Annotated in this window: 40 protein-coding genes and 1 tRNA gene; 18 read left to right on the top strand and 23 right to left on the bottom strand. The window is 65.0% G+C overall.

Annotated features, from left to right (window positions below; all coding sequences use genetic code 11):
• From KO516_RS06605 to KO516_RS06550, 12 genes are all read left to right on the top strand, one after another.
• Positions 1-251 (top strand): hypothetical protein (locus KO516_RS06605; RefSeq protein WP_216002999.1); only part of this gene is annotated, 251 nt, incomplete at its 5' end.
• Positions 248-4,147, top strand: a complete 3,900-nt coding sequence (locus tag KO516_RS06600; protein WP_216002998.1) for a phage tail tape measure protein — start codon at positions 248-250, stop codon at positions 4,145-4,147. The genes KO516_RS06605 and KO516_RS06600, both read left to right, overlap by 4 nt.
• Positions 4,144-4,578: a hypothetical protein gene (locus KO516_RS06595; RefSeq protein WP_216002997.1), complete on the top strand. Its 435-nt coding sequence runs from the start codon at positions 4,144-4,146 to the stop codon at positions 4,576-4,578. Before KO516_RS06600 ends, KO516_RS06595 begins: the two co-directional genes overlap by 4 nt.
• Positions 4,575-5,099 carry a DUF1833 family protein gene (locus tag KO516_RS06590; protein ID WP_216002996.1) on the top strand — a complete coding sequence of 175 codons (525 nt, stop codon included), beginning with the start codon at positions 4,575-4,577 and terminating at the stop codon, positions 5,097-5,099. The genes KO516_RS06595 and KO516_RS06590 overlap by 4 nt, the downstream gene beginning before the upstream one ends.
• Positions 5,096-5,494: a C40 family peptidase gene (locus tag KO516_RS06585; RefSeq protein WP_216002995.1), complete on the top strand. Its 399-nt coding sequence runs from the start codon at positions 5,096-5,098 to the stop codon at positions 5,492-5,494. Before KO516_RS06590 ends, KO516_RS06585 begins: the two co-directional genes overlap by 4 nt.
• Positions 5,491-8,754: a hypothetical protein gene (locus tag KO516_RS06580; RefSeq protein ID WP_216002994.1), complete on the top strand. Its 3,264-nt coding sequence runs from the start codon at positions 5,491-5,493 to the stop codon at positions 8,752-8,754. Before KO516_RS06585 ends, KO516_RS06580 begins: the two co-directional genes overlap by 4 nt.
• 10 nt (positions 8,755-8,764) lie before the next feature.
• Entirely contained in the window at positions 8,765-11,500 is a 2,736-nt protein-coding gene (locus tag KO516_RS06575) for an SGNH/GDSL hydrolase family protein (protein WP_216002993.1), read from the top strand.
• A gap of 28 nt (positions 11,501-11,528) precedes the next feature.
• Positions 11,529-12,317, top strand: a complete 789-nt coding sequence (locus KO516_RS06570; protein WP_216002992.1) for a hypothetical protein — start codon at positions 11,529-11,531, stop codon at positions 12,315-12,317.
• Between the two features lie 38 nt (positions 12,318-12,355).
• The gene (locus KO516_RS06565; protein WP_216002991.1) at positions 12,356-12,733 is read left to right on the top strand and encodes a hypothetical protein; all 378 of its coding nucleotides are present in this window, start codon (positions 12,356-12,358) and stop codon (positions 12,731-12,733) included.
• Positions 12,717-13,172, top strand: a complete 456-nt coding sequence (locus KO516_RS06560) for a hypothetical protein (RefSeq protein ID WP_216002990.1) — start codon at positions 12,717-12,719, stop codon at positions 13,170-13,172. Before KO516_RS06565 ends, KO516_RS06560 begins: the two co-directional genes overlap by 17 nt.
• A 76-nt stretch (positions 13,173-13,248) precedes the next feature.
• Entirely contained in the window at positions 13,249-13,956 is a 708-nt protein-coding gene (locus tag KO516_RS06555) for a peptidoglycan-binding domain-containing protein (protein ID WP_216002989.1), read from the top strand.
• 158 nt (positions 13,957-14,114) lie between these two features.
• The gene (locus tag KO516_RS06550) at positions 14,115-14,486 is read left to right on the top strand and encodes a hypothetical protein (RefSeq protein WP_216002988.1); all 372 of its coding nucleotides are present in this window, start codon (positions 14,115-14,117) and stop codon (positions 14,484-14,486) included.
• 694 nt (positions 14,487-15,180) lie between these two features.
• Here the strand turns inward: KO516_RS06550 and KO516_RS06545 are convergent.
• From KO516_RS06545 to KO516_RS06535, 3 genes are all read right to left on the bottom strand, one after another.
• Positions 15,181-15,501 (bottom strand): DNA-binding transcriptional regulator, encoded by a 321-nt coding sequence (locus tag KO516_RS06545; RefSeq protein ID WP_216002987.1) that lies wholly within the window; start codon positions 15,499-15,501, stop codon positions 15,181-15,183.
• Complete coding sequence (locus KO516_RS06540; protein WP_216002986.1) at positions 15,498-15,875, bottom strand: type II toxin-antitoxin system RelE/ParE family toxin; 378 nt, start codon at positions 15,873-15,875, stop codon at positions 15,498-15,500. The genes KO516_RS06545 and KO516_RS06540 overlap by 4 nt, the downstream gene beginning before the upstream one ends.
• A gap of 322 nt (positions 15,876-16,197) precedes the next feature.
• Positions 16,198-16,271 (bottom strand) — tRNA-Gly (locus KO516_RS06535).
• 183 nt (positions 16,272-16,454) lie between these two features.
• Between KO516_RS06535 and tig the strand changes: the two genes are divergently transcribed.
• Positions 16,455-17,786 (top strand): trigger factor, encoded by a 1,332-nt coding sequence (tig, locus tag KO516_RS06530; protein ID WP_216002985.1) that lies wholly within the window; start codon positions 16,455-16,457, stop codon positions 17,784-17,786.
• A gap of 97 nt (positions 17,787-17,883) precedes the next feature.
• Here the strand turns inward: tig and KO516_RS06525 are convergent, their stop codons facing one another.
• The 4 genes from KO516_RS06525 to rpsF all read right to left on the bottom strand — a co-directional run bounded on the left by KO516_RS06525 (position 17,884) and on the right by rpsF (position 19,771).
• Positions 17,884-18,210 (bottom strand): helix-turn-helix domain-containing protein, encoded by a 327-nt coding sequence (locus tag KO516_RS06525; protein WP_252737448.1) that lies wholly within the window; start codon positions 18,208-18,210, stop codon positions 17,884-17,886.
• A gap of 301 nt (positions 18,211-18,511) precedes the next feature.
• A complete protein-coding gene (gene rplI, locus KO516_RS06520) occupies positions 18,512-19,123 on the bottom strand; it encodes a 50S ribosomal protein L9 (RefSeq protein ID WP_216002984.1) in 612 nt (203 codons plus the stop codon).
• 13 nt (positions 19,124-19,136) lie between these two features.
• The gene (rpsR, locus tag KO516_RS06515) at positions 19,137-19,364 is read right to left on the bottom strand and encodes a 30S ribosomal protein S18 (RefSeq protein ID WP_007800837.1); all 228 of its coding nucleotides are present in this window, start codon (positions 19,362-19,364) and stop codon (positions 19,137-19,139) included.
• Positions 19,365-19,387: 23 nt separating this feature from the next.
• Positions 19,388-19,771, bottom strand: a complete 384-nt coding sequence (gene rpsF / locus KO516_RS06510) for a 30S ribosomal protein S6 (protein ID WP_216002983.1) — start codon at positions 19,769-19,771, stop codon at positions 19,388-19,390.
• A 293-nt stretch (positions 19,772-20,064) separates the two neighbouring features.
• Between rpsF and KO516_RS06505 the strand changes: the two genes are divergently transcribed.
• Together KO516_RS06505 and KO516_RS06500 are read left to right on the top strand one after the other, a co-directional pair.
• Positions 20,065-20,409, top strand: a complete 345-nt coding sequence (locus KO516_RS06505) for a hypothetical protein (RefSeq protein ID WP_216002982.1) — start codon at positions 20,065-20,067, stop codon at positions 20,407-20,409.
• 149 nt (positions 20,410-20,558) lie between these two features.
• The gene (locus KO516_RS06500) at positions 20,559-21,131 is read left to right on the top strand and encodes a YceI family protein (protein ID WP_216002981.1); all 573 of its coding nucleotides are present in this window, start codon (positions 20,559-20,561) and stop codon (positions 21,129-21,131) included.
• A 61-nt stretch (positions 21,132-21,192) separates the two neighbouring features.
• Here KO516_RS06500 and KO516_RS06495 read toward each other — a convergent pair whose 3' ends face one another.
• The 5 genes from KO516_RS06495 to KO516_RS06475 form a co-directional block, all read right to left on the bottom strand.
• A complete protein-coding gene (locus tag KO516_RS06495) occupies positions 21,193-24,519 on the bottom strand; it encodes an error-prone DNA polymerase (protein ID WP_216002980.1) in 3,327 nt (1,108 codons plus the stop codon).
• A gap of 210 nt (positions 24,520-24,729) precedes the next feature.
• Entirely contained in the window at positions 24,730-26,211 is a 1,482-nt protein-coding gene (locus KO516_RS06490) for a DNA polymerase Y family protein (protein ID WP_216002979.1), read from the bottom strand.
• Positions 26,159-26,743, bottom strand: a complete 585-nt coding sequence (locus KO516_RS06485) for an ImuA family protein (protein ID WP_216002978.1) — start codon at positions 26,741-26,743, stop codon at positions 26,159-26,161. Before KO516_RS06485 ends, KO516_RS06490 begins: the two co-directional genes overlap by 53 nt.
• Positions 26,744-26,784: 41 nt before the next feature.
• Complete coding sequence (locus tag KO516_RS06480) at positions 26,785-27,495, bottom strand: YoaK family protein (RefSeq protein ID WP_216002977.1); 711 nt, start codon at positions 27,493-27,495, stop codon at positions 26,785-26,787.
• A gap of 3 nt (positions 27,496-27,498) precedes the next feature.
• Positions 27,499-28,266, bottom strand: a complete 768-nt coding sequence (locus KO516_RS06475) for an SDR family NAD(P)-dependent oxidoreductase (RefSeq protein ID WP_216002976.1) — start codon at positions 28,264-28,266, stop codon at positions 27,499-27,501.
• A 429-nt stretch (positions 28,267-28,695) separates the two neighbouring features.
• Here KO516_RS06475 and KO516_RS06470 point away from each other — a divergent pair, with 429 nt between their 5' ends.
• From KO516_RS06470 to KO516_RS06460, 3 genes are all read left to right on the top strand, one after another.
• Positions 28,696-29,289, top strand: a complete 594-nt coding sequence (locus KO516_RS06470) for a 2-hydroxychromene-2-carboxylate isomerase (protein WP_216002975.1) — start codon at positions 28,696-28,698, stop codon at positions 29,287-29,289.
• A gap of 252 nt (positions 29,290-29,541) precedes the next feature.
• The gene (gghA, locus tag KO516_RS06465) at positions 29,542-31,959 is read left to right on the top strand and encodes a glucosylglycerol hydrolase (RefSeq protein ID WP_216002974.1); all 2,418 of its coding nucleotides are present in this window, start codon (positions 29,542-29,544) and stop codon (positions 31,957-31,959) included.
• Positions 31,960-31,998: 39 nt separating this feature from the next.
• Positions 31,999-32,733, top strand: a complete 735-nt coding sequence (locus KO516_RS06460) for an Asp/Glu racemase (RefSeq protein WP_216002973.1) — start codon at positions 31,999-32,001, stop codon at positions 32,731-32,733.
• Here the strand turns inward: KO516_RS06460 and KO516_RS06455 are convergent.
• The 11 genes from KO516_RS06455 to KO516_RS06405 form a co-directional block, all read right to left on the bottom strand.
• Positions 32,717-33,691 (bottom strand): glycosyl transferase family protein, encoded by a 975-nt coding sequence (locus tag KO516_RS06455; protein WP_252737447.1) that lies wholly within the window; start codon positions 33,689-33,691, stop codon positions 32,717-32,719. The genes KO516_RS06460 and KO516_RS06455 overlap by 17 nt on opposite strands.
• On the bottom strand, positions 33,688-36,318 hold the full coding sequence (locus tag KO516_RS06450) for a nitrate reductase (RefSeq protein WP_216002972.1): 2,631 nt from the start codon (positions 36,316-36,318) through the stop codon (positions 33,688-33,690). Before KO516_RS06450 ends, KO516_RS06455 begins: the two co-directional genes overlap by 4 nt.
• Positions 36,318-36,650 (bottom strand): nitrite reductase small subunit NirD, encoded by a 333-nt coding sequence (gene nirD / locus KO516_RS06445; protein ID WP_216002971.1) that lies wholly within the window; start codon positions 36,648-36,650, stop codon positions 36,318-36,320. Before nirD ends, KO516_RS06450 begins: the two co-directional genes overlap by 1 nt.
• On the bottom strand, positions 36,647-39,079 hold the full coding sequence (nirB, locus tag KO516_RS06440; RefSeq protein ID WP_216002970.1) for a nitrite reductase large subunit NirB: 2,433 nt from the start codon (positions 39,077-39,079) through the stop codon (positions 36,647-36,649). Before nirB ends, nirD begins: the two co-directional genes overlap by 4 nt.
• 11 nt (positions 39,080-39,090) lie before the next feature.
• Positions 39,091-40,032 carry a GAF domain-containing protein gene (locus KO516_RS06435; protein ID WP_216002969.1) on the bottom strand — a complete coding sequence of 314 codons (942 nt, stop codon included), beginning with the start codon at positions 40,030-40,032 and terminating at the stop codon, positions 39,091-39,093.
• 61 nt (positions 40,033-40,093) lie between these two features.
• Positions 40,094-41,797, bottom strand: coding sequence for an ABC transporter ATP-binding protein (locus KO516_RS06430; protein WP_216002968.1), 1,704 nt, complete (start codon positions 41,795-41,797; stop codon positions 40,094-40,096).
• A 29-nt stretch (positions 41,798-41,826) separates the two neighbouring features.
• Entirely contained in the window at positions 41,827-42,909 is a 1,083-nt protein-coding gene (locus tag KO516_RS06425; protein ID WP_216002967.1) for an ABC transporter permease, read from the bottom strand.
• Positions 42,910-43,092: 183 nt separating this feature from the next.
• Entirely contained in the window at positions 43,093-44,454 is a 1,362-nt protein-coding gene (locus tag KO516_RS06420) for a CmpA/NrtA family ABC transporter substrate-binding protein (RefSeq protein WP_216002966.1), read from the bottom strand.
• Between the two features lie 274 nt (positions 44,455-44,728).
• Positions 44,729-45,904, bottom strand: coding sequence for an ABC transporter substrate-binding protein (locus tag KO516_RS06415; protein WP_216002965.1), 1,176 nt, complete (start codon positions 45,902-45,904; stop codon positions 44,729-44,731).
• Entirely contained in the window at positions 45,901-46,482 is a 582-nt protein-coding gene (locus KO516_RS06410) for an ANTAR domain-containing response regulator (RefSeq protein ID WP_216002964.1), read from the bottom strand. The genes KO516_RS06415 and KO516_RS06410 overlap by 4 nt, the downstream gene beginning before the upstream one ends.
• Before the next feature lie 365 nt (positions 46,483-46,847).
• The coding region (locus tag KO516_RS06405) for a transposase (protein WP_216002816.1) at positions 46,848-47,054 on the bottom strand (207 nt) is incomplete at its 5' end.

Raw genomic sequence — 47,054 nt, 5'->3', positions numbered from 1 at the left:
GCGCATGCCCTGAAGACACTCACGCGCCACACAGCTTTGAGGGCCGGGCCATTTCGGTTGCAGGTCGTGAGCTGTTCCACCAGCGCCGTATTGGCGGCGCTGGATATGCTGGGCTCGATATGCCCGCCTGCCTCGCCCTGCTGGGCGCGCAGGGAGTTCCAACCGACATCGCCGCGCTGCTGCTGCCCCATTGGGAGAGCGGTCTGCTTGAGGCCGCCGCAAAGCAGCGCGAACAGGACAGGACGACATGAGCAGATCCACCCGCGACTATAAGATCCGCCTGTCGGCATCGGGAAAGCAGCAGCTGGAAGCCGATTTGCGCGCCCTGGGTGCGTCGGGTGAAAAGAGCCTGAAGCGCATCCAGACTGCCACACGCCCGGCCAGTGCTGGTTTGCGCGAAACGGATTTGGCGGCGCGGCAGTTGCGCGGGGGCCTGGCGGCGGTTTCTGCCGAGCTGCCTGCCCTGGGGCGCTTGGCGACGTTCATGGGCGGTGCCGCCCTGGTTGGCGGGCTTGCGGCTTTCGGGCGCGGTTCGCTCGATGTCGGGCGGCAGTTCCAGGCGATGATGCAGCGTGTCGAGGCGGCAACGCAGGCGAGTGAAGAAGACCTCGACCGCCTTGGCGGTTCTGCGAAGCGCCTTGGAGAAACCACGGCGTTCAGCGCCATGCAGGCGGCAGAGGCGATCGAGGTTCTGGCCAAGAACGGTGTTTCCGTTTCTGCCATTCTTGGCGGCGCTCTCGACAGTTCGGTTATGCTGGCCAGCGCGTTGGGGTCAGAGGTCGCGCCAGCGGCGGACTTGGTCACCGACGTGATGCAGCAGTTCGGCCTGACCGCCGATCGCCTACCCGACATTGTTGATCGGCTGGCTGGCGCAGCCTTCACCAGTAAGTTCGGCTTTGACGATCTGCGACTCGCGATCGCGCAAGCGGGCGGCGTGGCCGGATCGACCGGCGTCGAGATCGAGGATTTCCTGACCACTTTGTCGGCCACGGCGGCGAGCTTTGCGTCCGGGTCCGATGCAGGCACATCGTTCAAGACGTTCTTGCAGCGCCTGGTCCCGGAGTCTGCAAAGGCGGCGGGCGTGATGAAGCGCCTCGGGCTGGAGTTCTTCGACGCCAACGGCAACATGAAGGACATGGCGTCGATCGCCCAAGAGTTACAGGACGGCCTCGCCGGTCTGGATGAGGCGTCAAAGCTGGATGCGCTGAAAACCGTGTTCGGCACCGACGCGATCCGCACGGCGGCGTCCCTGGCAGAGCAAGGCGCGGCAGGGTTTCGGGACCTGGCATCGGCCATCGGTGACGTTTCAGCGCAAGAGCAGGCGGAGGTTCGTCTGCGCGGGCTTGATGGTGCGCTGAAGGAGCTGGCGGCGGCTTGGGAGGCCTTGCAGCTGGAGGCGGCGCAGAATGGCGGGCTCGATGTCGCAGAGAAATTCACCCGCCGCCTCACCGAGGCGCTGCGCTATCTGACCGAGAACTTTGCCGAGGTCGAAGAAATAGCCGAGCGCGTGGCGCAGGCCTTGACGGTTTACCTGGTCGGGAAGGGTATGACGCTGGTCATCGCGAAGGCCGTTGCGACACGCGCCGCAATGATCGACCTGGCCGGATCCGTGTCTGGCGTCGGCACAGCTGCTGGTCGTGCTGTTGGGCCGCTGACGCGGCTTGGTGTCGCGGCGCGCGTGCTTACAGGCATGATGGGCGGGCCGCTGTCCCTTGCGATCACCGCTGCCTCACTGGTTGCATTCGGGATCGACACTGATGTCGCCGCCGACGCTGTCGGCCGGGCTGACATCGCTGCGACGAAAGCGGCGGATGCTCTGGACGCATATCAGGCGGCATCGAAGCGAGCGGCAGACGAACAGAAAGAGCTTGGTGGTGCCGTTTCAGAAGCTACGCAGGCCATGCTTACCCAGTCGAAGGCCGCGCTTGCACAGTCGCTGGAGGATGCTGAACGCGAGCTGCGCCGTGCGCAAAAAAGCATGAGCGGCGCATTTTTCGATGGCGATGGATTTGACGATTTCGCGGCGCGCTATCGAATTTTGTTCCGGACGAATTTGCAAACAGGTTTGCCGGAGGGGCCTCGGAACAGATTTCTGACCGACCTTGCCGAGATGGCGGATCAGGCATCTCGTATGGAGGTGTCCGGGCAAGAGTTCTGGGATGCATTCACAAAGGTTCAAGCGGTCGGGCCGGGATTCGAAGATCTCCGCAATGGTCTGGCGGAAATTCTCCAGGCTACCGGTGACCTTTCAGACAGCGCTGCACTGGACAAGGTTCGTGACGTTGCTGCTGCGACGGGGATCTTTGCGGATCAGATCAGTGAAATCGACCTAGCGGAAGGGGAGGCAGAGATCCGTGCCGCCTACGGCACACTCTTGGAGGTCATGGACGAAGCGCTCATCGCGGGGCGTCAGCTTCGTCAAGAGCAGCTGGAGGGGTTCAGGGCGAACGCGGAAGGGCTGGCTGCGGCTGAGGAAGGCGTCGTCGATTTGCGCGAACGCGAGGCAGAGCTGCTTGAGACCAGCCGCGACATCGCCGCCGAACAGCCCTTTGATGCGACTGCTGCCAGCGCCAGGGATGCCGCCAAAGAGGTCGGCAAGCTGCAAGGCGTTTATGAGCAGTATCAGCGCAGCCGGGAACAGGGTGCAGCGCTGGCTGAAGCAGGCGCGTCTGCCCCGCCAGCCGTCGCCCAGGAGGGTATGCGCGCCTTTATCGCCCATCTTGAGGGAACAGCGGTCGGATCGCACCCGTCGGCCAAAGGCTACAACACCACCCTTGATTATGATCGCTACACCGGCCCGCAGAACCTGACCGGCATGACGTTGGACGAAATCCAGCAGTTGCAGGGTCGGATGCTGGCGCACCCTGACAACCCGCATAACAGCTCGGCCGTGGGGATGTATCAGATCGTCCGCAGCACGCTGCGCGGCCTGATGTCAGAGATGAACCTGTCGGGCGATGAGCTGTTCACTGGCGACCTGCAAGATCAGATGGCTGATCGCCTGATCGCGCGCCGGGGGCGCAATCCCGCAGCGCTACGTCAGGAGTGGCAGGGGTTGAACCGGGCAGGCGATTCCGACATCCTCACAGCCTATGACGCCGACAGCGCGGGCCGGATGCAGTCGATTTCGGCGCAGGATTCGCAGATTGCCCAGTCCGCCCGCGACCGCAGCAGCACGCTGCAGCAATTGCTTGAAGTCGGTGACCAGCAAATCGCCCAATTGCGACTTGAGGCGGAGCTTACGGGCAAGTCGATCGAGGAGCAGGCGCGGCTGACGTTCCAGCATGAAGCGCTGCAGCGGGCCAAGCAGGCTGGGCTTGATGTCGACACGGCGCTGGCCGCCGATGGGCGGACGCTCCGCGAAGTGATAGATGAGCAGGCTGCGGCGTGGGGGCGGCTGGCTGCTGCGAAGGAACGCGACGCTGGCGCCTCGGATAGCGCAAGGGAACGCCTTGAAGAAGAGCAGCAGCGCATCGAGGCGCTGACGCAGCAGATCGCCGGCATTGGCGACAACCTTCGGAATGATGGCGGCTGGCAGGGGTTCCTTGACGACTTCGGCCAGATGTTCCTCGACAAGCTCTGGCAGGTGCTGACCGACCCGGTTTGGGAAATGCTCGCTCAGAAGGTCGACGGCTTGTTCCAGGGCTTTGAGGGGGCGATGTCTGGCGGCGGGGGCGGCAGCAGCTGGCTGGGCGACATCGTGTCCGGTATCTTTGGCGGCGTTCCCGAACGGGCCTCGGGGGGTGGTTTCAAGAATGTCGGGCGTGTGGCAGGGCTTCTGGATGGCCCCGGCGGCAAGCGCCAGGACAATCTGATCGCGAAGGTGTCGCGGGGTGAGTTCGTCCAGCCGGCCTCGGCGGTCGACTTCTACGGGGCGGATTTCATGGAGGCCGTCCGCAATCGACGTATTCCCAAGTTTGCGGATGGGGGCATGGTGGGCGGTGCGGCTGCTGCGGCCACTCCCAGCGGCAGCATGGGCATCAAGTTCACCACGATCAACCAGGCGTCTGACATTGTCGAAACCTTCCAGCGGGAAACTCCGTCCGGACCGGTGCAGACCATTCGTCTGCGCGAAGACTTCCAGCGCACGTTGAACGGCCTCGGCGCATCGCCGCGCCTTAACAGAAAGCCGAGGAGAACCGGATGATCACGGGGCCTATTTTCCCTGCGGAGCTGCCGCATCCGCAATCGTCCAACTACAGCGCGCAACGGGCAGACGGGCGGCGCATGACATCCTTCGATGTCGGCCCGCCCAAGCCCACGCGCGGTCACCGGGCACTCTGGACCACGCATAGCCTGACGTATCGCCTGACGCCGGATCAGGTCGAGATCCTTGAACGGTTTTATATCGACACGCTGGCTGATGGGGTTGGGCAGTTCTGGATGCCACACCCGACCAAGCACCTCCAGCCGTGGGCCGACGAAACCGGGGAGTCGATCACCGACGAGAACGGCAAGGTGATCCTGCTCAGCGATTACATGCGCTGCACCTGGGGGGAACCGCCCAAGGTCGCGAACGACAAGAACAAGATTGACCGCTCCGTTTCCTTCACCGTGATCGAAAGGCCGCGCCTATGACCCGCAATCTGTCCCACGCCGTACGCGCCGCTCAAGACGCAACGACCTCTGACGTGGTGCAGATCGTCCTGCTGCGGATCACCCACCCGGATCTTTCGGAGCCGCTGCGCCTGACGCTGACCCCGCACGAGCTTGTTTCTGAGGAGCCCGAGATCTTCGGCGTCTACTCGGACTGGGAGGGCACCGAGCAGCTTTACACGGCCGTTCAGGCTGGCGCGGAAATGCCCGGCGACGATGAGGGCGACATCCCGGAGGCGCGCGTCAGCCTGCAAAACACGCCCGAACTGATGGATGCGATCCAGTCCTTCACCTCGCCGAAGCCCGTGGTCGATTGCGTGGTGGTCAGCAGCGCCGACACCAACAACGTCGAGGGCGAGTGGCTCGGCCTGCGCATCGTTGAAACGCCGTTCGACAGCTCCACAGTCGAGATCCGGGCGAACCTCGCGCACATCATGGAGGAACCGGCGGTGCAGCACGTCATGACGCCCGCCCGTGCGCCGGGGCTGCGCGGGGCAATATGACCTTCTCCAGCTTCGTCGGCATCCCGCATCTGGACCTCGGCCTAACGCGGGCCGGGGCCGATTGTTACGGTCTGGTCTGGCTGGTCTACGCCGAGGCTCTGGGGGTCGAGCTTCCACGGCATGACTGCATCGTGGCCGCCGAGACGCCCCCCGCTGAACGCGCCGCACACATCGCCGGGGGGCTGGCTTCCGGCCCGTGGCGCCGGGTCGAGCAGATCCGGCCCTTCGACCTTCTGCTGTTCAACGTCAGAGCGCAGGGCGATCACGTCGCCGTCGCGGTGACGCCTCGCCTGATGCTGCACAATCACGCGCGCTCCCAGTCCGCGATTGTCGATTTCAACGTAACGCCATGGCCCCGCCGCTTCGCGGGCGCTTATCGCCACGAGAGCCAATGATCCACGTTTCAGCCGTTCCATCCGTCGCGCCAGACCAGGCGCGCACCATCAATGTGCCTGATGGCAGCACCGTGGCGCAGATCGTGCGCGCGGCGTTCCCCGCGACGGCCAAGGAGCTTGCACCGCGCCTCGTGGTCGAGATCCTGACGGGCCGTCATGCCGGCGTCGTGGACCGGACTGATTGGGCAGGCGTCACCCCGGAGGCTGGCGCGGCGGTGCTGGTGCGCCTCACGCCGGGGGATCCTGTCACCGCATGGCTGACCAGCACCATTGCCACCAGCTTCGGCGTAGCCTCGACCACATCCTTCGCATATTCGGCAATCTCGGTCGGCGTCGGTCTGGCGACATCGGCGCTGATTTCGGTCGCGATCAACGCCCTGACGCCGCAACCAGAGATCCGCGACCCTGAAAGCTATGACGCGACCTATGCGCTGAACGGCTGGCAGAACCGGGCCACGCTTGGCTCGGCGTTCCCGCTGGTGATGGGGCGAACCCGAATGGCTCCGGTCTATTTCCAGATGCCTTACCGCGAGGTTGTCGGACGGTCGCAATACCTGCGCGCCGGGCTGACCTGGGGATATGGGCGGCTCGACATTTCCGACCTGTGGCTGGGCGACACGCCGATGGAGGATTACTCCGGCATCGAATACGAGATCCGCGAAGGCGTGGAGGGCGATCTGCCCGTCACGATCACGCCGGAGGTTGTCGTGCCGGTGGCGGAAGCCATCACGCTCAAAGGGCCGGATTACGAGGATGATCTGGGCTATGAGACGGACGAGCTGTTCTACCATTCGGTCAAGCGGTACACCGACACAGACACGGAACAAATCTCGCTGATCTTCGCCTTCCCGAGCGGCCTAGCCAATCTGGACAAAGACGGGACGCACAAACAGACCACCGTGCGGGTGCAAGTCGATCTGCGGCTCTACGCTGACCGCGAGGACGATGAAGCGTGGATCGACGCGGGCGAACTGGCCTTCACCGACGAGTATCTGAACCCGGTCTATTTCCAAGAAACCATCACCCCGCCGAGCGCGGGCAAATGGCAGATCCGCCTCACGCGCACCACCGAGCAGGGCGACAGTGATGACGAGCTTTCCGATCTCCAATGGATCGAAACGCAGAGCATCCGCAAGCGCCACCCGTTCGATCCGCCCGCGCCGATGGCGCACATCGCCGTCCGGGTCGAGGCGGGCGAGCAGCTGAACGGACAGATCAGCGCGCTGACCGGCGTTGTGCAGCGCTATGCCCCGTGCTGGACCGGAACGGATTGGGAGGAGGGCCTGACCGAGAACCCGGCGGGATCGCTGATGGCCTACCACCAGGGGCCGTGGCTGCGCAGCCCGTCAACGGAGGACGGGATCCGGCTCGATGACATGCAGGCGCTCTGGGAGTTCTGCGAGGCCAACGGCCTGACCTTCAACGGCAGGGTCGATGACGCAAGCTCCTTTCCCGAAGCCTTGGCGCGGATCGCGGGTGCCGGGCGCGCATCGCCGCGTTATGACGGCGCGCGGCACGGCGTTGTGATCGACCGGGCAGATGATGACGCGAACCCGATCTGCGACCACATCAACGCGGCGAATAGCTGGGGCCTAAGCGGCACCCGCGAGCCGCTGGACCCGCCCGACGCGGTGCGCGTCCAGTTCCTCAACGCGGAAGACGATTTCGGGATCGCTGAAATTACAACCCTCTGGCCGGATTTCGAGGGCGATCCGGATGTCATCGAGGAGTGGGAGCTTCCCGGAAAACTCTACCCGCGCGAAGTCGCGATTGAGCTTTACCGGCGGATCCTTGAAGCGATCTATCGCCGCTCGACGTGGCGGGTGATGCAAGAGGGACCGCTGCGCGTGGCGACACGCGGGAGCCGGGTGAACCTGTCGCATTACATCCTGTCGTCTAAGCAGATTTCGGCGCGGGTGGTCGATGTGGTCGGCAACGCGGTCCTGATCGACCAGCCGGTGACGATGGAGGCGGGCACCAGCTACGTCCTGCACTGGCACATGACCAGCGCCGCCGATGTGCGGGGTCAGGCTGTCGTGACCATCGTTCGTCCGCAGGAGGGCGAGACGCAGACGCTCGGCCTGAAAGGCTACATCCCGCCCGCTGGAACGTCCGTCACCTTCGCGCCCGCAACCGAGACGATCCGCACATGCCGGGTGCTTGGGATCGTGCCCGGCGAGGATGGCACGGTTGAGCTTCGGCTGACCGAGGACGCGCCAGAGATCGACACGGAGCTGGCCGACTACGAGCCGCCCGAGTTCAACACGGTGGTCGGCCAGCCCAGCACGCCGGGAGACGCACCAAGCCAGCCGCTGATCCGAAACATCTGGACCGACACGCTGGATGGGGTGCTTACCGTGTTCGTGTCGGTGCGGATGGCTGCAAGCGATACATCCACGATTTCCGGCTACACGGTCGACTATCGCCTGTCAGGGGCGGCGGGCTGGAGTTCCGCGGGCCTCGGCGGGACTTCGGGCTCCATCCAGATCACCGGCTACTCGGTCGGGGATGAGATTGAAGTCCGGGCAGCGGCGCAGGCATCCGGCGGCGCGTGGTCCGAGTTCACCGATACGATCTACTACACGGTGGGCGAGGAGCTTGAGGCCGCGCCGAACGCGGTGCCGTCCGACAGCGTGACGATCAGCGGGGAGCTTGGCCGCGCCGTCATCACGGCATGGGCTGGCGGCACGACCAGAACCGCCGACGTGTTCCGCACGGCGTCGGGCGGCACGTTCGATGACGACACGGATTATATCGGGACGATCAGCTTTGCGAGCGGTCAGACGCAGACCTTCGTGGATGGCGGTGCCGAGACATCCACGAAGGTCGAGATTTCCGGCATGAGCGCCGCCGCGTCGTGGAACATATCCGGGAACAGCGCCACCCACACGGCTGGAACTGCTGATCGACTGTTTGCTCCCCTAACCACCTACATCAATGACGTGGTGCGCGGGGCCATCACCATTTCGGGCCGCACGGCGGGCGATGTGGAGATCCGCATGGTCGATGGCAGCGACGTTGCGTCTGGCGGGATCTTCGAAAGCAATGGCGTTCATTACTTCGAGTTTGACCCGCAGGGACACGACGCCTTTGAGGTCTACGCATCGGCCCCATTCGACGGCACCGTTTCCGATCTACAGGTCTTCAAGGAAACCAGTTCCAGCGCGCCACAAGGCGCCTGGGAATACCGCCTGCGGGCGGAAAACAGCGACGGGCTGACGGCTGGGATCAGCGGCCCTTACACCACCACCATCATCTGAGGACGGGGCAATGACTGACCTTGCAAACAAGGCCGTGAACAACGCGGTCGATCACTTCGTGACGATTTACAACAAGCGGGTCGCGCCGACCCCGTTCGACACGGTGGGCACGCTACTGATCTCGTCGGGGCCGGTTGCCGAGCGGCTGGATGAGATTGAGGCGCAGGTTTCGTCGGGCGAGCTGGGCTTTTCCACGTGGTCGGGCCTAAAGTCCTTCGCCGGAACCTACAACCGCCAGACAGCTAGCGTCGACAGTGGAGACGCGGGCACGCACTATGAGGCCAGTGAGACAGGATACGACGGCGCGACGGTGAATAACGCTGGGCGCTACGCATGGGTGGAGGCTTGGGGCCGATGGGACCGGATCGGTGACAGCAGCGCGGGCATCGTCGCCAGCGACCTCGCGAACCATATCAGCGACGGCGACAACCCGCACGGGGTCACGGCAGAGCAGCTTGGCCTCGATACCGCCGTTTTGTCCGCAGACCTGAAAGGCGCGACGACCAAGCCCGACCCGGTTTCTGGCGATTTCCTGTTCATCTCGGACTCGGAGGATTTTTCCAACTTCAAACGGGTGGCGGTTGCGGCGCTGCGCGAGCATTCTCGGGAGGCCTATGATCTGGTCTTCGCCACGCTGGCACAGGGCGCGCTGGCTGAGAGCGCAGTGCAGCCGGAGGATCTGTCGGCGGTGGCCGTCTCGGGCGATTACGCCGATTTGACCGGTGCGCCATCGCTGGACGCCTATGCCGCCTCTGCGGATGTTTTCGGGCGGGACGCCATCCGCCCGGAGCTGGGGGCGGCGTTTTCGTCGGAGATTGTCGGCGGAGATCGGCCAGCGATCACCAACGGGGCGCGGGCTACGACGACGCTGTTCGGCGACGTGTGGCGGCTGAATGGCTCCGACGCGGTGGATGGCTTGCAGATCATCGCGCCGCGCGCTGAAACGGCTGTCGAGGCTGGGCGGCTGTATCGGGTGCGCGTTGCTTTCGCGCGCACGGTCGATCCTGTCGATCCTGCCGGGCACTATATCACGATCAGGATGCAGAACCTGGGCGGCGCGCGGGCGGCCTTGAGCGATGTGACGATTGAGGGCCTGAACCCGACTGTCGAAGACGGGGCGCAAGACTACAGCTTCACTTTCGCTCGCCCCGGCGTGTCTGGGGCTGACTACACCGTGCCAGACTCCACCCGCTACGCCGTGCCGCACGTGCTGCTGTACGGCGGCGACCATGAGACTGATATTGCCGTGATCGAGGTGCTGGACATTACCGACACGGCGGCGACCGTGGCGGCGACTGGCGATTACAACGACCTGTCGAACACCCCCACGCTCGGCTCGGCGGCGGCGACTGACGCGGACGAGTATGCGACCGCAGCGCAGGGGGAGACGGCAGACAGCGCCGTGCAGCCCGGCGACCTCAAGGACGCGGTGGCCAAGGCTTCGCCCGTGGATGGAGACACGCTGTACGGGCAGGACAGCGAGAACGGGGATGCCTTCGCCAAGTTTGCCATTTCCGACCTTTCGGCAAAGATCGAAGCCGACGTGACGCCGAATTTCGCCACGGCAGAGCAAGGGGCGAAGGCGGATGACGCTCTTCCGTCGATCGAGGTCGCAGATGAAAGCGGCACGGTCTTTGCCGTGGTCGATGAGGATGGCCGCCGCACATGGATTGAGGCCGCGCCGGATGGCGGGCCGACGGAATATGCCGCAGAAAAGGTCGGGTCCATGCTGGACGGGGCCAACACGCCGGGCCTGCTCGGCGGCCAGTTTGTCTACGACGAGAGCGGCGTCGGCATCGCTTTCGTCGATGAAGACGGGCGGCGCACCGACCTCGAAGTCGGGCCGAACGGGCGCTTTACGTCCCGCGTGATCGACAACATCGCTGACGCCCTTGGCATCGAGGTCGCGACGACCACCCCCGCATCGATCACCTGCCTTGGGGATAGCCTCACTGCGGGGTCGGGTGGCGGGGGCACTACGTACCCGAGCGTCCTCGCTACCATCACGGGCCGAACGGTCAACAACCTCGGGGTGGGCGGCGAGGGATCGCGCACCATTGCGGGCCGGGTCGGGGCGCTGCCCTACCTCGTCACGCCTGACGGTGATGAGATCCCGGTGTCGGGCGGGGTCACTGTCACGCTGACCGGCGCAGACGGGGGGGCGGTTGCGCCGTTGCTGCAAGGCTCGGCGGGAATCAATCCCTGCACCCTAGCCGGGGTCTCGGGCAGCTTGAGCTATTCCGGCGGCACCTACACGTTCACGCGCAGCACGGATGGCGACGCGGTGAGCGTTCCCCGCCCTGCCGCCTTGATCACTGCGGCGCAGGCCCGAAGGGACGACATTTTCATCCTCTGGATGGGCCAGAATGATGGCGTGAACGATGCCGAGGAAATCATCCGCCGCGAGCGGGCGATCATCGAATGGCTCGGAGAGAACCATAGGAAATGGTTGGTCTGCGGCCTCACGACCTCGACCATCAGTTACCGCCAACCGATGCACGACCAGTTCTTCAACGAGTTCGGACGGCGGTTTGTGAACCTCCACGAATACCTCGCAAGCTTCGAGGCTCTTGCCGAAGCTGGCATCACCCCGACCGCCGAAGACGAAGAGGACATTGGGCTCGGGATCGTTCCCGAAAGCCTCCGCGTGGACGACACCCACTTCAACGCTTCGGGATACACCCTGATCGCAAACTGCATTGCCGCCCGCATCGAAGAAATGGGCTGGCTGGAAGAGGACCAATAACATGGGACGCAAAATTGTACTTTCGGGCGTGACGCTGACCGATACCAGCGCGCCGATCATCGGAAACGACGCGCGGCTGACGCCCGGATCGCTGATCTTGACCGATTTCACGCACTCGATGACCGCATCCGGCGTTCCCGGAGACGGCGGGACTATCGCGAATATCGCATGGGAGGAGGCCGCTGCACTGCTCGGCAGCGGCTCGCAGTCGAGTTTGGCCTCGACCTTCATCAACACGTTCCCCGGTGCGCCATACGGGGCGTTCCAACGCACGGCAAACGGCGCGCTGTTCGGGGCCGTTAGCACGACGGACCAAGGGGGCTATGCCGCGCGCATCGAAGGGGCCGCGGCGATTATGGCCTATCTCGCAGCGAACACCACGCGCGAAATGGCCTGCTTTATCTGGGCTGACGTTGAGCGCGTCTCGTCTTCGACGGGCAACCTGTATACGACCGGCATCGGCAACGGCGCCGGTTTTTCGACCAGTCGGTTGATGATCGGGGGGTTGGAAAACTCGCTCGGCACCGAGCGGAAGGCCATTTCGGCAAGCGGCTGGTCGGGGTCACCGAACGCCAACGCCTCGCTGAATGCGATCTATGAGGCGGCGTGGGGCAACATCCCGCCCTACAACAGCCTGAACTCCAACGTCGGGCAGAGCTTCATCCTCTATCAATATCACCTCATCGACGTTGCGGCGTCTGGCAAGACCTTTGCCGAGCTGGATGCCGCAGACGAGGCGGCCTATGCCGCGTTTTTCGCGGAAGGCGGCCGGGGCTACGGCGACAGCCGGACGCTCGACCTGACTCAATACCCGTAATCCGGCCCAGAGACCGAGCAACACGAACGGAGGGCGTCATGCCTGACAGGATACCGCCGCTCGTTGAGCTGTGGGCACACATCAAGCTGTGGCTCGGCCTTTGGCTAACGTGGCTCACGGGGGCCGCCGGGCAGGTTGCTATTGCGGGGGCCGCCGGGGGCGCTGTGCGTTGGTGGATGAACGAGCGGCGTCGCATCGCGAGCGGTATCGGCTCGGTCATCACCGGGGCGATCTTCGCGCAGTATTTCGCCCCGATCACGCTCGCGATCATGAACAGGTACATCGGCCCTCTGGGGGATGGCGCCTATGCCACCGCCGCCTTCGCGGCCGGCCTCGGCGGAATGTCGATCGCAAAGATCATTATCGCCGCCGTTGAAGCCGGCGCAGGGAAGCTGAACCATGAAAAGCAGGACTGAGAGGGCTGCGACAGCGGCGACCAGACAGGCAGCAAGGGAAGGGCGCATCTGGTTGTTGATGGCACCGATCCTAGCCCTGATCTGGGTGTTCTCCCCGGGAATTGAGACAAGGATCTGGCCGGTCGTCACGCCCGCCGCAATCGTGGCGACCGAAGATCTCGGAGGGGGGTGGTCTCGGGTGGAACTCGAGGCCGAGAAGTTGCGCGATTGCGACTGGCGGTCGGTGGAATGGTTTCTCGGCGCGAGGGGTGCGAACGGCCCATCGGTTCAGGCCTACTTCGCGGACCCGCCACGAATCCGGGAGCGTGGCGTGTTGCGCTGGAAAGATCTGCGTGTCCGCCTGCCGGAGCACCTCCTGCTGACCGGTAGCCACGGCGACGTGCTGCATCAATGCTACGGCCCAGCCCTCGGGAAAACCCGGAGTTGGTTCTACCGCTGACGTCACATCACCCCCCATCCAAATCTATACCGCCCGGCCATCGCGTCGGGCTTTTTCATGGGAGAAGACCATGCCGATGAATAGGATCATTCTGCACCATACCGGCGGCAGCTACGCCGTAAGCAATCTGGACCGCGAGCATTACCACCGGATCATCGACGGTTCGGGGGAGGTTCATGACGGGGTTCATGCCATCGCAGGGAACGCCCCGGGCCGCACCCTGACGACCGGCACCTATGCGGCCCACACGCGCGCGCTGAACACCGGCAGCATCGGCGTGTCGATCTGCGCGATGGCGAGCGCGGAATGGGGCGCTGTGGGACGGTGGGCCTATCCTGTACGCCCGGAGCAAGTCAAAGCGCTGGTGGCCGAGACGGCGCGTCTCTGCGGCCTCTATGGGATCGCCGTCTCCCGGAAGACGGTTCTCAGCCATGCCGAGGTCGAGCCGACCCTGGGCGTCTGGCAGCGCGGCAAATGGGATTTCGATTACACGCTGTTTGGCGGGACTGCCTCCCGCGATCCGGTCGCGGTTGGCGACGAGTTCCGCGCTGCGGTGCTGGCGCGCATGGTCGATCTGCCCGCCGCGCAGGACCATCCGTCACGCCCGACGATCTGGCAGGGGGCAGCCGGGCACTATGTCCGCGATGCGCAAGATGCCCTCGGCATCACGGTCGATGGGGCCTTCGGCCCGATTACCCGCGCCGCCGTGGTCGCGTTCCAGGCGCAGCACGAGCTTCTGCCTGACGGGGTGATCGGGCCGATGACCTGGGCGGCGCTGCTGTGAGCCAGCCCGATCCGCTTCGCCCCGATCCTGCCGACGACGACACCGACCGTCTGCGCGCGCTTTTTCGGGGGCGCGCATGTTGATCCCGATTACCGACTGGCGGCTTTGGCTCGCCCTCAACGCGGCTGCGCGCCGCATCACACCGAAGGAACGCGACAATGGACTTGACCAATATCCTCGCGGCGTTCGAGCCGTATCTGACCGAGCTGATTGCGGCCGCGCTGTCCGGGCTGCTGTATCAACTGCTCAAAGGCGTGGTCGAGCGAGCAACTCTGCACTCCGCGATTAAGACCGGCGTTGGCAAGGCGGTCGCCATGCTCGCTGACGGCAAGATCACCAAAGAAGAACTGATGGACTTCGCGCTGAGCTACGCGCGATTGTCCTCGCCCGGCGCGGTCAAGGGGCGGAAAGCCACGACCGAGATCATGGAAGGCATCGCCATGTCGAAGCTGAGCGAGCTTCCGACAAGCCTTCTGCCGCTTGCCTTGCCAGGGGCCAGCCCGAAAGCGGGATCGTCGCAGGATCAGTGATCCGCGCCCGCAGTTAGCGATCAGTGGGGCCTGCCCAGAGACCCCCCCGAGAGCCGGGGCATTCCGTCCCGGCGCTCAGAGCTTCAGGTGCGACCAAAACGGACGCTTGATGCACCCGGGCCACAACCTCAGCGCGCGCAACTGGTAAGATGCTTGCAAACTGGCAGATCTCCGAACCGCGCACCAGCACGACGAGGCCCGGCCATTCCAGCCGAGTCTCCGATGCTCTGCGTGTGATCAGTGGGTCATCCATCGGACGACGATAGGGCAGGGGTGGTGAGCGCCCGGTTAACGGGCTACCTGCGCGCAATGAGGCGAGGCAACTTCGCATCCCTGACATGCCGGTGCGGCCATGAGCGTGTGCTGTGCGTGCTGCCCTGATGATGGCACTCCTGCAGATGTGCCAGCCGATGCGCTGGACGAGGGCGGGCTGACGCTGCGGGGCGAGGTGCTGGCGCGGATGCGGTGCGAGGCGTGCGGGCGAAGGGGACCTGGCGTGATCTACGGTTGGAGTGGGGGAGGGTAATCGTCGGGGGGACTGATCCGGCGCGTGTCGAAGGCTAAGAGGCTGCTCGAGGACCGGAAAGCGGTCACGGGAAGCAAGGGCCGCGCAGGGAGTAATGTGTGGATGTTGGCTAAAAACACATAACCCGCCACTTGGGCGGGTTATACGTCCAGATTTTATGGTTCATCATTAGGCGGCTACCTCGCGTTCAGCCTCAGAAACGACTTCCTTCAAGATATTCCTGACAGTATCAGGCGCTACCTTAATCATCATCAGATAGGCGCGAGCTGCATGGAGCGGGCGTGAGCGCCCTTGCTCCCAATCCCGAATTTGCGTCACTGTAAAGCAAAACTCTGCGGCAAAATCCTCTTGGGACAGCCCCAGCTTGCGGCGAATGTCGCGTACATTAATGTCGGCGGGTACGAAAATACCTGCCGGTTCTTTTCTGCCTTGGGCGATTTCTTTCGCCTCTTGAGCGGCAGCGAGTAGTCTTTTCCCAGCCTTGCTCATCCTGTCTTCTCCACCAAATCAGCTATCTTCACGCGGTGGGCAGCGCGATAGCTTTCTGCCATTTCTCCCAGAATCTTCTTCATCTCGTTACGTTCCGACTGTGATACGTCGATGCGCTCACCTTTTGAAAAAACGTCCAGCAAGAACACCGGAATGTCCTCACCTGAGTAGAACGTTATCACCCTAACGCCCCCGCTCTTTCCTTTGTTCCTCAGCGGGAAACGCACCTTGCGCGCCCCTCCGGTTCCTTTGATTACGTCACCAGTTGCCGGGTTCTCGGCAATAAAGGTGACGACCTTATGGCGCTCCTCCTCAGACAGCCCAGCGTCCTTGGCTGCGGAGACGAAAGCGTGCGTCTCGATCACACACTGCATGGACTGCCTCTCGTATACGTATTCTACGTAGTATTAAGGTCCAGTTAAGCGCGCCAAGAAAATCTGTCAACAGTTGGTTTGTGCGGTCCGCTGCCAGCACATCTTCCACTGGCTGCTGACCTTTGCGCCCGATGTGCTCAGCGCAGATGCGCTGTGATAGGTGTGAGCTGCGCGTGCATCACGGGGTGGTTAGAGCCTCAGCGTGACCACCTTCGTACCATGCGCGCTGCTTAGGTAGATTCTGAAGGTGTCCCGCGACGAACTATCGCGTGGGACACAATACGCCCAATCATCTGAAATCTTGTGTGGAATTCTGTGGGATTGGAGCGGGTGAAGGGAATCGAACCCTCGTATTCAGCTTGGGAAGCTGCTGCTCTACCATTGAGCTACACCCGCGACGCCATGTGACTACTGCACTGTTCCGGCAGTGGCAAGCCCTTCTTCGCTCGCACGGCCCTGCCGCGTTGCAGCGGGCGAATCCGCCTTGCAGGCATGGCCCCTTGCGCTTAGAAGACCGCAAAATCTAATGAGCGTGGTGGGTCCCGTCCGGGCCTCGCCCAAGAAGCATAGGGAAATGGTATGCAGGTCACCGAGACTCTGAACGAAGGGCTGAAGCGCGCCTACGAGCTTGTCCTCACCGCCGAGGAACTGGACGCGAAGGTTAACTCCAAGCTCAAGGAAGCACAGCCCGAGATCGAGATGAAGGGCTTCCGCAAGGGCAAGGTGCCCATGCCGCTTCTCAAGAAGCAGTATGGGCAGCGCCTGATGGGCGAGTCGATGCAGGAAGCCATCGACGACGCCATGTCGAAGCATTTCGAAGCCAGCGGCGATCGCCCGGCGCTTCAGCCGCAGGTCAAGATGACCAATGACGACTGGAAGGAAGGCGAGGACGTTGCTGTCGTGATGTCCTATGAAAAGCTTCCCGAGGTGCCCGAGCTCGATCTGAGCGGCGTGGCGATCGAAAAGCTGGTGGTCAAGGCAGATGATGCCGCCGTCGACGAGGCGCTGGCCTCGCTCGCCAAGACCGCGCAGGATTTCAACGACCGCGCGGCAGATGCCGAAGCGCAGGACGGCGATCAGGTCGTGATCGATTTCGTCGGCAAGGTCGACGGCGAGGCATTCGAAGGCGGCACCGCCGAGGATTACCCGCTGGTGATCGGCTCCGGTTCGTTCATCCCCGGCTTCGAAGAGCAGCTGGTCGGCGTCAAGGCCGGTGACGAAAAGGCTGTCGAGGTGTCCTTCCCCGAGGAATACGGCGCCGAGAACCTCGCTGGCAAGGCCGCTGTGTTCGACGTGACCGTCAAGGCCGTCAAAGAGCCGGTCGATGCCGCAATCGACGATGAAATGGCCAAGAAGTTCGGCGCCGAGGATCTTGCCGGGCTCAAGGCGCAGATCTCCGAGCGTCTCGAAGCCGAATATGCCGGCGCGGCGCGTCAGGTGATGAAGCGCGGCCTGCTCGACGAGCTCGACAAGCTGGTCAGCTTTGAGCTGCCCCCGGCGCTGGTCGAGGCCGAGGCTGGCCAGATCGCCCACCAGCTGTGGCACGAGGAGCACCCCGAGGTTCAGGATCACAACCACGATTCCATCGAGCCCACCGACGAGCACAAGACCCTTGCCGAGCGCCGCGTGCGCCTTGGCCTGCTGCTGGCCGAAATCGGTCAGAAAGCCGAGGTCGAAGTGACCGATGCCGAGATGACCCAGGCGATCATCTCGCAGGCGCGTCAGTATCCGGGGCAGGAGCGCGCGTTCTTCGACTTTGTGCGTCAGAACCAGCAGATGCAGCAGCAGCTGCGGGCGCCGATCTTTGAAGACAAAGTGATCGATCACATCGCGGCGCAGGCCACTGTGACCGAGAAAGAAGTCACCAAGGATGAGCTTCAGGCCGCTGTCGAGGCGCTTGACGAAGAGTGATGCCGGGATGGGGTGGCCCTGCCACCCCTGACCTGACACAGGAAAAGCGCGCCGGGACACCGGCGCGCTTTTTCCGTTTCGCTACTGGCAGGGTGGCTCAGAGCGGGCGTGCCATCGCCGCGATGAGCTTGATCACCGCGCCGCGCTCTTCCTCGCCGAGTTCTCGCAGAAGGCTTGCCACGATGCGTGTGTCGCGCATCAGCGCGTCTTCGCTGGATGGGGTGTCAGGGGAGGGATCGAAGAAGGCATCGATGGGAAGCGTCAGAGCGGCTGCGATCTGGAACAACTGGGCCGCCGGGATCCGTCCTGCCCCGGTTTCGTAACGGTGGATCTGCTGGGTGTTCGCGCCAATCTTCTGCGCCAGTTCGCCCTGTGTCAGCCCCGCTGCCTGCCTGTGTCTGCGCAGGCGCGCGGCGATGCCCATTTCCAATGTCACTGATCGCCCTCGTTCGTCTGCCATCACGGTGGACGGAGTGCCTTGCCCTTCGGGAATATGCAAGAAAAGCAACTAAGTAAGGTAAATTTTTAAGATTTTTAGCCAAAAAATCGGGACAATCACCTCGCATCGCAAGATCTGTCTACAGGCATAGCACAGCAGGGACCAACGCGTCGCGCTTTTTGAGAAAACGTTTTAGTAAACCCTTCGTTAGACAAAAAGAAACCGCGCCGAAAAACTCGGCGCGGTTGATAATCCTGCGACGCGACGGCCGCGGCGGATCTTTGGATCAGTTGTCAGCCCGGCCTTCGGGGGTGTCGACAATGCCGGCATCCTCATCGGATGCTGCGCCGCCGATGTCGTCGAACAGCTCGGAGATCTCGAAATCGGCCTGAGCCTCTTCCTCGGCCGCCAGCTCCTGAATCGACTTGCCCGACGCCTGAAGCTCGGCCTCTTCGGGCGAGCGGGCGACGTTGATCTCGACGGTGCACATCACTTCGGGGTGCAGGTGCACCTCGACGGGGTGCAGGCCGAGTTCCTTGATCGGCAGGCGGATGATCACCTGCTTGCGGTCGATGGTGAAACCCTCTTCGGTGGCAATGTCCGACACGTCACGGGTGGTGACCGAGCCGTACAGGTTGCCGCCGTCGGATGCCGAGCGGATCACGATGAACTGCTGACCATCGAGACGCGAGGCCAGAGCTTCGGCCTCTTTCTTGGTCTCGAGGTTGCGGGCTTCGAACTGGGCTTTCTGGGCTTCGAAAGAGGCGATGTTCTCTTTCGACGCGGTCAGCGCCTTGCCCTGAAGCAGCAGGTAGTTGCGGGCGAAGCCGGGCTTGACGTCAACGACGTCACCCATCTGGCCAAGCTTGGCCACACGCTCAAGAAGAATGACTTGCATGTGCTTGGCCTCCTTATTTCACGACGTAGGGCAGCAGGGCGAGAAAGCGGGCGCGCTTGATGGCGCGGGCCAGTTCACGCTGCTTTTTCGCCGAAACGGCGGTGATGCGGCTCGGCACGATCTTGCCACGCTCGGAGATGTAGCGCTGAAGCAGTTTCGTGTCCTTGTAGTCGATTTTAGGCGCATTGTCCCCCGAGAAGGGGCAGACCTTGCGGCGGCGGAAAAACGGTTTTGCAGCCATGGTTAAACTCCTTGTTTCGGGGATCAGTTACGACGTTCGCGACGGTCGCCACGATCACCGCGGTCGCCACGGCCTTCACGCTCGTCGCGCTTCTGCATCTGGATCGACGCACCTTCGGCATGCTCGTCGACCTTGATGGTCAGCACGCGCATCACGTCATCATGCAGGCGCATCAGGCGTTCCATTTCCTGCACGGCCGTCGCCGGGGCGTCGGTGCGCAGGTAGGCGTAGTGGCCCTTGCGGTTCTTGTTGATCTTGTAGGCCATCGTCTTGACGCCCCAGTACTCGGAGGTGACGACGCTGCCGCCATTGTCCGAAAGCACGGTGCTGAAATGTTCGACGAGGCCTTCGGCCTGCGCGTTGGAAAGATCCTGACGCGCGATAAAGACATGCTCGTAAAGCGGCATGTGTGCTCCATTTCTGTCTGGGCGCATTTCATAGGGCCGGTCTGAGGCTTCCGCTCCGGCTCACGAGAGTCTGCGCGATTGAGAAAGTGCTGCGGAATGCCGGGGCGTTCTACACGTCTGGTGCCGAATTGCAAGCGCCGCGCGCCGTGGTGCTGGCAACGTCTGTCTGGAGGGGCCGGGAGGGTACGCCGCCGGTGCATGGCCTGGATCGCGCGGGGGATGCGCCGGGCATTGGCAGATTGGCCTGAGGGCCTTGCATCCAAAGCGCGGCCGCATCGGCAGATTGCCGCTCAGTGCAAGCTGGCATCGTGATTTCCCCGGCAGGTGCCGCGAAATTGCCCGTTTTCGGGGCGAGATTGACAACCGTTAACCAGTTTCCAGTGTATGTTGTCGAAGGAAATACCATGACCTCTCCCACGTCGCACCTTGTGCGTCGCGGCCGTGATGCCGTGTCCCTGTTTTTTCGTTTGTGCGGAGCCATTCTGGGCACTGCGATGGTGTTCGCGGCCTTTGCGCTGTGGATCGTGGTCGCCGAGCCCGGTGTCGCCGATCTGATGCTTGTCCGTTTCATGCTGTCGCTTGGCCTGCTGATTGGCGGGCTTTGTTGTCTTGTCGGCAGCCTTTCAAGGCGGCGCTGATGGGCGCTGTGCAGTTGGGCCCCTATTTTCTGTGCGTATTTCCACAGACTCTGTGGTCGAGGCGGGACTTGTGATCGCGCCAGTCGGGACCGATCTTTGCGGTTATCGACAGCGCCGCTTCAGGCCCCCCAGCAGAACGGAGACAGACAATGAAGACCATGCTTTTCGCAGGCCTGCTTGCCGCAGCCCCCATTGCCGCAACCGCCGCTCCCGAGGCCTATAGCCTTGACAGTAGCCACAGCCAGATCGTGTTCCAGTACAACCACCTTGGCTATTCGACCGGCTTTGGCATGTATTCGGGCTTTTCCGGCGACATCTCGTTCGACGCCGAAGACCCGGCGGCATCGACGGTCGAGGTGTCGTTTCCGGTCAATTCGATGATCACCGGCTGGGAGCCGCGCACCGAACATTTCATGGGCGGCGATTTCTTCGATGCCAATGATGACGAGATGGTGACGTTCACGTCCACCGCGATCAACGTCACCGGCGAGGATACCGCCGAGATCACCGGCGATCTGACGCTGAACGGCGTGACCAATTCGGTGGTGCTGGACGCCACGCTGACTCAGGCTGGGGAGCATCCGATGGAAGGCAAGCCGTGGCTTGGTTTCTTCGCGACCACGACGCTGCTGCGGTCCGATTACAACGTCGGTGCCTTTGCGCCCTACGTTTCGGACGAGGTCGAGGTCCAGATCTCGATCGAGGCGATGAAGGCCGACTAAGCCCTGTCCCCGACAGTGCGACAACGCCCCCGGATGCCGCCGCGTCCGGGGGTTTTTCGTGTCAGTGAAAGTCGCGGCTGGGAAACAGCCGCTTGGCCTGTTCGCGTGGGTGGCGGGCAGAGGGCTGCGGGCGGCGCGGGCGCGGAGCCTCGTCCGAGGCGGGGGACGTCACGCCGATGGCCTCGTCCATCGGGTGGCCCAGCTCGCCCAGCTTGTGCGACATGTCCTCGATGCGCTGCGCGATCAGGTGCACCACGATGCCCTCGCGTTGCAGATAGCCATGGATGCGCAGCAGCCGCCCGCCCATGACGGCGCGGCGGAACGCCTCGTAGATCTTGGGCCAGACCACCACGTTGGCGGTGCCGGTCTCGTCCTCGAGCGTCAGGAAAATGACCCCGGATGCGGTGCCGGGCCGCTGCCGGGTGATGACCAGCCCCGCGACGCAGGTCGCCGCCAAAGGTGCCTCGCGCAGGCGGTCGGTGGGCAGGATATTGCCCAGCTCGGGGCGCAGCAACTCCATCGGATGGGCGCGCAGGCTCAGGCGCATGGCGACGTAATCCTCGACCACCTCTTCGCCAAGGTTCATCGGCGGCAGCACGGTATCGGGCTCGGCGATGCCCTCGCCATCCAGCGGCCCCGAGAACAGCGGCAGCGGCGCGGGCGCGCGGATCGCCCGCACCTGCCACAGCGCATCGCGCCGGTTCAGCCCCATACCGGCATAGGCATCGGCCTCGGCCAGCCGTTCCAGCGCGGCGGGGGCCAGCCCGGCGCGCAGCCACAGGCTTTCGGGATCGGGATAGCCGTTGCCGCGCGCGGCCACGATCCAGCCCGCATCTTCCTCGCGAAAGCCCTTGATCTGGCGAAAGCCCAGCCGCAGCGCAAGGCGGCCATCGGCGCGCCGTTCCAGATGGTTGTCCCATCCCGAGTTGTTGACGCAGATCCGCCGCACCTCGATGCCGTGATCACGCAGATCGCGCACGATCTGCGCCGGGGCGTAGAACCCCATGGGCTGGGAATTGAGCAGCGCGCAGCCGAAGATCGCCGGATGATGGCATTTGAGCCATGACGATACATAGGTCAGCATGGCAAAGGCCGCCGCGTGGCTTTCAGGAAAGCCGTAATCGGCAAAGCCTTCGATCTGGCTGAAACAGGCCTGCGCCGCGTCCAGCGGATAGCCGTTGCGCAGCATGCCGCGCACGAAGCGCTCGCGATGCTCGCCGATGGTGCCCATGCGGCGAAACGCGGCCAGCGATCGGCGCAGCTTGTCGGCCTCTTCCGCCGTATAGCCCGCGCCAACCACGGCGATCTGCATCGCCTGCTCCTGAAACAGCGGCACGCCAAGGGTCTTGCGCGTGACCGCGGCCAGTGCCGGGCCAAAGGGTTTCGCCTGTTCCAGCCCCTGACGGCGGCGGATGTAGGGCTGCACCATGCCGCCCTGAATCGGGCCGGGGCGCACGATGGCGACCTCGATCACCAGATCGTAGAAGGTGCGCGGCTTCATCCGGGGCAGGAAATTCATCTGCGCCCGGCTTTCGACCTGAAACACCCCGACCGCATCGGCGCGCTGCAACATCTCGTAGGTGGGCGCGTCTTCCTGCGGCACGCTGTGCAGGGTGTAGCTTTGCCCGTGGTGCTGCTCGATCAGGGCAAAGGCCTTGCGGATGCAGGTCAGCATCCCGAGGCTGAGGATATCGACCTTGAGTATCCCCAGGGCGTCGATGTCATCCTTGTCCCATTCGATGCAGGTGCGCCCCTCCATCGCGGCGTTCTCGATGGGGCAGAGCGCATCGAGCCGCCCCTTGGTGATGATGAAGCCGCCGACATGCTGGCTTAGATGGCGCGGAAAGCCGATGATCTCGCCGATCAGGCGGATGGTCATGTTGAGCCGGTGATCATCCGGATCGAGGCCCAGCTCGCGAATGCGCACCGGATCGGCGCCCGCGTTGGACTGCCCCCAGATCTGCCCCGACAGGGCGGCGGTGACGTCTTGGCTCAGCCCCATGACCTTGCCGACCTCGCGAATGGCGGCGCGGCTGCGGAAATGGATGACGGTGGCGCAGAGCCCGGCGCGCTCGCGCCCGTAGCGGTCATAGATCCACTGGATCACTTCCTCGCGGCGCTCGTGTTCGAAATCGATGTCGATGTCGGGCGGCTCGCCCCGGTGGCGCGAGATGAAGCGTTCGAACACCATGCCGATCAGATCGGGTGACACATCGGTGATGCCCAGCAGATAGCAGATCACCGAATTGGCCGCCGAGCCGCGCCCCTGACACAGGATGCCGCGCGAGCGGGCAAAGGCGACGATGTCATGGGTGGTCAGGAAATAGGCGGCAAAGCCGAGATCCTTGACCACGTCGAGCTCCTTGGCGAGCAGGATCTGCACCTTGTCGGGGACGCCGTGGGGATAGCGGCGGCGCAGACCTTCGCGCGACAGTCTTTCGAGGCGCTGCTGCGGGGCTTCGATGCCGTCGTGTTCGTCGGGGTAGTCGTAGCTGAGTTCCGACAGGTCAAAGGCGCAGCGGGCGGCGATCTCCAGCGTGCGGCGGATGGCGGCGGGGTGGCGGCGGTACAGTCGGGCCATGTCGGCGGGGCGCTTGATGCGGCGCTCGGCGTTGGGCAGGGCGCGAGTGCCGATCTGGTCGATGGTGCAATGCGTGCGCAGGCAGGTGAGCACATCGGCCAGCGGGCGGCGCGCGGCATGGTGCATCAGCGCATCGCCGATGGCGACCATCGGCGTGCCAAGGTGGCGGGCGGCCTGCGCGCAGGCGTCGAACCACGCCTGATCCGAGCCATCGTAGCGCGGGGCGCTGCCAAGGAAGACATTGCCGGGATGGCACCGCTGCATCCGGCGGATCGGCGCGGCAGAGGTGTTCAGGTCGGGCGTGGGAAGGGCGATGAGGACCATGCCGGTGGCGGCGGTTTCGAGATCGGCGAGGGTGATCAGGCAGCGCCCCTTTTCGGCGCGCCGCTTGCCGAGGGTGAGTAGCTGCGAGAGCCGCTCGTAGGCGGCGCGGTGCATCGGCAGGGCGAGCCATTCGACATCGGTGTCGCTGAGCACAAGGCGTGCGCCGGTGATCAGCCGGGGCAGATGTTCGGCGACGCGCAGGCGCTGCGGCGTGCCGATGGCTTGCCGCGAGCAGGGGTCGGTCTGTTGCGACGAACGGACGGTGGTTTCCAGCTCCTCGCGCAGGGTTCTGAGCGCCGACCACGCGCGCACCACGCCCGCAAGGCTGTTGCAATCGGTGATGGCGATGGCGGCGAGGCCCAGCTCGGCGGCGCGCGCGATCAGCTCCTCGGGGTGAGAGGCCCCGGTGAGGAAGGTGAAATTCGAGGTGACGCACAGTTCGGCATAGGCAGGGGCGTCTTTGGGCGGGCTGTCGCGGGGCATGGCGTGGCAATTGGCTGGCTTTGGGCCCGGAGGCGAGGGCAGAGGGGGGCCAGCCCCCCGCCTGCGGCTCCCCCCGGAGTTTATCTGGCAAGATGAAGGGTGGGCGCTGCGCCTGATGGTCAATGGTTTTGGATCAGGCTGGGGGTTGCCTGCGCCGCCGAGCGGGTATGTGCGAGGCGCTTTCCGTGGGGGCGCAGAGAGCGTGCCGGGTCATGGAAATTCGCCCTGAACGAACCATGCGGGCAGCTGAGGGGTGTGGAACAGCCACAGGCGGCGGCCTTGTCGGGTCTGTACCTGCCAGTAATCGCGCGCGCCGCGATGGCAGGTGGCGGCGGGGCCGGGGTTTTCGGGCAGCCACCATTCGGGAGCGATGCGTTCGGGGCCGTTGGTTGCCAGCGTTTCAAGTGGCATGGCGCGCCATTTAAAGCGGTTTGGCGGGGCGGGGCCGTCGGCGGTGACGGGTTCGGGCGGGAACAGCCGCAGCGGGCGTGGGCGCGGCGGTGCCCAGCCGCTGTCTGGTGGGCTGAATGCGGCCGGGGCGACGTTGAAGGCGCATTCGGGGAGATGGCTGTCGGCGGGCAGGTAGCGCTGGATGTTGTCGAGCCCGATGCGGCTGCCGATGCGGGTCACGAGATCGTCGATCCCGAAACTGCCCGCGCCATCGCCCTGACCGGCGATGCGCTGCGGCCCGCCGATCTGGCGGGCGGGCAGGGCATCGACCTGCGTTGCCTCGAGCCGCAGCTGGTCGATGCCGAAGCCTGCGTCTGCCGCCTCGATGCCGCGGGCGAAGAGCGGCAGGATGCGCGCCGGATCGCGCATCGGTGCGGCAAGGCGCAGTTCGACCCGCTGATCATCGCCATCGGTGCGGCGCAGGGCCAGTTCCAGCCGGCGCGCCCCGGTCTCGTGTTTCGCCAGCGTCTCGCACAGGCGGGCGAGCAGGCGGGCGGTGCCTTCCATGACGTCTTCGCTGCGGCCGATGGGTTCGGGCAGGCTGAGACGGGTGGCGTAATGCGGCGGCTCCTTGCGCGGGGTGACCGGCTCGGGCAGGTGCCCCAGCGCCTGATCGAGCCGAGCAAGCGCCTCGCGCCCGAAGCGGCGGGCCAGCGGCGCGCGCGGGGCGGCGGCAAGGTCGACGATGTGGCGCAGGCCCAGCCGTTGCAGCGCGATGACCGTGCCCGCGTCGAGGCGCAGCGCGGCGATGGGCAGGGGGCCAAGCGCGGCGCGGGTTTCTCCGGACGGGGCAATGCCGGGCGCGTGGCGCGCCAGTGCCCAGGCCGCACCGCGGGTGTCGGCCAGCCCGCAGCGCAGCGCCAGCCCGGCGCGGGCGGCGCGCGTTTCCATATCCCGCATCATCGCCGCCTCGCCGCCGTGCAGATGGCTTGCGCCGCTTACGTCGAGCACCAGGCCATCCGGGCCATCCACCCCGACCCACGGGCAGTAGCGCAGCGCCCAGCGGCGCAGGGTTTCGAGAAACCGCGCCTCGCGGGCGGGATCGGCGGGCGCGCTCAGCAGTCCGGGGCAGAACGCCCGCGCATCCGCAAGCGCCATGGCGCGGTGCAGCCCCTCGGCCTCGGCGGCGGCGTTGAGGCAGTGCAGCCGCTCGGCATTGGCCTGTCTGAGCGTCAACGCAAACGGGCCGTCAACCGGGCGCGCCCGAAGAACCCGATCCGACGCGAGCCGGGGAAACCACATGGAGACGATTCGTCGTGTCATCCCAGAGCACTTCCCAATTTTCCGGTGTTCCTGATTTGTTCTTTATAATTTCCCAACGCATCCTTGTCGAGTCCATCGACAGGGGCGCGGCGCAGGGCGACACCCGCCAGCGCGTTTCGGCGGCGTTCGAACCCATGCCCTCGGGGATCAGGCACAGCCCGGTGGTGCCTCCGGCCTTGGCCGCCAGTTGCAGCCGCCGTCCCTGACGCAGGTCGAGCGGCCGGGTGATCTCGGTGATCACCAGCGGCACGGAGCCGTCGCGCAGCGCTTCTTCGGTGACAGCAAGGGCGTCTTCGTGGCTGGGGGCCTGCGCCAGCAGCAGCCGCGCCGGATCGAAGAACCGGCACAGCCCCTGCGGATTGAGGATCTCGACCGACCAGGCCGGGCGCACCCAGAGCACGGGGCCGCTGTCCTGCGCGGCGCAGATCGCGGCGAAGGTGGTGGCACCGGCACCGCAGACTTCGTGGACGCGGGACGGGCGCAGGGGAAAGCCGGAGAGACTCGGGTACATAGGGGGAACATACACGCGAAGCGGCGGCAGAGAAAAGCCGCTTAGCGGCGCCGGGCGGTGACCAGCTGCGGCACTGCCAGAAGTACCAGCAGCGCGCCGATGGCGGTGAACACCAGCGAACCGATGCGTTCATAGCCCCAGACGCCCAGCACGCCGCCAGCGAAAAACGCCACCAGCGTGGCAAGATGCAGCGCCAGTCGCCGCAGGATCACCTGTCGGTGGTCTCCGGCCATGCCGGTGCGCCCGCCGGTCAGGGCGGCCAGTTCCAGCCCGATGTCTGTCGCAATTCCCGACACGTGGCTGGTGCGCACCCGTCCGTCGGAAATGCGGGTCGAGGCGGCGTTCTGCAAGCCCATCAGCAGGCTCATCCCCAGCAGCATCAGGTGCAGCACAGCCGCGCTTGTCCACAGCGCGCCCAGCAGCGACAGGGCGATCAGCCCCAGCCCTTCGGCAAGGATGCTAAGCGCATAGACCCCGCGCAGCCCGCGCTGAAAGCCTGCTTCGATCAGCACCCCCGCAGCAAAGGCCCCAAGGATGAACCCCGCCACCAGCGCCAGTGCCCAGAGCGCGGTGCCGACGCGCCCCAGCGCCAGCTCTTCGGACAGGGTCGAGACATTGCCGGTCATGTTGGCCGAAAAATACCCCAGCGCCCGAAAGCCCGCCGCGTTGACCCCGCCTGCGGCCAGCGCCAGCCAGACCGCAAGATACAGATCGAAACGCACGCCGCGGGATTGGCCATCATGAATCAGCATCGGTTACTTCGGCGCCATCCTCAGCGCGCCGTCAAGGCGGATGACCTCGCCGTTCAGCATCGGGTTCTCGATGATGTGCCGGGCCAGCGCGGCATATTCCACCGGATCGCCAAGCCGGGGCGGGAAGGGCACCGAGGCCCCCAGCGATTGCTGAACATCATGCGGCAGGCCCGCCATCATCGGCGTGCGGAAGATCCCCGGCGCGATGGTCATGACGCGGATGCCATGGCGCGCCAGTTCGCGCGCGGCCGGAAGCGTCAGCGCCGCCACGCCCCCCTTGGACGCGGCATAGGCGGCCTGACCGATCTGCCCGTCATAGGCGGCGATCGAGGCGGTGTTGATGATCACGCCGCGCTCGCCGTCCTCGCCTGCGGGCTGTCTGGCGATTGCCTCTGCCGCCAGCCGAAGCATGTTGAACGTGCCCACAAGGTTGATCGACACCGCCCGGGCAAAGCTGTCGAGCTGGTGCGGCCCGTCGCGCCCGAGGATCTTTGCCCCCGGCGCCACCCCGGCGCAGCTGATCAGCCCGTCGATGCGCCCGAAGGCTTCGAGCGCCGCCGCAATTGCCGCCGCGCCATCCTCGGCCGAGGTCACGTCGGTGCGCACAAAGCATGATGCCGCGCCCAGCCGCGTTGCCATCGCCGCGCCCGCTTCGGCGTTGACGTCCAGCAGAACTGCCCGCCCGCCATTGTGCACCAGCATCCCGGCGACCGCCGCGCCAAGGCCCGAGCCTGCGCCGGTTACCAGAAACACCCGGTCGGTGATCTTCATGCCTGTCTCCTCCGCACTGCCGCGCTGCGGCATTCCTTGGCAAAGACTAGCAGCCGGATCGGTGGGCGCAATCGCCCTGTGCCGGGGGCTGGCCGAGCCCCGCAGACGCGGTCGCCATAGGTGGCAGGGGCTGGCGGGATTCATCTTCCGCCTGTGAATGCGGCAGTAACGACGGTGAAAATTACCAGAAAGGGCAAATTCACGGCAATGTGTTAGGAAATCTCTGCGCCGCGCTGAAGCGTGTTTGACACAAGCCCCCGGTGAGGTTTCCCTTGTTTCACGGGGTTCCGACATGGCGCTACCCGGGAACAGACGACACTGCCGGATCCTGCCACCGCGCTTGCGGAGGGATGCGCGCAGGCGCCGGGTGACATCGTGACAGATCCTGCATCGGCCCGCACCGGGCCTTGCCTGCCCATGAGGACTGTCATGAGTGCGATCATTGATTATTATTTCTCGCCGGCCTCGGGATATGCCTATCTCGGACATGAAACATTGATGCAACTGGCCCATGACAACGGTGCGACAGTGCGCTTTCGCCCTGCCGACATCGATCGGGTCTGCCGCGAGGCGGCACTGCCGCAGGTGCCGCACACCCCCGAAGATACCGTCGAAGACCGGCGTCGCTGGGCAAAGCTGCGCGGGCTCGACATGGCGCCGATGCCGCTGCACCACCCTGTCGATCCTCGCCTTGCCGCGCGGGTGATCATCGCCGCCGGAGAGCTCGGGCTCGACCAGTCGGCGGTGGCGCTGGCCTGCATGCGCGGCACTTGGGCCGAAGGGCGCAATATCGCCGATCCGGGCGATCTGGCCGAAGCGCTGCACCAGATCGACCTGCCCGGATGCCGCCTGATGGCGATGGCCGAACGCAACGAGATCCGCGACATGGCCGATGACATTGCGCATGAGGTGGTGAACCATGAGGCGACGGTTTCGCCGACCTACCTGCTTGGGGATCAGCGCTTTGTAGGGCAGGACCGGCTGCCTGCCATGGCTGAGACCCTGCGCCGCGCCGCCGCCTGATCGCTGCTGAGCTGTCGGGCACCGCCCGCCCACAAGGCCCGGTTTCGCCCGAAACCGGGCCTTTCGCGTTGCATGACCGGATGCGTGCCCTAGGTTACGGCGCAGGACAGGCGCGGCCTTCGGGCCCTGCGCCGGTCTTGTGTGACCCTGCCAGCCCGGCAGGGACGCCTCGCGCGCCCTCCGGGTCCTGCCCGGCTTGAGGGTATCAGCGGTGCATCAGCGCCGCGAGACCACATGCGGAGACAGGACAGCATGACTGAGCAGACAGCCGACCACCTTCAGATCTACAGCGATGGCGATCAGGCCCATGCCCGCGCGGCATGGTGCCGCGAGGTGCTCAACACCGCCCCCGACCGCTTTGATGCGGGGCGCCAGATCGCCCGCAGGCTTGGCGCGCTGGTCGAAGACGGGCGGGTCGAGTTCGGCTTCTGGACCCCGGAGTTGCAGGATTGGCGCATTGCCGACGGCGATGTTTACCTTGAGATCCTGCGCCCGCGCGAGGCGCTCGACCTGACGGCCTCGGCCTGCGATGTCACCTTTGACCGGGTGCTTTTGCCGGTAGAGCGCTGCGAGGCCTTTACCTTTGCCGCCGCCAAGGGGCTGCGGGCCGGGGATCGCGACAGCGTCGGCGATTTCTATGCGCTGGTCTGGCGCGATCAGGACGGCGCGCTGAACCGCATCCTTGATCCGCTGGCAAGCTCGCTGCCCTATGGCGCCTTTGCGCCCGCCGAGATCTATGATCTGCCCGCTATGCAGGCCCGTCGCCACGACAAGGGCTATTTCGAACAGGTCCGGGGCGAGACCCCGCACAAATTCGCGCCGCCGACCTCGATCCTTCAGGTGCATGTGCCCACTGCCACGCCGGGCGGCACGCTGGCGGCGCTGACCCGCCAGTTCGAACGGCTCGGCGCGCGCGTCGCCGCCGGCCTGCCGCTGGAGCCGGATGACGAGCTGTTCGCCGGCTATGACGCGGTGCAGTTGCTGCCCGTCGAGCCGACCACCGTCTACGAGGCCGGCCCGGCCTTCTGGACAGACAGCGATGCCGATGACAGCGCGGTCACCGCCCATCTGATGCGCCCCGATACCACCAACTGGGGCTATGACATCGTGATCAGCGGCATGGCGACGGTCAATCCGGTGCTGCTGGAAACCGCGCGCCCTGACGAGCTGGTCGATCTTGCCGCCGTGCTGCACAACTTTCCGCGCTACCCCAAAATGCTGGTGATCGATCTGGTGTTTGGCCATGCCGACAATCAGGGGCTGAATGCGCTGAACAGCCATTTCTTCGCCGGGCCGAACATGTACGGCCAGAACCTTGATTACCATAACCCCTTCGTGCGGGCGATCCTGCTGGAAATGCAACGCCGCAAGGTCGATTTCGGCGCTGATGGCGTGCGCGTCGACGGCGCGCAGGATTTCAAATGGTGGGATGCCAGCACCCAGCAGATGCGCCATGACGACGCCTATCTTCAGGAAATGTCCGAGCTGGTGCAATCCATCGCGGGCACCGAGTATCATCCGTGGTTCGTGTTCGAAGATGGCCGCCCGTGGCCGCAGGAAGACTGGGAACTGTCGTCCGATTACCGTGCGGTGATCGAGAACCAGAAGGATTTCGACCCCGACGTGTTTCAGTGGGGGCCGCTGACCTTTGCCCATAACACGCCGTTCATCTATACGTTCTGGCTGTCGAAATACTGGCGGATCAAGGAAATTCTGACCCGCGGCAGCAACTGGATCTCGGGCACCGCCAACCATGACACGCTCCGCCGGGGCACGCAGGTCAGCCCGAAGCTGAACATCAACACCCGCCTTGGCGAGACCAAGATGGAAATCCTCGACAAGGCCTATGACAACCCGGCGGTGTCGATCCTGACCTATGCCGCGCTGCCGGGCGTGCCGATGGATTTCCTGAATGCGACGGCGCGGGCAAGCTGGGGTTTCGTGCGCAATCAGGATGACAAATACGGCGTCAAGGTGGTGGCCGAAGAAGCGATCTCGTTGAAATGGCAGGTCGACGAATATGCCTATTCGATCCCCGGCGCGTTCCGCTTCCTCAAGGAGCTGGGGTTTGAAACCCGCGAGGATCTGGCCCGGTTCATGGAATTCCTGCCCGCACTGGTCGAGGTGACCGATTACGACCTGCACACCATCGCCACCTTGCTCAATGCGGTCGAGCCGGAGCTGGCCGGGCCGCGCCCGGTCACCGTCGGCGTGCTGAAACAGATCGCGCGGGCGTGGATGGATGACATGCACGAATATTGCAACGTCTCGCACTCCACTTCCAAACTGGACCCGGTGCAGACCAACGCCATGCGGCGCCTGCGCATGTTCCGCCTGCACAACCCGTGGCTGCGACATAACCTGCGCCCCGACGATCATTTCCGCTATGTCGAGCCCATCGACGGGCGCACCGTGTTCGTCAGCCTGCGCAATGCGCCGCAGGGCGGTGAGGTGTTCACCATCTGCCACATGGAAGGCGGCGAGACCGAGGAAATCGACCCGCTCGACCTGCTGCCCGACTCGGTGTCGCGCAACGATTGGTATCTGGCGATCCGCAGCCCCGGCATCGGGTCCGATTACATGGGCGGGCCGATCACGCTGCGCGATTCGATGGGGCTGGTGTTCACACGTGGGCTTGATGTGACCCATCTGTCGGACGAGCCGCACTGAACCTTTGACGCCGCAGCGCATCCGTGCCCTGCTGGGCGCATGGATGCGCTGCCCTATGACCTGATCCCTCCGCCCACGGCGCTTGGCCTCGTGGTGCTGCAATCGGACGAAAGCGTCGAAGACGACATGCGGCGTCTTTTGCCGCCCGAGGCGTCGCTGCTGGTCAGCCGGGTGCCGTCTGGGGCCGAGGTCACGCCCGAAACCCTCGCCGCGATGGAACGTCACCTGTCTGGCGCAGCGGCGCTGTTCCCGCAGGGCAAGCGGTTCGCGGCGATGGGCTATGGCTGCACCTCGGGTGCGGCGCAGATCGGCCCGGCGCGGGTGGCGGACCGCCTGCGCGCTGGCGCGGATGTGACCCGCGTCACCGATCCGGTGACGGCGCTGATCGCGGCCTGCGCGGCGCTGGGCGTGACGCGGCTGGGGCTGGTATCGCCCTATCTGGCCGAGGTGTCGGGGCGGCTGCGCGCGGTGCTCGGCGCGCAAGGCATCGCCACGCCGGTGTTTGCCAGCTTTGATGTCCCCGAGGAATCGCGGGTGGTGCGGATCTCGCCGCACAGCCTGATGGGCGCGGCGCAGGACGTGGCGCGGCGCGCCCCGGTGCAGGCGCTGTTCCTGTCCTGCACCAACCTGCGCACGCTGGAGGTGATCGACCCGCTCGAGGCGGCGCTGGGCATTCCAGTGCTGTCGAGCAACCTCGTGCTCGGCTGGCACATGGCGCAGCTGGCCGGGGTGGCGGCGCGCGGGCCGGGACGGCTGTTCAGACCTGCTCGCTAAGCCTGTTGCGCGCCGCCCAGAGCGCGCGCGCCGCCGTGCCGGGGTCTGGCGCGCCCAACGTCGCCAGCGCCAGCGCGGCGGTGCCGATGACCGTCGCCTCAGCGAAATCATCGCGCAAGGTGCCGTTCCACAGCGCCGCAAGCCGCGCCGGATCGGTTTCGCCATCGTTCAGACGGCGGGTGTCATCGGGGCGCAGGGCGGGCAGGCTTTCTTCCCAAGGGGCCGCATTGCGCAGGCCGAACCCCTCGATCGCCTTGGACGGATGGCGTTCGAATTCACCGCCCCCGCCCTTGATCACCGTCAGACCTTGCAGGCCAAGGATCTGCCCGGCGTCCTGTTGCAGCAGCCGGTAGGGCGGGTGGAACACGCCTTGCACGCTATGGCTGGCGCGCCCGGGGTTGAGCATCCGGCACACGGTGTTGACGCAAGAGCGCAGGTGCAGCACGTCGCGCAGCCGCAGCAGGCTGAACAGCGCTGGCGACAGGCGTTCAAGCGGCAGGTAGACGATGCCGCGCGCCGCGAGCAGCGCGCGCGCCTCGGACGGGTCATCGGCCACGGCAATGCCCAGCGGTGCCAGCCCGGCGCGAACCGCCCCGTCGGCGCCGTTCCAGCCATGCAGCAACACCGGATGCCCGGCATCCGCCACCAGCCGCGCCGACAGCAGGAACCACGGCAACCCGCGGGTGCGCCCCGCGGCATAGCTGGGCCAATCCAGCGCCGGGCGCGGCATGTCTGGCATGGCATCCTGCGCGGCGGCGGCGAAGCCAGCGATCTCGTCGGCGGTCTCGCCCTTCATGCGCAGCAGCATCAGCAGCGCGCCGGTGGCATGCGGGTCGGCATCGCCCGACAGCATCAGGCGCATGGCGTCGGTGGCTTCGTCGCGGGTCAGCGACCGCGACCGCCCGGGGCCGCGCCCAAGGGTTCGAACATGTGCGCCCAGTGTCACGCCCAGCGTCATTCAGCCGCTTCCCTTGCGATGGCCGAGGCAAGGATCGCCCCCAGCTCGGGGCGGCACGAGCCGCAGTTGCTGCCCGCATCGAGCGCCGCGCCGATGGCGTCGACGCTCAGCAGGTGTTGCTCTTCGATGGCCTGCAGGATGGTGTTCAGCCCGACGTTGAAACAGGCGCAGACCATCGGGCCGGGGTCGGGCGCATCGGCGGGGGGCTGGCCGGTCAGCGCATGGGGCGCTTCGGTGCCCGGCAGGTTGGCGAGGAAATCGCGTTTCAGCGCCACCGGCTCGGGGCCGGCAAACAGCGCGGCGACAAGCTGGCCGTCGTGGTGAAAGGCGATGCGGGCGCGCCCCTTGCGCGCATCGAGCATGACCTGCGCCTCGGCACCCGGCAGCCCGAACAGTTCGCGGGCATAGCCTTCCCAATCCTCGGGCGCACTCAGCCCAGCCAGTTCGGCGCGCTGCCCGGCACGGGTGCGCGCGCGCGCCCAATAGGCGCAATCGGGGGTGAAATCGCTGCTCGACACGGCGAAACCGTACCATGCGGGGGTGAATTTGGCCACTGAAACAACGCTGGCCTTGCTTTCGGGCTGCCCTGACACCGGGTCGGTGTTGGGCGCAACCAGCGCATCGACGCGGGCGGCGGGGGCGGTCTCGCCGGTCCAGTGCATGGGGGCAAAGACATCGCCCCGGTGCACCGCATCGGTCAGCCTTGCGCGCAAGATGGCGCGGCCCTGCGGGCTGTCAAGCTGCACCAGATCGGCGGGGGCAATGCCAAGGCGCGCGGCGTCATCGGGATGGATTTCAAGGAAGGGTTCGGCCAGATGCGCCGCAAGGCGCGGTGCGCGGGCGGTGCGGGTCATGGTGTGCCACTGATCGCGGATCCTCCCGGTGTTGAAGCGAAACGGGCGGTCCTGCGTGGGAACCGAGGCAGGCGCGCGGTGGCGCACCGGGATCATCCGGGCCTTGCCGCCCGCGTGATAGAACTGCCCGTCGGCAAAGAAGCGCCCGCCGGTCCGGTTCGCGCTGGCGGGCCAGCGAAACGGGGCCATCGCGGCATAGTCGCTGTCGCTCAGGTCGGCCTTGGCGGAAATGTCGAAATCGCGGCCCAGCTTGCCCGCGATGCCCGACAGCGCCGCGTATTCGCGAAAGATCTCGGCGGGCGAGGCGTAATCGAAGCCTCTGGCATAGCCCATGCGGCGACCGACCTGCGCAAGGATCTGCCAGTCGGGGCGTGTGTCGCCGGGGGCGGGCAGGGCGGCGCGCTGGCGGCTGATGGTGCGATCCGAATTGGTGACGGTGCCGTCTTTTTCGCCCCATGCGGTGGCGGGCAGCAGAACATGCGCCAGCCGCGCCGTATCGGTCTGCGCGGTGATGTCGGACACCACGACGAAATCGCAGCCCGCGATGGCATCGCGCACCGCATCGGCATCGGGCATGGTGACGGCGGGGTTGGTGTGGATGATCCACAGCGCCTTGATGCGCCCGTCGCCCACCGCCTCAAACATCTCGACCGCCTTCTTGCCGGGAGCATCGGCGATGGCGGGGCTGTCCCAGAAATCATGCACGGCGGCGCGGTGATCGGCGTTTTCCAGATCGAGATGACAGGCAAGCATATTGGCCAGCCCGCCAACCTCGCGCCCGCCCATGGCGTTGGGCTGGCCGGTCACCGAAAACGGCCCGGTGCCCGGCGTGCCGATGCGCCCGGTGGCAAGGTGGCAATTGAGGATCGCATTCACCTTGTCGGTGCCAGACGTGCTTTGGTTGACGCCCTGGCTGTAGACGGTGACAACCTTTTGCGTGCCGATCCACAGCTTGTAGAACGCCTCCAGCTCGGCGCGCGGCAGTCCGGTCACCGCGTCGTCATCTTGCGCGGCGGCGGCGATGGCATCGGCCAGGCCGGTGACATGGGCGGCGAATTCGTTATCCACCGCGCCCGCAGCCTCGATCGCCCCCAGCAGCCCGTTGAACAGCGCCACATCGCTGCCCGCCTTCAGCGCCAGATGCATGTCGGCGCCATCGCAGGACGCGGTGCGGCGCGGGTCGATCACCACCAGCTTCGCTCCGGTCTTCTTGCGCGCCGCAAGGATGCGCTGGTACAGCACCGGATGGCACCACGCGAGGTTGGAGCCCACCAGCACCACCAGATCCGCCTCTTCGAGGTCTTCATAGGTGCCCGGCACGGTATCGCTGCCAAAGGCCCGCTTGTGCCCCGCCACCGAAGACGCCATGCACAGCCGCGAATTGGTGTCGATGTTGGCGCCGCCGATGTAGCCCTTCATCAGCTTGTTGGCGACGTAGTAATCCTCGCTCAGCAATTGCCCCGAGACGTAGAACGCCACGCTGTCCGGCCCGTGCTGCGCCACCGTTTCGCGAAAGCGGTCCGCGACCAGATCGAGCGCCTCGTCCCAGCTGGCATCCTGCCCGTGAATGCGGGGGGAGAGCAGGCGGCCCTCCATCCCCAGTGTTTCGCCAAGGGCAGAGCCCTTGGAGCAGAGCTTTCCGTAATTGGCCGGGTGGTCCGGGTCGCCCCGCACCTCCAGCCCGCCCGCTCCGTCGGCCCGCAGCCGCAGGCCGCACCCGACACCGCAATAGGGGCAGGTCGAGCGGATCTCGGGAAAGCTCTGATCGGCCATCAGGCGGCACTCCGCTGGGCGATGGCATCGCCGTTCAGCAGGATGCGATCGCCGTCGATGCGCACCGGGTAGGTGTCGATGGTATAGGCATCCACCCCATGCGACTTGCCGGTGCTCAGCTCGAAGATGGTGTTGTGCAGCGGGCAGGTGACAGAGGTGCCGTGCACGATGCCCTCGCTCAGCGGGCCGCCCTTGTGAGGGCAGGCATTGGTGACGGCAAACACCTCGTCCTCGGCGGTGCGGAACACCGCAAGACAGCCGACCTTGGTCTTGACCTGCCGCGCGCCGCGCAGGGGCACGTCGTCGATATGTCCGATGTCGATCCAGTTCATTCTGCTGCCTCCTGGGTGAGATCCGCCATGGGTTGAAATTTCACCGCTTCGGACGGCACGGCGCGTTCCGCCCACGGGTCATGCTGGTAGACGCTTTGCGAGATGTCGAACCGTTCGACCAGCGCCTTGCGGGTGGCCGGATCGGCGAGGGTTTCCTTCACCCAGTCAAGGCCCACCTTGGCGACCCACTTGTAGGCCCGATCAAGGTATTTGGCGTTCTCGCGGTACAGCTGCACAAAGGCCGAGGTCCATTCGATCACCTCGTCCTCGGTCGTCAGATCCACCAGCCGTTCGGTTTCCTTGACATCCATGCCAGCCGCCCCCGCGACGCTAAGCTGATAGCCGCTGTCGACGCAGATCACGCCGATGTCCTTGCAGGTGGCCTCGGCGCAGTTGCGCGGGCAGCCCGACACCCCCAGCTTGACCTTGTGCGGCGTCCACGACGCCCAAAGCTTTTTCTCAAGCTTGATGCCAAGGCCGGTGCTGTCCTGCGTGCCAAAGCGGCACCAGTCCTTGCCAACGCAGGTCTTCACCGTGCGCAGACCTTTGGTATAGGCGTGGCCCGACACCATGCCCGCCTGATTGAGATCGTGCCAGATCGCCGGCAGGTCTTCTTTCTGGATGCCCAGAAGGTCGATGCGCATGCCGCCCGTCACCTTGACCGTGGCGCCGTATTTCTCGGCGGCCTGGGCGATGGCGATCAGTTCCTGCGGCGTGGTCATGCCGCCCCACATGCGCGGCATCACCGAATAGGTGCCGTCCTTCTGGATGTTGGCGTGGTTGCGCTCGTTGACGAAACGGCTTTGCGGGTCGTCCTTGTAATCGAGCGGCCAGTCAGCCAGCAGGTAGAAATTCACCGCCGGGCGGCAGGAATGACAACCATTGCGGGTTTTCCAGCCCAGTTCCTGCCAGACCGCTTCTTGGCTTTTCAGCTCTTTGGTTTTGATCAGGCGGCGCACGTCTTCGTGGGTCAGATCGCAGCACCCGCAGATCGGCTGCGCGGTCGGCAGCACGAAATCATCGCCCAGCGTCACCGACAGCACCTGTTCCACCAGCCCGGTGCAGGTGCCGCAGGAGGCCGAGGCCTTGGTGGTGGCGCGGATCGCGCCAAGGTCGGCCGCGCCGCCTTCGATCGCCTTGACGATGTCGCCCTTGCATACGCCGTTGCAGCCGCAAATCTCTGCCTCAGGCGGCAATACTGCAACGGCTGACAGAGGGTCCGCCTGGGCACCCCCCTGATAGGACGGTCCGAAAATCAGCGTCTCGCGCATGTCGGCAATGTCGGTGCCGTCCTTGATCAGGCCGAAGAACCAGTTGCCATCGGCGGTGTCGCCATACATCACCGCGCCGATCAGGCGATCATTTTCGATCACGAGGCGCTTGTAGACACCGCGCGCCGGGTCGCGGAACACGATGTCTTCGCGGCCCTCGCCATCGGCGAAATCCCCGGCCGAGAACAGATCGCAGCCTGTGACCTTCAGCTTGGTGCTCAGCTCGCGCATGACAAAGCTGTCGTCCTGCCCCAGCAGCGTTTTCGCCAGCACCTTGGCCTGATCGTATAGCGGCGCGACAAGGCCAAAGAGGTTGCCATCGTATTCAACGCATTCGCCAACGGCGTAAACGTCGGGTGTTTGCGTGCGCATCTGCGCGTCGACCTTGATGGCGCGCCCGCAGGCGATGCCGCTGTCCTGCGCCAGCTTGACGGCGGGGCGGATGCCCACGGCCATGCAGACGATATCGCAGGGCAGTTCGGTGCCATCGCCAAGGTTGACCTGCTCGGCGCGCCCGTTGCCGATGATCTCCTTGGTCTGCGCTTCGAGGATGACGTTGATGCCGCGCCGTTCCAGATCCTTTTTCAGCAGGTAGCCCGCTGCCGGATCGAGCTGACGCTCCATCAGGTGCGAGGCGATGTGCAGCACGGTAACCTCCATGCCGCGCAGGCGCAGCGCTGCTGCGGCTTCAAGCCCCAGCAGGCCGCCGCCGATCACCACCGCCTTGGCACCGGGGCGCGCGGCGGCCTCGGTCATGGCGCTGGTGTCTTCAAGATCGCGAAACGCCACCACGCCGGGCAGATCGTGGCCGGGCAGCGGGATGATGAAGGCCGAAGACCCGGTGCCGAACACCAGCTTGTCATAGGGCACGTCGCCGTTTTCCCCGACAACCACCTTGCGCGCGGTATCGACCGAGATGACCTTTTCGCCAAAGCGCGTGGTCACCTTGTTGGCAGCGTACCAGTCATCGTCATGGGTGACGATCTCGGTGTAGCTTTTCTCGCCGGACAGCACCGGCGAGAGCATGATGCGGTTGTAGTTGCCGCGCGGTTCGGCGTTGAACAGGGTGATGTCATAGGCGGTCGCGTCCGCCTCGATCAGCTGTTCGAGCAGGCGGCCAGAGGCCATGCCCGCTCCGATGACGACGAGTTTCTGCATGGGTCAGCTCCTCAGACGTACCAGGACACGATATGCGCGATGGCACCGTGCTGGTAGATGGGCAGGGCGACCATCGAGCCGTAGCCTTCGGTCAGGGTGGGGGCACCAGAGACGATCACCGGCAGGCCAGAGGCCAGCACCTTGCCGATATTGCCCTGATTGGCGGTGACACGGCGCGGGGAGGTGTCGTTGTCGTCGGTCCACAGCGGGCCGTCGCGCTCGCAGATGCCGTCGGTCAGGATCGCGGCGGTCTCGTGCCCGACCTTTTCGGGGCGCGCGTCCCAGATTTCAAAGCGGCGCGCGATGGGGGTGCCGCGCGCCGACAGCAGCGTCAGCACGAACTGGCGGTCATGCGGCACCGGGATCGGCAGGCCCAGCCCGGTGGTCAGCCCGGCCTTGCCAGCGCTGTCGGCGCGGATGAAGCGATAGCCAGAGCCCAGTTCGCGGAACAGCATCGGGGTGGAGGCCGACCACACGCCGCCCGGAAGGCCCTGACCGCGTGGGAAATGCGTGTGCTGGCTGACCCATTCGAAATGTTTGGCGGCGCCGTAATAGCCATCGTCCAGCATCATCAGCCCGTCGAGTTCCGACCAGACCTCAATCGCGCCGATGCGGGCGTCATCATCGCCGCACAGCACCACCAGCACCGCCCTGAGGGCATCGCCGTCAAACACCGGGATGGCGACGGCGCTGGTCAGGCCAGCCTCGGCGGCGGCCTCGGTGCGCTTGAAATACGAGCCGTCGAAGCCCTTGAGGACGATGGGGCGCTGTTCGGCCCATGCCTTGCCCGGCAGGCCTTCGCCCTTGGCGAAGCTGATGGCGCGGGTGGCGTCCTCAAAGGCGGCAAGCCCGCCGTAATTGCCGGTGGCAAGCACCAGCCGGTCCCCTTCGGGAACCCAGAATTCCGTGACCTGAAGAAAGGTCTTTACGGGTGCGTCAAGTACGGTGTCCATCGGGATGACCCCCAGTCAGAGAGGTTGCCGCGCGCCGCCTTAGCGGGGCACGCAGGCCGGTTCAGGCGGCTTGTTGTTTCGTCGCGGGCGGGGCTTTGGCGTTGGTCTTGCCATGCTTGCCGTGCTCGTATTCCTCGAGGAAATTCAGCACCTGCTCGCGGTAGAGGTAGTAATCGGGATGCTCGAGCAGCGCCTTGCGGCTACGCGGGCGCGGCAGGTTCACATCGACGATCTTTCCGATGGTGGCCTGCGGGCCGTTGGTCATCATCACCACGCGGTCGGCCAGCAGGATCGCCTCGTCGACGTCATGGGTGACGCAGACGGCGGTGACCTTGGTGCGCGACCAGACCTCCATCAGCACCTCTTGCAGCTCCCAGCGGGTGAGGCTGTCGAGCATGCCGAACGGCTCATCCAGCAGCAGCAGCTTGGGCGACAGGGCGAAGGCGCGGGCGATGCCGACGCGCTGCTTCATGCCGTTCGACATATCGGCGGCAGAGCGGTCCATCGCATCCGCCAGCCCGACGCGTTCAAGGTAGTATTCCACCACCTCCTGCCGTTCGGCCTGCGATGCGCGGGGGTAGACCTTGTCGACCCCGATGGCGCAGTTTTCACGTGCGGTCAGCCATGGGAATAGGTTGGGCGACTGGAACACCACGGCGCGTTCGGGATCGGCGCCAAGCACGGCGCGCCCATCGAGCTTGATTGCGCCTTTCGAGATGCTGTTGAGCCCGGCGGCCATGGTCAGCACGGTGGATTTGCCGCAACCCGAATGGCCGATGAGCGAGATGAATTCACCCTTGTTCATCTTGAGGTTGAAATCCTCGACCACCGTAAGCGGGCCCTTGGGCGTGGGGTAGATCTTGTGCAGCTGGCTGAAGTCGAGAAAGCGGTCTTCGCGCAGGCTGCCGGTCGCGTCCTGCACGGCGGTGGGCAGATTCGAGGCCGCGCCGTGGATGGGGGTGATGTCGGGCAGGGTGTGGCTGCTTGCCGTCTTGGCCTCGATGCCGACGTCCATCAGATAGGTGGTGACGGCGGCGCGCAGTCGCTTGAATTCCTCGTTGTGGTTCATCTCGCCCCGATCGCGAGGGCGGGGCAGCGTGACGGTGAATTCCTCGCCCAGCGTGCCATCGGGGTTGAGCGCAATGATGCGGTCGGCAAGGATGATCGCCTCGTCGACATCGTTGGTGATCAGCACGCAGGTCTTTTTGTCCTGGTTCCAGATCGCCTCGATCTCGTCGGCGAGGTTGGCGCGGGTCAGCGCATCAAGCGCCGAGAGCGGTTCGTCGAGCAGCAGCATTTCCGGATTCATCGCCAGCGCGCGGGCGACGTTGACCCGCTGGCGCATACCGCCCGACAATTCCGCCGGGCGGCGGGTGGCGGCGTGGCTCAGGCCGACCATCTTGACGTATTTGGCGACGGTCGCTTCCTTCTCGGCCTTCGGCATGTCGGGAAAGATCGAATCCAGCGCCAGCTGCACGTTGCCGTTCACGGTCAGCCACGGCATCAGCGAATAGTTCTGGAAGATGACGCCGCGCTCGGGGCCGGGGCCTTCGATCGGGGCGCCGCGATAGGTGACGCGGCCGCGGGTGGGCTTTTCCAGCCCGGCCATCAGGTTGACCAGCGTGGTCTTGCCCGATCCCGAAAACCCCAGGAGGACGAGGAATTCGCCCTCCTGCACATCGAGATCGATGCCGTTCAGCACCTTGCTTTCATGAAGACCGGTGCCGAAGCTCTTGAAGACGTTTTCGAACTTTAGGAGGCTCATGGGATGTCCTTTCGCTGCCTGAACGTCGATCAACGGTTGTTCGAGAAGGTGAAGAGCGATTGCAGCGCGAACATCACCCGGTCGAGCAGGAAGCCGATGATCCCGATGGTGAAGACGGCGACCATGATCTTGGCGAGCGAGCTGCTGGAGCCGTTCTGGAATTCATCCCAGACGAATTTGCCAAGGCCCGGGTTCTGCGCCAGCATCTCGGCGGCGATCAGCACCATCCAGCCAACCCCGAGGCTCAGCCGCAGGCCGGTGAAGATCAGCGGCAGAGCGCTGGGCAGCACCAGCTTGGTGATCTTGGTCCAGGTGTTCATTTTCAGCACCTTCGACACGTTGACCAGATCCTTGTCGATGCTGGCCACGCCAAGCGCGGTGTTGATCAGCGTCGGCCAGAGCGAGCAGAGCGTCACGGTGATCGCCGAGATCAGGAAGGATTTGGAGAACAGCCCGTCATTGCTCGCCACCGCGGCCGAGATGATCATCGTCACAATCGGCAGCCATGCCAGCGGTGAGACCGGTTTGAAGATCTGCACCAGCGGGTTGATCGCCGAGTTGGCATAGGGTGACAGGCCGGCAAGGATACCAAGCGGAATGGCGATGGCAGACCCGATCAGGAAGCCGAAGAACACGGTTTTGATCGAGGTCCAGATCTGCTGATAATAGCTCGGGGCTCCGGTATAGGCGATGTCCTTGACCTGATCGGCCTTGCCCGCAGCGATGAGCTTTTCATTTCGGGCGGCGACCATGTCTTCGAATTTGGCCTGTTTGGCGGCCTTGGCGGCGGCATCCTGATTGAGCAGGACCGCTTCGTGCCAGACTTCGGCCGGGCCGGGAACGGCGCCGAGCGAGGTCTGCACCTTGGGGGCCAGCGTGCCCCACATCAGCAGGAAGGCGGCGATGGCGACCAGCGGCACCCCGAGCAGCAGCCAGATGTCCTTGAGCTGGGCCTTGGGATTGTCGCCTGCGGCGGCCTTGAGAATGGGGGTCACCCAGGACAGACCAAGCACGCGGAACCATGCGTCCGCCTTGTTGATGCGGGTGAAGAGACGCGCGCGGCGGGCGTCGCGGGCCGCATCCGTGGCGTATTCGGGGTCGACGGTCGTCATCAGGGAAGTCCTCGGCTTTGACGGGGTACGGGAGGCTGGGTGGACGCTCGTTCCTTGCGGAACCTCGCCCCACCCGCCGTCCCGCAGATGGTCCTTGGCGGGAGGGGGGGGTATTCGCCTTTAGGCTGAATACTCACCCTGCCTTTCAGGTTGCGCCCGTTGCCCGGCGCAGGGGAAGGGACATCAGCCCTTCACCTCAGTGCCGACCACGGTCTGGTCACCTTTGAGGCCAATCGGCAGGCTTTCGAGGTAAGCGTTGGGGGTTTTGCCGTCATAAGGGATGCCGTCGATGATATCGGCGGCAGGGGTCGCATCCTTGTAGCCGTCGCTGTCCCAAGGGAAATCAGCCTCGTTGGCGAGACCTTCATCAACCAGGGCGCGAGCGGCGTCGAGGTAGATGGCAGGCTTGTAGACCGACTGGGCAATCTCGTCGTACCATTCATCCGACTTGGCTTCGGGGATCTGGCCCCAGCGGCGCATCTGCGTGAGGTACCAGACCGCGTCGGAGTAGAACGGGTAGGTGGCGTTGTAGCGGAAGAACACGTTGAAATCGGGCACGGCGCGCTTGTCGCCCTTTTCGTATTCGAAGGTGCCGGTCATCGAATTGGCGATCACCTCGGCGTCGGCGCCGACATATTCGGGCTTCGACAGCATCTCGACCGCTTCCATGCGGTTGGCGTTGTCGTTTTCATCCAGCCACATGGCGGCGCGGATCAGCGCCTTGACGACGGCCTTGGTGGTGTTGGGGTTTTCCTCGGCGAAGCTGGCAGAGATGCCGAACACCTTTTCGGGGTTGTTCTTCCACAGCTCGTAATCGGTGATCACCGGAACGCCGATGCCCTTGAACACCGCGGCCTGGTTCCACGGCTCGCCGACGCAATAGCCGTAGATCGTGCCAGCCTCGAGCGTGGCGGGCATCTGCGGCGGCGGGGTCACCGACAACAGCACATCAGCGCCGATCTGGCCGCTGACGTTCTCGGGCGAGTAATATCCCGGCTCAAGCCCTCCAGCGGCGAGCCAGTAGCGCAGCTCGTAGTTGTGGGTGGACACCGGGAACACCATGCCCATGTTGAAGGGCTTGCCCTCGGCGCGGTATTTTTCCACCACCGGGGCCAGCGCCGAGGCGCTGATCGGGTGCTGCGGCAGGCCGTCGGCATTGGTGGGGATGTTGGGCTTCATCTGGTCCCAGATCTCGTTCGACACGGTGATGCCGTTGCCGTTCAGGTCCATCGAAAAGGGCGTGATGATATGCGCCTGCGTGCCATAGCCGATGGTCGCGGCCAGCGGCTGGCCAGCCAGCATATGCGCCCCGTCAAGCTGCCCGCCGATGACGCCGTCCAGTAGCACCTTCCAGTTGGCTTGGGCTTCGAGGGTCACAAACAGGCCTTCGTCGAGGAAGTAGCCCTGTTCATAGGCCACCGCGAGCGGCGCCATGTCGGTGAGCTTGATAAAGCCGAAGGTGAGCTCGTCTTTTTCAAGGTCCTGCGCGAGGAGGGGGCCGGCAAGCGCCGTTGAGGCACTGAGCGCGAGGAGAAGTTTCTGCATTCGATCGGTCCCTTTGGATGAAGGCCCGGATGCGTCCGGGCGAAACGTGAAAAAGCCGCTGACTCGTCTTGATCGGTGGAGGATCACGACAGTCGAGCGGCTTTGCTCAGATTTCCCGGTCTTTGGGAGAATTTTGCGAGACAGGCGCCATTGCAGGTCTCTTGCCATCCATATGCGGCAGGGACGGGCCGCGTCTCAAGAATTAATTCCGAGATTCTGCATCTTTTACCGGGAATTCGGCGTTTCGATGCTGCAGATGCACAATAACTGTGCGTCAGTCTTTGGAAGGCTCGAAAATTCGGCCATCGAAGAACGCGTCAGGTTCCAGGAACAGCCGACCCGAGACCGAGGCGACGGCGGTCTGCTCGCGCAGCGTGCCTTCGATCTTCGACGAAGCACCGGGCAGCTCGGCGCGGGTGTTTGCAAGTGCATCGCGGTACAGATCCGAGCGGAACACGGTTCGGGCGGCCTTGGCCGCCGCTGCCCGGTCAAGCCCGGTGCGGGCGGCAAGCTGCATGCCGATCCATTCCGCCTGACTGCGCCATGGAAAACCTGCCGCGCCGCGATGGAATTCGACGAAGCGGTCCACCTGACGCTCTTCGCCGCGCTGCGAGATCACCATGCGCCCGGTCAGTGCCCGGTCGAGCAGTTCGCTCGGCAGGTCGAGGTATTCCTTGCGGCTGAGCAATTCGGCGGCCAGCGTGCGCGCATCCGGCTCGGCCAGCCAGCGCCCGGCACGCCAGACCGCGCGGATCAGCCGCCCTACGAGGTCGGGCTGTGCCGCAGCCCAGTCAGAGCGCACCGCCAGCACCTTTTCTGGCGAAAATGACCAGATCGCATTGCCCGGCAGCAGCAACTGTCCGACGCCGTTTTCCACCGCGATCGACCCCCATGGCTCGCCGACGCAAAAGGCGTCGATCTCGCCCGCTTCCAGCGCCTGCGCCATCAGCGAGGGTGGCACGGTGCGGATATCGACGTTCTGCGGCGCCGGCATTCCCAGCGCGCTCAGCCAGTAATACAGCAGCTCGGCGTGCATCGAGAACGGAAAGGGCACCCCAAGGCGCAGCGGATGTTCGGCATGGGCAATCAGCGCCGCGCCCGCAGCGCGGGCATCGCGATAGCCGAAATCATGCCCGCTCTGGCGCATCCGCGCCGCCAGTGCGTTGCTGACGCCGATGGTGTCGCCATTGACCGACAGCACCGAAACCGCCGACAGCGGCGTACCTGTCCCGCCAAGGCCAAGCGCCGCTGCCACCGGCACCGGCGAGAGCATATGCGCCGCCTGCACCCGGCCAAAGCTGAGCATGTCGCGCACCGCAGACCATGACGGGCCACGCCTTAGATCCAGCGCGATGCTTTCCTCGGCGGCAAAGCCCATCTCATGCGCTACGATCAGCGGCGCAGCGTCCACCAGCGGCAGGAAGCCGACTTGCAGCGTATCCGCGATCATCCCAGCAGCCCCGCTGCCGTGACAAGCGCCGAGGCAACCTCGGCCACCCGCTTGCCCTGATCCATCGCCGTCTTGCGCAGCAGGGCATAGGCGGCATCTTCGTCGATGCCGCGTGCCCGCATCAGCATGCCCTTGGCGCGGTCGATCATCTTGCGCTCTTCAAGCGCGCGCTTGGTCTCGGCCAGTTCGGTGCGCATCCGCTGGAACATGCGAAAGCGCGCGATGGCCGCATCCAGAATCGGCTTCACCCGGCCCGGCTGCATGCCGTCGACCACATAGGCCGACACCCCGGCCTCGATCGCGGCATCGGTCAGCCCGGCGCCGCTTTTGTCGACGAACATCGCGACGGGGCGGTCCATCGGGCCGGAGGCCAGCGCCAGTTCTTCGAGCATGTCGCGCGACGGGTTTTCCAGATCGATCAGCACCACGTCCGGGCTGATCGCCTGAATACGGCGGGCCAGCCCGGTGGGTTCCGAGATGACATGCACGTCGAAATCGCCCGCATCGCGCAGGCTGTCGACGATCAGAAGAGCGCGGTCGCGGTCGGGTTCGACGACGACGATCGAAAGCGTTACCATGTTGCAGACATGCCATAACCGGGGCCATTGTAAAGCGAACGCCTGCGTTTGCGGCGCGCATTCCGAGGCGGTGCTGAAAATACCGGCGTCTTCGTTTCAGGGATGGCGTTTGCCTCGGCACGGCCGCGGCGCATCTGGGCGGCGCGCTTGGCCAGTTCCGGGGGGGTGAAGGCCGTGGGTGCCATGGGACCGACGGCGGCAGTCTCGGGCTATGGACGCAGGATCACGTTGGACCGGTCATCGCTGACAGGCCTGGCTTCTCGGGCTCAACGGTGCGGGCGGCCCTGCGGCCCGGGCACGGTTGCACACGGGCTGTGCGGCGCGCCGGGCTGTCGCCGCGCGCCTTGCGCTCCTAGGGTCAGGATTCATAACCAATAGATGACTAGAGCCGCGAGAGCGATGGCGGAGAGGAACACCTTGGGACAGCGATCGTAGCGTGTCGCCACCCGCCGCCAGTCCTTGAGCCTGCCGAACATGATCTCGATGCGGTTGCGCCGCTTGTATCTGCGCTTGTCCCTTGCCCGGCAGGGCATTGCAAAGCAATGTCCCGAGAGGGGTACTTGACCGGTGTC

Origin of the sequence: Citreicella sp. C3M06 (genome assembly GCF_018860705.1) — a bacterium.
Lineage (GTDB): Bacteria > Pseudomonadota > Alphaproteobacteria > Rhodobacterales > Rhodobacteraceae > Salipiger.
The sequence above is the reverse complement of the archived record's forward strand: the minus strand, read 5'-3'. Positions and strand labels throughout refer to the sequence as shown.

Coding starts and splice junctions, on each gene's coding strand:
- KO516_RS06600 (WP_216002998.1), top strand. CDS start 248: ATGAGCAGATCCACCCGCGACTATAAGATCCGCCTGTCGGCATCGGGA.
- KO516_RS06595 (WP_216002997.1), top strand. CDS start 4,144: ATGATCACGGGGCCTATTTTCCCTGCGGAGCTGCCGCATCCGCAATCG.
- KO516_RS06590 (WP_216002996.1), top strand. CDS start 4,575: ATGACCCGCAATCTGTCCCACGCCGTACGCGCCGCTCAAGACGCAACG.
- KO516_RS06585 (WP_216002995.1), top strand. CDS start 5,096: ATGACCTTCTCCAGCTTCGTCGGCATCCCGCATCTGGACCTCGGCCTA.
- KO516_RS06580 (WP_216002994.1), top strand. CDS start 5,491: ATGATCCACGTTTCAGCCGTTCCATCCGTCGCGCCAGACCAGGCGCGC.
- KO516_RS06575 (WP_216002993.1), top strand. CDS start 8,765: ATGACTGACCTTGCAAACAAGGCCGTGAACAACGCGGTCGATCACTTC.
- KO516_RS06565 (WP_216002991.1), top strand. CDS start 12,356: ATGCCTGACAGGATACCGCCGCTCGTTGAGCTGTGGGCACACATCAAG.
- KO516_RS06560 (WP_216002990.1), top strand. CDS start 12,717: ATGAAAAGCAGGACTGAGAGGGCTGCGACAGCGGCGACCAGACAGGCA.
- KO516_RS06555 (WP_216002989.1), top strand. CDS start 13,249: ATGAATAGGATCATTCTGCACCATACCGGCGGCAGCTACGCCGTAAGC.
- KO516_RS06550 (WP_216002988.1), top strand. CDS start 14,115: ATGGACTTGACCAATATCCTCGCGGCGTTCGAGCCGTATCTGACCGAG.
- KO516_RS06545 (WP_216002987.1), bottom strand. CDS start 15,501: ATGAGCAAGGCTGGGAAAAGACTACTCGCTGCCGCTCAAGAGGCGAAA.
- KO516_RS06540 (WP_216002986.1), bottom strand. CDS start 15,875: ATGCAGTGTGTGATCGAGACGCACGCTTTCGTCTCCGCAGCCAAGGAC.
- tig (WP_216002985.1), top strand. CDS start 16,455: ATGCAGGTCACCGAGACTCTGAACGAAGGGCTGAAGCGCGCCTACGAG.
- KO516_RS06525 (WP_252737448.1), bottom strand. CDS start 18,210: ATGGGCATCGCCGCGCGCCTGCGCAGACACAGGCAGGCAGCGGGGCTG.
- rplI (WP_216002984.1), bottom strand. CDS start 19,123: ATGCAAGTCATTCTTCTTGAGCGTGTGGCCAAGCTTGGCCAGATGGGT.
- rpsR (WP_007800837.1), bottom strand. CDS start 19,364: ATGGCTGCAAAACCGTTTTTCCGCCGCCGCAAGGTCTGCCCCTTCTCG.
- rpsF (WP_216002983.1), bottom strand. CDS start 19,771: ATGCCGCTTTACGAGCATGTCTTTATCGCGCGTCAGGATCTTTCCAAC.
- KO516_RS06500 (WP_216002981.1), top strand. CDS start 20,559: ATGAAGACCATGCTTTTCGCAGGCCTGCTTGCCGCAGCCCCCATTGCC.
- KO516_RS06495 (WP_216002980.1), bottom strand. CDS start 24,519: ATGCCCCGCGACAGCCCGCCCAAAGACGCCCCTGCCTATGCCGAACTG.
- KO516_RS06490 (WP_216002979.1), bottom strand. CDS start 26,211: ATGTGGTTTCCCCGGCTCGCGTCGGATCGGGTTCTTCGGGCGCGCCCG.
- KO516_RS06485 (WP_216002978.1), bottom strand. CDS start 26,743: ATGTACCCGAGTCTCTCCGGCTTTCCCCTGCGCCCGTCCCGCGTCCAC.
- KO516_RS06480 (WP_216002977.1), bottom strand. CDS start 27,495: ATGCTGATTCATGATGGCCAATCCCGCGGCGTGCGTTTCGATCTGTAT.
- KO516_RS06475 (WP_216002976.1), bottom strand. CDS start 28,266: ATGAAGATCACCGACCGGGTGTTTCTGGTAACCGGCGCAGGCTCGGGC.
- KO516_RS06470 (WP_216002975.1), top strand. CDS start 28,696: ATGAGTGCGATCATTGATTATTATTTCTCGCCGGCCTCGGGATATGCC.
- gghA (WP_216002974.1), top strand. CDS start 29,542: ATGACTGAGCAGACAGCCGACCACCTTCAGATCTACAGCGATGGCGAT.
- KO516_RS06460 (WP_216002973.1), top strand. CDS start 31,999: ATGGATGCGCTGCCCTATGACCTGATCCCTCCGCCCACGGCGCTTGGC.
- KO516_RS06455 (WP_252737447.1), bottom strand. CDS start 33,691: ATGACGCTGGGCGTGACACTGGGCGCACATGTTCGAACCCTTGGGCGC.
- KO516_RS06450 (WP_216002972.1), bottom strand. CDS start 36,318: ATGGCCGATCAGAGCTTTCCCGAGATCCGCTCGACCTGCCCCTATTGC.
- nirD (WP_216002971.1), bottom strand. CDS start 36,650: ATGAACTGGATCGACATCGGACATATCGACGACGTGCCCCTGCGCGGC.
- nirB (WP_216002970.1), bottom strand. CDS start 39,079: ATGCAGAAACTCGTCGTCATCGGAGCGGGCATGGCCTCTGGCCGCCTG.
- KO516_RS06435 (WP_216002969.1), bottom strand. CDS start 40,032: ATGGACACCGTACTTGACGCACCCGTAAAGACCTTTCTTCAGGTCACG.
- KO516_RS06430 (WP_216002968.1), bottom strand. CDS start 41,797: ATGAGCCTCCTAAAGTTCGAAAACGTCTTCAAGAGCTTCGGCACCGGT.
- KO516_RS06425 (WP_216002967.1), bottom strand. CDS start 42,909: ATGACGACCGTCGACCCCGAATACGCCACGGATGCGGCCCGCGACGCC.
- KO516_RS06420 (WP_216002966.1), bottom strand. CDS start 44,454: ATGCAGAAACTTCTCCTCGCGCTCAGTGCCTCAACGGCGCTTGCCGGC.
- KO516_RS06415 (WP_216002965.1), bottom strand. CDS start 45,904: ATGATCGCGGATACGCTGCAAGTCGGCTTCCTGCCGCTGGTGGACGCT.
- KO516_RS06410 (WP_216002964.1), bottom strand. CDS start 46,482: ATGGTAACGCTTTCGATCGTCGTCGTCGAACCCGACCGCGACCGCGCT.